Genomic DNA, 56562 nt, shown 5'->3' with positions numbered 1-56562 from the left:
GTACGCCGCGCCGACCGGCTCCAGGCCCTCCGCGAGGCGGTCCGGGTCACCCGCCCCGGCGGTCTCGTCGTGGCCGCCGTCATCTCCCGCTTCGCCGGCCCGTTGGACTTCGCGGCCACCGGACGGCTCGACGAGAGGCTGCTCGACGAGGCCAGGGCGCTGCTGAGCGACGGCGTCAACGATGCGCGGATCGGGTTCACCCACGCCTACTTCCACCGAGTCGAGGAGATCACCGACGAGTGCGCGGCCGCGGGGCTGACCGATGTCGTCGTCCACGGGGTGGAGGGTCCGGCCTGGACGGCGGCGGAGGCGGCGGCGAACGGGCCCGCGCAGGACGCGGTCTTCGCCGCGGCGTTGGACCTCGCCCGGCTCTACAGCAGCGAGCCGGCGCTGATCAGTGCCAGCGCCCATCTCCTGGCCATCGGGCGCGTTCCGGTGCGGTAGCGGGTCAGGTGGTCAGCCGGCGGATGAGTTTGCGCATGCCGGCCTGCCAGCCGTCCGGGTCCTCGGCGCGGCGGCGCGCGTAGTCGGCGACCTCGGGGTGCGGCAGGATCAGGAAGCGTTCCTCGGCCAGCCCGGCGATGGCCGCGTCGGCGACCTGGTCCGGGGTGAGCACCGCACCGGACGCGGCGACCACCCGGGCGCCGAGGTGACCGTCGGCGAGCCCGTCGGCGAGCATCGGGGTGTCCACCCCCTGCGGGCAGAGCGCGCTGACCCGGATGCCCCGGTCCCGGTAGGTGATGGCCAACCACTCGGCGAACCCCACCGAGGCGTGCTTCGTGGCTGTGTACGCGGCGTCGCCCACAGCGGTCAGCACACCGGCCGCGGAGCAGGTGTGCAGCAGGTGCCCGCCGCCCCGGGCCAGCATTCCGGGCAGCACCGCGCGGGCCGAGTAGACGTGGGCCAGCACGTTGACCCGCCAGGAGCGGTCCCAGCCGGCGTCGTCGACCTCCACTCCCCCGCCGGTGGTCACCCCCGCGTTGGCGCAGAACAGGTCGATCCGGCCGTACCGCTGCTCGGTGTCGGCGACCAGCGCGCGGACCTGCTCCTCGTCGGTGACGTCGAGGGCGCGGGCGTGCGCGACCGGGCCGATGCTCTCGGCCACCGCGCGGGCCGCGTCGGCGTCCAGGTCGGCGACCACCACTGCGGCGGCTCCCTCGGCGGCGAACCGGCGCGACAGCGCCGCGCCGATGCCGCCGGCCCCGCCGGTGACCACCACGATCCGGTCGGTGAGGTTCACGCGGACGCTCCTAGGGAGTCGGCGCCCAACTGGGCGATGAGGCTGAGCCACGCGGCCGCGCCGCCGGCGGCGAGCTCCGGGGTGGGCAGCAGCGCCATGATCGGTACGTCGACACCGGCGTCGGCGTAGCGACGCACCTCGGCGCTGCACCGCTCCGGTGAGCCGTGCAGCACCAGCGCGTCGACCACCTCGTCGGGCACCGCCGCGCTGGCCCCACGCCGGTCACCGGCGGCCCAGGCCGCCCACATGGGCGCGAGCGTCTCGTCGCGGCCGAGCCAACGGTGGAACTCGGCGTACGCCGGGACGGTGAGGTAGCTGGTGATGAGCCGGCGGCCCAGCGCCCGGGCGTACGCGGCGTCCTCGGTGGGGCAGACGAAGATCCGCGCGGCGACCTCGAAGCCGGTGCGGCGCTCGCCCAGCTCGGCCAGGGCGCGCGGCACGTCGTCGGCGCTGAGCCAGTTGAGGATGACCCCGTCGGCTTCCGCGCCGGCCAGCCGGAGCATCCCGGGGCGCAGCGCGGCGAGCAGGATCGGTGGCGGCACCGCCGGCGGTTGTTCCAGCGTGAACCGGCGGATCGTAAACGTGTCGTAGGCCTCGTCGACGGTCTCGCCGGCCAGCGCGGCGCGCAGGAAGCGCAGCACGTCGCGGGTGCGGCGGAACGGCTCGTCGAACGGCACCGCGTTCCAGTCCCGGACCAGCACGGGGGAGGACGCGCCGATGCCGAGCGAGAACCGGCCCGGCGCGGCCTCGGCCAGCGCCGCCGCGCTCATCGCCAGCAACCCGGGGCCCCGGGTGAAGACCGGTGTGATCGCGGTACCGAGCCGCAGCCCCGGTTGCCAGGCAGCGGCGAGCGCCAGCGGGGTGAACGCGTCGGTTCCGGCGACCTCGGACGACCAGACGTCGGTGAACCCGGCCCGGTCGAGGGCCGCGTAGGCCGCGTCGTGCTGCGCCAGCGCGATTCCGCCCAGCGGCACCGTCATGCCCCATCGATTCGTCACCGGTCGATCGTGCCCGTTGACGCGGGCCCGAGCAAGATCCCCGGGTTGGGCAGAATCGCCGGTTTCCGGCCGTGCGCGCCGGTGGAAAGTGCTACCACTTCGAGGTGGACCGGACCGACGGCGCAGGCCGCTGACCATGGCTTCCAGGGCAGCGGGACACCTGGAGCCGGTCCCGGCGGCGGCCACGCCCGGTCGGGCGACGTTCTTGGAACTCTTCTTCGACCTGGTGTACGTCTTCGCGCTCACCCGGATCTCGGCGCGCGCGTTCGAGGATCTGACTCAGGTTCCGGGCCGGGAGCACGGTTGGGGGACGGTCACCGGCGGCGGCAAGACACTGCTGTTGCTGCTGGCGCTCTGGGCGGTCTGGCAGGGCACCGCGTGGACGACCAGCCGGTACGACCCGTACCGGGTGCCGTTGCAGACCGTGGTGATCACCGCGTTGGTGTGCAGCATGGTGATGGGGGTGGCGGTCCCCCGGGCGTTCAGCGAGACCGCGCTGATGTTCGCGGTGGCGTACGTCATCGCGCAAGTGACCCGGCCACTGATCCTGTCGCTCGCGCTCGGAGCGCACCCGTACCGCCGGTTGAAGGTGCGCATGGCGGTGATCTTCGCCGTCAGCGGGGTGCTCTGGATCAGCGGCGCGATGCTGAGCACCAACGCGCAGGTGCTGCTCTGGTCGGCGGCGCTGGCCTTCGAGTACCTGGCCGCCCGCTGTGGTTGGCCGGTGCCCGGCCTGGGCCGTTCGACGATCTCCAAGTGGGAGATCGCCGGGGAACACCTGGCCGAGCGGTACCAGCAGTTCTTCCTCGTCGCGCTGGGCGAGACGATCCTGGTGGCGGGTTTCGCGTACAGCGCAGGCCCGTTCGAGTCGGGGCACGTGTGGGCGTTCGGCCTGGCGCTGGCCACCTCGATCATGCTGTGGCGCATCTACGTGCAGCGGGCCGGGCGGATCCTGGGTGAGGCGGTGATGAAGGCCCGTCACCCCGCCACCATCGGCCGGTCGGCGGCCGACACCCACCTGCTGATGGTGATCGGTCTCGCCGCCACCGCGATCGGCTACGAGCTGATCATCAATCATCCGCTGGAGCGGATCCCGGGGGCGTGGCTGGCCATGGTGCTCGGCGGACCGGCCCTGTTCCTGGCCGGGCGGGCCCGCCTGGAGTACGAGGTGTTCGGGCGGGTCTCCCCGTCCCGGTGGATCGCCGTCACGGTGCTGGTGGCGTCGTCGGTGCCGTTGCTGTACCTGCCCGGTGTGATCGCGACCGCGGTCGGGGTGGTGGTGCTGGCCGCGGTCGCGGTTGCCGACGCCCGGCGGGCCCACGGCGCCCCACCGGAGGCCGCCGCCCCACCGTTCTGAGCCTCGCGCGTCGATGTCACGTCGGCGTGGACAGTTACCCTCGGCCGGTGACCTTCTCGCTCGTCGCCCGCTCCGCCGACGGCCGCCTGCACGGTGTGGCCGTCGCCAGCAAGTTCCTCGCCGCCGGGGCGTTGGTGCCGGCCGCCGCCGCCGAGGTGGGCGCGCTGGCCACCCAGGCGCACGTCAACCTCGCCTACCGCCCGCAGGGCCTCACCCTGCTGCGCACCGGGGTGGCCGCCGCCGACGTGGTGGCCGGGCTGATCGCCGCCGACCCCGAGCGGGAGCACCGCCAACTCGGCGTCGTGGGGGCCACCGGCGCGGGCGCCACCTGGACCGGGCCGGCCTGCCATCAGTGGGCCGGCGGGCGGAGCGGCGACGGCTGGGCCGCGCAGGGCAACGTGCTCACCGGCCCGGAGGTCGTCGACGCCCTCGGCGAGGCCTGGCTGGCGGGAGCGGCGCTGCCGTTCGCCGAGCGGCTGGTCGCCGCGCTGCGCGCCGGCGACGAGGCGGGCGGCGACCGGCGTGGCCGGCAGAGCGCCGGCCTGCTCGTGGTCGAGCGCGGCGGCGGGTACGGCGGCACCAGCGACGTGGTGGTGGACCTGCGCGTGGACGACCATCCGGACCCGGTCGCCGAGCTGGGTCGCCTGCTCACTGTGCACGCCATGCTGTTCGGCCGGCCCGACCCGGCCACATTGCTCGACCTGAGCGGCGCGGTCGCCGCCGAGGTGGCGGCGTTGCTCGGCGCGCTGGGCCATCCGGTGCACGAGGGCGGCACGGAAGCGGCGTTGATCTCCTGGGCCGGGTTGGAGAACCTTGAGGAGCGGCTGGTGCCGGGGCGGATCGACCCGGTGGTGCTGACGCACCTGCGGGGTGTCGCCCCGCACGTCCCCGCACCCCGCGCCGCGAGCTGACCCCGGCCGGCCGCCCCCGCGCGAGGCGGCCACGCCGGGCGGTTCAGCCCTTGACCCGGGGCACCAGCCGGTGCACGACGGTGAGCGCCAACGCCATCACCACCGCCATCGTGCCGGCGATCCCGGCGGCGCTGCCCGCGTAACCGACGAACAGGGGGCGGCGCGCCAACTCCTCCGGCCCGGTGTCGCGCAGGTCGAGCAACCAGGCCAGGGAGAGCCCACAGGCCACCAGGGCGAGCACACCGCCGAGGCCGAGCACCAGCGCCGCGACCCGGTGCGCGTCGCCGGGGGCGATCTCGGCCTGCTCCCGCTGGGTGACCAGCAGCAGCAACCCGGCCAACGCCGCCCACACACCCACCACCAGGTACGCGGCGACAGCGTCGCTGGGTCGGTGCCAACCGGCGGAGAGGGTGGCGACCCCGGCGACAGCGGCGTAGGCGGCACCGATGAAGGCGCCGACGGCCCGGACCTTGCGCGGCAGCACGAGCATCAGCGCGACGGCCACCGAGGCGGCCACCGTGGCGTGCCCGCTCGGGAGGCTGTTGCCCACCGCCGCGCGTTCCGGGTCGACACCGAAGTCGGGCCGGTTCAGCCCGTACTTGAGAAGCTGGGTCGTGACGTTCGCTCCGGCGATCAGCAGGGTCGCGGTGATCGCCAGGGCGATCCGCCCCCGGATCAGCGCGATGAACCCGATCGTCGCGGTGGCGGCCAGCAGGGAGACCACCGACATCGCGTTGAGGATCCGGTCGACCGGACCCTCGATGGTGTCCTGCCCGATCCGGTTGCCGGTGAGGGCGACCGTGTCCACCCACTGACCGATCTCGGAGTGCACGGCCACCCGCCACACGGCGAGGAAGGCGGCCGCCTGGACGAGGGCCAGTACGACCAACCAGACCGCGGTCCAACCCCGTGCCGTCGCGCGCATCCGCACACCGTAGCGGCAGGTGTCGGCGGTCCGACCGGTGGCCCGCCACCAATCGCCGGTTAGGTTGTGCCGGAGGCGAGGAGGCGGTGGTGAGCGGAACACCGGAGCGCGACAGCGGCCCGGCCGAACCCGGTCCGGAGCAGCGTGAAGGCGACGATCCGGCGTCGGAAGGGCCGGTGCGGGCCGGCGCCGACACCGGTCCGGACGGGCCAGCGCGGGCCGAGTCGCTGACGGATCTGCTGGGCGGACGACGCGGCGCCGTCGACGCCACCCTGCCGCCGCTGGCGTTCGCGGCGGGCTGGCTGCTGGGCGGCGAGTCGCTGTGGGGCGGGGTCGGCACGGCGCTGGCCGTGGGGGCGGTGGTGGCGGGCGTACGGCTACGTCGGGGTGACCGGCCGCGCTCCGTGCTGATCGGGCTGCTGGCCGTCTGCGTCGCGGCGTTGATCGCGGTGCGCACCGGCCGGGCCGAGAACTTCTTTCTGATCCAGGTGCTGTCCAACGCCGCGAGCGCTCTGGCGTGGACGGTCAGCATCGTGGTGCGGTGGCCACTGCTCGGTGTGCTGGTCGGCGCGGTGCTGGGCCAACGGGCCGGGTGGCGACGCGACCCGGCGCTGCTGCGCGGGTACGGCCGGGCCAGTTGGGTGTGGACGGCGACCTACCTGCTGCGGCTGGCCGTGTTCGTGCCGCTCTACCTCGGTGGGCAGGTGCTCGCGCTGGTGGTGGCCCGGGTGGCGCTGACCTGGCCGCTGGTCGCCGCGGCGCTGGCGCTGAGCTGGGTGGTGCTGCGACGCTCGCTGCCGGCCGGGCACCCGGGGCTGCGTCACCCGGTCGTGCCGCCTCGCTGAAACCCGCCCCGCGAGGCCGGACTCGGGCAGGGAAGCGGCCGGACTGGGGGCAAGAAAGTGGAGAGGCCGCCACGGGGGGAGCGGCCTCTCCGGTGACGTACGTTACTCCGTCACGGACCTCGGTGTGATCCCGCGAGGGCCCGAATTTCTGGGCTTTTTCGCGGCTGGCTCCAGTCCGGGCGGTGGGGTGGGCCAGCCGATCCGCTGCGTCGGCCAGATGGCCGGCCCACCCCGGCCTGACCGTGGGTGTCAGGCCGTCCCGCCAGCCCCGGTCCGTCGTTCCCCGGACCCGGGCCGGATCCCGGGGTGGGCGGTCCACGCCACCCACCCCGGGTCGTCTCAGCCGTTCGGGAACATGCTGCCGTAGTCGGCGTACGCCATCGCGACGTCAGCCTGCGCCCAGAACCGGTGGTAGTTGAAGCTCGGCTCCGGACCACCGTCCAGGTACGCCTGCACCTTGGGCCAGTCCGGGTCGTTCTTGTAGAAGGACCGGATGTCGAGGAAGCTCTTGCCGGCGGCGATGGCGTCGCCGTTCGGCATCGTCCCGGTCCAACCCGGCGGGACGTAGAGGCCCTGCCCGGTGGACGCGTTGTAGACGTCGTCGAAGCGCCGGTAGTCGCCACGCTTCTCGGTGGTGGAGACACCCTTGGCGTCGCTGGCGGCCGACAGCGCGTCGAGCAGTCCCTTGGCGGTGTCCTTGGCCGCCACGTTGCCGGACTTGGCCGCGTACGCGATCAGGATCCGGGCGTAGGCGGCGGTGACACCGACGTCCTGACCCTTACTGATGACCTCGACGTGCAGGCCGGTGTTGGGCTGCGGGTTGGACGGGTTCCAGGTGGTCGGCTGACCGGTCCACGCCATGTCCGACGGGATCGACCAGTTGGTGCCGAGAGTGGTGTTGGCGATCGCCCAGGGCACCCACTTGTCCAGCAGCGCCTTGGCCTTCGCGTTGCCGGTCTGCTGGTACAGCTCGGCGATGCGCTGCATCGACCAGGCCTGCATACCGAACCACTGGTTCGACGGCGGGTCGTTGTAGACCGGGTCGACGTCGTAGAACATGCCGTAGAAGGTGCTGGTGCCGGCCGGCGGCTGGGCGTAGCTACCGTCCCAGCTGTTGGTGGCGCCACCGGCGATGCCGCCCTCGGCGGACTGCAACCAGGTGTAGAACTCCAGCTGCCGCTCAAAGCTCTTGGTCCAGTCGGCGACAGCGGTCGACGACTGCGGCTTGAGCTCCGGGGTGTTGGTCAGCGCCCAGGCCGCGAACGGGTTCTGGTAGCCGAAGTGGTTGTGGCTGGAGCCGATCCGCCAGGACCAGTTCTGGCTGGCGTCGTACGCGCCACCCCAGGCGTAGTACCAGGACAGCAGGTAGTGCGCCGAGTCCTTGCCGCTGCCGGCGGGGCAGGTGCTGGCCCCGACGCAGTTGCCGATCTTCTTGAAGTACTTGTCGAACATCGCGTACCGCAGGTAGTCGCCCATCTTCGCGGCCTTGGCGATGGTGGCCGCGACGTCGGCCTGCTTGTTCTGCGCCTTGGACCAGGTCAGCGCCCAGTACGCGGCCTGCACGGCCCGGGCGTCGGCGTCCGGGGCGTTCGTGTACTTCCACTGCTTGGCGGGGGCGCCGGTGTCCTTGACGAACAGGTCGAGGTAGCCGTACTGACCGCCGTGCTCGAAGGTGTCGCAGGAGGGCTGCGGAACGGTTTCCCACACCGACTCCTGGGTGCCCCGCTGGAAGGTGTTGATGTAGGCCGGCTTGGTGGTGCCGTCACCGCAGCGGCCGAAGCCGTAGGTGTTGTCGACGTCCATCAGCCAGTGCATGCCGTAGATGTCGCCGGTGCCGTAGGTGGACTGCAGCTCCGAGCGGAGCGGGTCCTGGCCGACCGAGACGTTCGGGTTCAGCGCCGACGGGTACTGGCTGGGCAGGTTGTACTCCGCGGCGTACTGCGGGGTGCCCGCGGAGCCGGCGGTCGGCTGGTCGGCGTGCGTGGGGATGATGTACTTCTCCATCACCGTCCAGGCGTTGTTGAACGGCGCCCAGTTCTGGGTGACCTTGCCGTAGTAGGCCTCCAGCCAGAGCCAGAAGCTGAACGCCTCCGAGGTGGTCTCGTGGCCGTGGTCGGGCGCCTCGACGATCAGCGTCTCCACCGAGTGGTACGGCACGCCCTCGGGGCTGAAGTAGCCCGAGTTCTTGATCTTGCCGTACTGCTCGAGGAACTTCGCGGTGTAGGCGTTGTCGCCACCGGGGGTGTCGTTGTCGATCTCGGTGGCGCTGACCGCCAGCGAAGCGAGACCGGTGGCGGAGGCGGTGATGGTGGCGGCGCCGCCCGCGGTGTCGGTGTCCTCCGCCGCGGCGACGGTGACGGTGACCCCGGTGTTCCAGTTGCTCGGGGTCAGCGTGGCGGTGGCCGGCGAGACCGTGACGTCGGTGTCACCGGTGCGGGTGAGGGTGACCGGCACGTTGGCCGTCGGGGCGGCGCTGAGCTTCAGGTTGAAGGTGGCGCTGCCACCCTCGGTGACGCTCACCGCGGACGGGGTGGCGACCAGTGTCGGGCCGTTGGCGGCCCCGACGGTGAACGCCTTCTCGTCGACCCCGATGCCGTTGCCGTTGTCGTACGCCTTGGCCTGGACGGTGTAGCTGCCGGCCGGCAGGTCCTCCTGCGTGTACGCGTACGGGGCGGAGGTGTCGGTGTTGATCAGCAGGCCGTTGCGGTAGAACTCGACCTTGCTGATCGTCCCGTCCGGGTCGCTGGCGGTGGCCGTCAGCGGCACGTCGGCCGGCGCGGTGAACGGCCCGGTCGGCAGGCCGAGGGAGACCGTCGGCGGCTGGTTGGCCGGGGTGCCGTTGCAGGGGGTGCCGTTAAGAGTGAACGAGGTGGGCTTCGGGTTGCTGCCCGAGTGGGCGCCGTTGAAGCCGATGGTGGTGGAGGCCCCGGTGGCAAGGTTGCCGTTGTACGACTCGTTGGTCGCGGTGACCTCGCTGCCGGTCTGGCTGAATCTGGCCGACCAGCCCTGGGTGACCCGTTGACCGCTGGTCGGGAAGGTCCACTTGAGCGTCCAGTTGCTCACCGCGTCACCCAGGTTCTTGATGGTGACGTTCGCGGTGAAGCCGGTGTTCCAGTCGTTTGTCGCGTAGACCACGTCGCAGGCGGGTGCGGCCTGTGCGGCGCCGGCCGGCAGGGTCACCCCGCCGACGGCGAGCAGCGCGGCGGCGGCGAGCGCCACGCGCCGGCGTATTGCCAGTTGTCTCATGTGCGCGGTGTCTCCTCGGACCAGGCCGGGATGGTCCCCGGCGAGGCGCCTGCCCGCGAGGGTGGTGGTGGTCCGCGGGGATGTCGAGGCGCCGGGAAGGTGGTCTTCCCCGGGCCCGGCCGGGGTAGGGCGTGCGGCCCGCACGGGAGGGGGTCCCGTCGGCTGCGCTCGGGTGACCGTGCCGGAGCTGGTGCTGCCGGTTGCCCTCGGTGGACCCGCACTTCACGCGATGTGGCTCCTGTCGCGTCGAATCGACAGTGTGCCATGGAAGCGCTCCCACAACAAGCGCGCGGAGCGCCGGATCAGCTCCTTGTTTCGATCTCGTTTTGGGTCTTTCACAAAGGCGTGACGGGCGTTACAGTCGCAACATCGGTCGATGGGAGCGCTTCCATCGACAAGGTTCCAACAAGAAGATCGCTGGGGTCGTCCTGACGAGCCCAGGGAACCAGACCGAGGGCCGACGACGGGCCAGCCCGGACGCCGTCGTCAGCCATCGTCCCGCCACAGGGAGGGAGGTGGAACCAGAGCCACTCGCGTGGCCCGGCTCCCGCGCGACACGCACGGCAGGACCCAAATTCCGCCCGTGTGTGTGCAGTTACGGTGGGGACGGGGGTTGCCCTCCCCCGTCCCCACACTAAACCCCCGTACACGATAGGAAAAGAGGCCGACGGGACAGGCGCGCCGCGCCGCCCGGACGGCCTCGTTCGCTGCTCGGGGCCACACCCGTCTCCCACCCGCCAGCGCCGGCCGTTCTGACGGCCGGCTGACCGGCCGGCAGCGTCTGCCCTATCATGGGAGCGCTCCCGAATCTTTCGGCGGTGGCCCCGTATCCATGAGGAGAATCCATGTCGATACCTATTGGGCCCGCCGGCCCGCTGCGCTTCCCGGAAAACTTCGGCTGGGGCGCGGCCACCTCCGCGTACCAGATCGAGGGCGCCGCCAAGGAGGACGGGCGCGGCGAGTCGGTCTGGGACACCTTCAGCCGCGTCCCAGGTCGCACCCGTAACGGCGACACCGGCGACGTGGCCATCGACCACTACCACCGCTACGCCGAGGACCTCGACCTCATGCGCGACCTCGGGTTGCGCAGCTACCGCTTCTCCATCTCCTGGCCCCGGATCCAGCCCGACGGCACCGGCACGCCCAACCAACGCGGCCTCGACTTCTACCGCCGCCTCCTCGACGGCCTGCACGAGCGCGGAATCACCCCGATGGCCACCCTGTTCCACTGGGACCTCCCGCAGGCGCTCCAAGACGCCGGCGGCTGGGAGTCACGCGACACCGCCCACCGCTTCGCCGACTACGCCGACGTGGTCTTCCGCGCCCTCGGCGACCGGGTGCCGGCCTGGCTCACCATCAACGAACCCAAGACCGTGGTGCAGAACGGCTATCTGACCGGCCACCACGCCCCCGGGCGGCAGGACCCGGACGCCGCCTACCTGGTAGCCCACCACCTGCAACTCGCCCACGGGTACGCCGTCGCCGCGCTGCGGGCCACCGGCAGCGACAGCCGCATCGGCCCCGCGCTCAACCTGCACCCCTGCTACCCCGCCGACGACTCCCCGCAGGCTGCCGCGGCCGCTGACCTCTACGACGCCTACGAGAACCGCCTCTACCTCGACTCCCTGCTCAAGGGCAGCTACCCGGAGGACCTGCTGGCCGACCTGGGCCCGCAGAGCCGGATGGTCAAGGGCATCCGCGACGGCGACCTGAAGACCATCTCCGCGCCGATCGACCTGCTGGCCGTGCAGTACTACACCCCGATCTACGTCACCGGCGACGGCGGCACGGCGCACCGCTGGGCGACCTCCGAGGCCGAATGGCAGCAGATCTACCCCGAGGGGATGTACGACCTGCTGACCCGGATCACCCGCGAATACGGGCCGATCCCGCTCACCATCACCGAGAACGGGCTGCCCACACCGGACACCCTGGGCGCGGACGACACCGTCCAGGACTCCGGCCGGATCAGCTTCCTCCGCGACCACCTCACCGCCGCGCACCGGGCCATCGCCGACGGAGTGCCGCTGGAGAGCTTCCACGTCTGGTCACTGCTGGACAACTTCGAGTGGGACCAGGGCTACGACCAGCGCTGGGGCCTGGTCTACGTGGACTACGCCACCCAGCGTCGGGTGCTCAAGAACTCCGCCACCTGGTACCGCTCCGTCATCGCCGACGGCGGCTTCTGACCGCGCCGCCACCCGGATGGCCGGGCCCGGACGGCTCGGCTCGGGTGAGCCGTTACCGTCCGGGCCTCGGCCGGCTCACTCAGCGGGGCAGCGCCTGCTGCAACTCCGCCCGCAGGGCCGGGGTGAGCATCTCCCCCGCCTGCTTGGCCAGCCGGGCCATCTCGTAGCCCACCACGCCGATGTCCGCGTCCCCGGCGGCCAGCGTGGCCAGAATCGAACCGTCGCGGATCTGCATCACCAGGAAGTAGCCACGGCCCATCTCGACCACCGTCTGCTTGACGACATCGCCGTCGAACATCGAGGCCGCGCCCGCGGTGATACTCATCAGCCCGGAGGTCACCGCGGCGAGTTTGTCCGCGTTGTCGCGCGGCAGGTGGTCGGAGATCGCCACCAGCAACCCGTCGGAGGAGACCACCACCGCGTGCGCCACACCCGGCACCCGCTCCGCGAACGCGCTCACCAGCCAGCTCAGGTCACGCGCCTCCTGGCTCAACGTCGTCACTGTCGTCGTCCCCCTTCGTCGTGCCCCCCGGACGGTGGCACGGGTATCTCGGTGGTGTCCTCAGCCTCGGCGCGCCGTACTCCGCTGTAGAGCCGCGAGAGCATGCCGCCGACCGCCTCCGGGTCCGGGTCGGTGCGGGTCGGTGCCGTCATCGGTTGTGCCGAACGGGTGACAGCGCTCAACTGCGCCATGGGCACCCGCACCGGCAATCCCCGCTCATTGGTGCCGGCGGTCACCGGGATCGTCGGTGGCGCCGCCGCGGCGGGCACCACCGGCGCGGTCGGGCCCTGCCGCGAATACCAGCCCCCGCCGGCACCGCGAGCAGCGGCGGGGGTCAACACGTCCTCGGCGCGTACCGGCACCGGGCGGCCCTGACGCGGCACGCCGACGCCCGGCGGGCGGCCGGCCACCGGCAGGTCCCGCACCGCGCCGTTCGACATCGGGGCAGTGGCCTGCCGGGCTGCCCCCGGCTGCGGCACCAGCCCTCGCGCCGCGCTGGCCGCCAGCATCCGCGCCGACGGGGGCGCGTCCAGCTCCACACTGCCCGCCGGCGCCAGCAACACCGCGGGCAGGGCGAGCCGGGCGACCAGGCCGTCCTCGCCGCCCTCCAACCGCACGCGGACGCCCAACCGGGCCGCCAGGTGACTGACCACGAAGAGCCCCATCCGCTCCACCGCCGCGACGTCCGCGGCCGGAGGGCTGGCCAGCACCTCGTTGGCCTGCACCAACGCGGTCGGGCTCATACCCAGACCCCGGTCGACGATCTCGATCAGCGCACCCCCCGCCTCGACCCGGGCGGTCACCACCACGACGGTGTCCGGGCGGGAGAAGGCAGTGGCGTTCTCCAGAAGCTCGGCCAGCAGGTGCACCGACTCCCCCACCGCGTGCCCGACCACGTGCACGTCGGCGACCGACTCGATCCGGACCCGCTGGTACTGCTCGATCTCCGCGGCGGCGGCCAGCAGCACCGCGCCGAGCCCGACCGGCCGGTTCCACCGGCGGGTCGAGTCGGTGCCGGCGAGCACCAGCAGGCTCTCGTCGTTACGGCGCATCCGGGCGGCCAGGTGATCGAGCTTGAACAGGTTCTCCAGCTGGTCCGGGTCGCTCTCCTCGCGCTCCAGGTCGTCCAGCAGCTCCAGCTGACGCTCCACCAGCACCTGGCTGCGGCGAGCCAGGTTGACGAACATCGCGTTGACGTTGCGCCGCATCAGCGCCTGCTCGACGGCGACAGTGACCGCGCTGCGGTGCACCGCCACGAACGCCTCGGCCAGCTCGCCGATCTCGTCGAGTGAGCGGACCACCGCCGGCGCGACATCGATGCGCGGCACCCCACCGGTGACGGTCTTCAGGCGGTCCAGGGCGTCCGGCAACTCGACCTGGGCGATCCGCAGCGCCTGGCTGCGCAGCAGCCGCATCGACCGGGCGACCGATCGCCCGATCAGCAACGAGATCAGCAGGGCGGCCAGCAGGACCGTGACCACCCCGCCGACGACCAGCAGGGTCGTCCGCAGCTGATCGTCGCTGGCGTCCTCGGCCTGCCGTACGGCGTCGTCGAGCACACCCGCCTCAAGCTGACGCAGCAGCTCCTGACGCTGCTGGCTGGCCGACCACCACTGCTCCGACGGCAGCACCTGCGGCGACGCGGCGCCGGAGGACAGGCTGCGCTCCTCCAACCCGGTGGCGACCAGGAAACTCGGCGACACCGAGGTCTCGTCGTAGCGGCGGATCTGCGCACTGGTCGCTGCCACCCGGAACGCGCCGAGCGCGGTGAGTTGCTGACCGCGCAGGTCGGCGAGGACCACCCGGTCCTCGGTGCCGTACGCACCGGCGCGGGCGGCGGCGTAGAGCTGGCCCCGCACCCGGGAGGAGAGCTCCTTGACCCGGGCCAACTGGACGTAGCGCAGCACCGCGTCGTTCAACGCCGGCTGGTTCTGCCCGGGCGTCGGTTCGGCGAGCAGGTCGAGCAACGCCCCGACGGCCCGGTGGTAGTTGCTCAGGATGGTCTCGGTGCTGAGCACCGCCGGCGGGATCGCGGAGCGGATGTCCACCACCTGGTCGTACGCCTCCAGCGCCTCGGAGAAGGCCACCCGCCAGGACGCGTCCGCGTCCGCCAGGGGCTCGGCGGCCCGGCTCAAATCCACGATGGCCTTGTCGGTGGCCGCCTGCAACGGCTTCAGGTCGTTCGCGGCGGCCTGTCGGTCACCACCCTTACGCAGCTCACCCAGCTCCCCGGCCGAACGGTCACGCTCCTGCTGGAGCTGGTGCACCGCCGCGGTGATCTGCCGGCCGATGCCGACCTGACTGGAGAAGTCGTTCAACGCCGTCGTCCGCCCCACCAGGGTGCTGGTCTGCACCCCGGCGAGTAGGAGGAACGCCATCGACGGCACCAGCAGCACGGTGGCGAGCTTCGTGCTCATCCGCCAGTCGCGCAGCCGGAACGGCGACCGCCGTCGATGCGGAACGACTCGGACATCGAAGCGGCGTCGGCGATGGTTCGACACCGCGCCGTTCGCCGGGTCGGGACCTGCCGCCACCCTGCCTCCTCCGTCCTACCGCGTCCACCGCGGTCGGGGGAGCGCAGTCCATCCAACCAGGCTCGGTACCGCTGTCAACGGCCCGGGCGAGGCCGAGGTTCAGGAAGGATACTGCGGGTGGGAACGTCCTGCCGTGGTCGGTAAAACCAGCTCGTCCGTCCGGCCGATGTCGGCGAGCTCGATCGCGTCACCGAAGCGCCCCAGCGCCACCAACGCGGCACCGGTGGCACCGATCTCCGGGTTGCGTTGATGCGACACCGGTCGCGGGGCGAGCGCGGTCGCGAAGGCCTGCCGCCACCACACCGAGGCGGCCACCGCACCGCCGCCCAGCACCACCCCGACCGGTTTGTCGATGGTGGACTCCAGCACCCCGAGATCCTCGGCGACCAGCTCGCACAACCCCTGCATCAGCCCGGCCAGGATGTCGACCGAGGTGGTGCTGAAACTCAGACCGCGCAGCTCGCCGCTGCCCGCCGGCGCCAGCCCGGGCGCCCGGTCGCCACCGAAGCGGGGATCCGACGGCCGGCCACCGCCCGCCGGCACCAGCGCCAGCGCCGCGTCCAGCTCGGCTCCCCGAGGCAACCGCAGCTCCCGGTCCGCCCAGGCGAAGAGGTTGCCGCCGTTGGCGTACGCGGCCCCGGTCACCACGTGGTCGTGGTCGACCCGGTACCGCCACAACCGTTCGGGCAGGCGCGGCATGGGCTCGCCCGCCGGAATCCGCTGCATCAGCCGTACGGCCGCGGAGGTACCCACTGTGACCGCGGCCCGGCTGGGGTCGACGCAGCCCGAGCCGACGTTCGAGGCCCCACCGTCGCCCACCGGAGGTGACCACCGGGCCTGCGCCAACTGCGGCCACCGACGAGCCAGGTCGACCCGGAGCCGGCCGTGCCAGTCCAGCTCGCCCAGCGCCGGCAGCTCCGCCTGTCGCGCCTCGGCCAGCGTCAGCGCCTCCTCGTCCCAGCGCAGGGTGCGCAGATCCAGCAGCCCGGTCCCGGAGGCCTGGGAGATCGACATGGGCGCCGAGTCGAGCAACTCGCCCAGCACGTACTCGGGCAGACCCACGAACCGGGCGATCGGGGTGCCGGACTGCTCACGCAACCAGGGCAACCGCATCGACCAGTACGAACGGTGCCACCAGCAGCCGGTGCGCTGGTGGAAGCCGTCCGGGTCGGCCGGCCCGGCGGTGCGCCCGACCGGGGCGGGCCGGGTGTCCAGCCAGGTGACCACCGGGCCCATGGGGGCGCCGTCGCGGTCCAGCGGGAGCACCGAGTGCCACTGGGCGGAGACCGCCACCAGGCCGACGTCGTGCAGGTGCCCCGAGTCGGCCAACTCGTCCAGGCACTCGACCAGGCTTGCCAGATAGTCCCGACCGGACAGCGTGCCGGTGCCGTCGTCGCCGATGGCGAGGTCGACCTTGCGGCGGGCCAGTGCGCCGGGCAGCGGCTGGGTGTCCGCGTCCAGCACCAGCCCGCGTACCGAGGAGGTGCCCAGGTCGAGCGCGAGAATGTTCATCGCCGGTCAAGTTACCCCGTGCCAGCCGGCCGACGGGCGCGTAGGGTGGATCACATGCTCGCGCAGTTGACCAGTTGGTGGCCCGCCGACCCGGCGGCCATCTCCCGCGCGTAGCTCCATCCACGCGGCCGCCATCGAGGCGGTCGCCGGATCTCCCGGCTCCGGGGCCGCCCGACGGCGGCACCCAGCCCGACGGAGACTCCGATGACCCACCTGACCGACCTGCTCGCCGCAGTCGCGCGCGGCGTCGACCCCGGACCCTTCGCACTGCTGCGCCGCGAGGGCGCGGACGACCTGGACCTGTTCACCGGCCCGGTCGGCACCGTCGAAGCGCTCACCGACCTCCCGCTGCCGGCGGGCGTGCCCGGGGCAGGGACGCTGGCCCTGGTGCCGTACCGGCAGATCACCGAACGCGGGTTCGCGTGCGTCGACGACGGCGCCCCACTGGAGTTCCTCCAGGTCCGCGAGCACCAACGGATCACCCTGACCGACGCCCTCACCGCGCTGCCCGACGAACCGGTGCACACCACCGACGCCGGCTTCGACGTCAGCGACGAGGAGTACGCGCGGACCGTGCAGCGGGTGCTGTCCGAGGAGATCGGCCGCGGCGAGGGCGCGAACTTCGTCATCCACCGCGCCCTGCACGCCACGGTGCAGGGCCCACCGCTGGGGGCCGCGCTGGCCGCACTGCGCCGGCTACTGATCGCCGAACGCGGCGCGTACTGGACGTTCGTGGTGCACACCGGCACCCGGACGCTGGTCGGCGCCAGCCCGGAGCGGCACGTCAGCGTCGACGACGGACTGGTGATGATGAACCCGATCAGCGGCACCTTCCGCTGCCCCGGTGGCGTCGTGGACCGGGCTGCCCTGCTGCGTTTCCTCGCCGATGAGAAGGAGATCGAAGAGCTGTACATGGTGCTCGACGAGGAGCTGAAGATGATGGCCACCGTCGCTGAGCACGGCGGGCAGGTGATCGGCCCGCAGCTGAAGGAGATGTCGCACCTGGCGCACACCGAGTACCTGCTCGCCGGGCGGGGTACCCGCGACGTGCGGGAGGTGCTGCGCGAGACGATGTTCGCCCCCACCGTCACCGGCAGCCCGATCGAGAACGCCTGCCGGGTGATCGCCCGGCACGAACGCCGGGGCCGGGGCTACTACGGGGGCGTGCTGGCGCTGCTCGGCCACGACGAGGCCGGCCGGCAGACGCTCGACGCCCCGATCTTGATCCGGACCGCCGAGATCTCCCCCACCGGCCGTCTGCGGGTGCCGGTCGGCGCGACACTGGTCCGGCACTCGACGGCGGCCGGCGAGGTGGCTGAGACGCACGCGAAGGCTGCCGGGGTGCTGGCCGCGCTCGGCCTCGGCCCGGCGGCGTCCGTCGGCGACACCGGGCCGGTCACGCGGCTGGCCGACGACCCGGCGGTACGCGACGCGCTGGCCGCGCGCAACGCGCCGCTGGCACGGTTCTGGCTGGACCAGCGCTCACCGGACGCACCCGGACTGCCCGGATTGGTCGGCCGCCGAGTGTTGATCGTGGACGCCGAGGACACCTTCACCGGAATGCTGGCCCACCAACTGAGCGCGTTGGGCCTCGCGGTGACCACCCGCCCCTGGCACGCGAGCGGCCCGGTCGACGACTACGACCTGGTGGTCGCCGGTCCCGGACCGGGCGATCCGGGCAGCGCGGACGAGCCGAAGATCGTGGCGCTGCGCAAACTGCTGATCGGGCTGCTGACCACCGGCCGCCCCACCCTCGCGGTCTGCCTCGGCCATCAGGTGCTGGCCGGGCTGCTGGGGCTGACACTGCACCGCCGGGACGCGCCCTACCAGGGGTTGCAGCGGGAGGTGACGCTGTTCGGCCGGATCCGCCGGGTCGGGTTCTACTCGACGTTCACCGCCCGCGCCGGAGCCGACCGACTGACCAGCGCGTACGGGCCGGTGGAACTGGCCCGGGACCCGGACGACGGCGCCGTGCACGCCCTGCGGGGGCGCGGCTTCGCCGGAGTGCAGTTCCACGCGGAGTCGGTGCTCAGCCCGGACGGGCTCGCCGTGCTCAGCGAGCTGTTGACCGGGCTGTTGCCCGCGTCGCGTCCGGACGAGCTGTCCGCGACGCGCCCAGGCGCATAGTCGCCCCGGCCCGGGGGTAGGGCTGAATGGACCGGTGGCGCGGCCGGGTCGAGAGCCCCCGCCCGCGCCGCCGGTCGCCCTCGTTTGTCAGCCGGTCAGCCGGCGAGGCCCGCCTTCAGCGCGGCACCCAGCTGCACGGCGCGCCGGGCGGTCAGCGCGCAGGCCCCGAGCGCCACGGCGTCCGGGGCGATCTCGCCGTTGTTGCTGGTGTGCGAGGCACCATACGGGTTGCCGGCGATGAACTGGCTGGTGTCGGTGTAACCGGGGGTGACCACGACACCGCCCCAGTGGTAGAAGACGTTGAAGAGCGAGGTCAGCGTGGTCTCCTGCCCGCCGTGCGAGGTGCCCGTCGAGGTGAAGGCGGAGTAGACCTTGTTGACCAGCCCGCCCTGGCTCCAGAGCGGGCCGGTGGTGTCGATGAACTGCTTCAACTGGGCGGCGATCATGCCGTACCGGGTCGGCGCACCGAAGATCGCCACGTCGGCCCAGGTGAGGTCGTCGAGCATCGCCTCGGGCACGTCCTGGGTCTCCAGGTGGTGCGCCTGCCAGCCGGAGTTGGAGCGGATCGCCTCGTCCGGCGCCAACTCGCGCACCTTGCGCAGGCGCACGTCGGCGCCGGCGTCCCCGGCGGCCTCACACACGGCCTGCGCCATCTGGTAGGTGGTGCCGGTGGCGCTGTAGTAGATCACCGCTACCTTGGTCTGGGCAGCCATCAGAGTGTCCCCTCATCGTCTCGGATCAGCTCCCGCGACTACCCGCTGCGGACGCGCTCTAACGACAGCCTCCGGCGCTGCCGGCTACCGGTCCGCCGGCTCAAGTTTTCCGCAACTTCCCGGTCGTTCCGGCCCGACGTCGCGCCCGGACGACGATCCTGGTGCCATCGGTGCCGGCGGGATCGAGCCGCCGCCCCGCACCGGGCACCTGAACGGGGGATCGCGCTCCGCCGGCAACGGCGCTGGCGTAGCGCGATCAGGGGACGATCACCGCTCCCGCACCCCGCTCCGGCTCAGTGGACCAGGGTCGCCATCAGCCGGTCCAGTTCGGCCGCCGGGTCGGCGGTGAGACCGGTGTGCACCGGTCCCGTCTGGATCATCGTGCTGCGCGGCGCGGCCAGCCAGTGGAAGCGCTCACCGAGCCGCATCCGGGTCGCCGGCCCGTCACCGGAGCAGGTCCGGTCCCAGGAGTCGAGCACCGCGGCCACCGCCGGCAGGTCGACGTCGGGGGCCAGCGCGCGAACCCGGTCGGCGTCCAGGTGCGTCCGCGCGGCCAGGAAGTCGCGCTGCTGGCAGTAGAGCAACACCCCGACGTTGATCTGCTCACCGCGCTCGATGCGGGGCACGAGCCGGATCAACGCGTACTCGAAGGGTTGCCTCATGCCCCGCTCCCCGATGGCAGCCAGTCGGCCGTGCGGGCGACGCGGCGGGACAGGTGATCCAGGTACGCGCCGCGCGCCGCGTCGGCCGTCTCGAAGTCGGCGGCGGTCAACCACTCCCCCGGCACCAGGGCCAGCACCTCGGTGAGCAGTTCCGGGGTGACCTGGGGTGCCAACTCGGCGTCGGCCTCGGCCAGCCGCGACGCGTACGGCGCCAGCACGTGGTCCTCCGCGCGGTAGGCCCGGTGCACGGCGGCCTCGGCGCGCGGCCAGTTGTGGTGGAAGTACAGCGAGGCGCCGTGGTCGATCAACCACAGCTCGCGGTGCCAGACGAGCAGGTTCGGGTTGCGCCAACTCCGGTCGACGTTCTCCACGTACGCGTCGAACCAGAGCACCCGGGAGGCCAGCGCCGGGTCGACGGGGTGCGCCACCGGGTCGAAGCCCAGCGCCCCGGGCAGGAAGTCCATTCCGAGGTTGGCGCCGCCGCTGTTGCGCAGCAGCTCCTGCACCTCCTGGTCGGGCTCGGCCCGCCCGATCACCGGGTCGATGTCGAGGACCACCAGCGGCGGCACCCGTAACCCCAGCCGGCGCGCCAACTCACCGCAGATCACCTCGGCGATCAGCGCCTTGGGCCCCTGGCCTGCGCCTCGGAACTTCGCCACGTAGGTGCCCAGGTCGTCGGCCTCCACCACGCCCGGCAGCGACCCACCCTCGCGCAGCGGGGTGACGTAACGGATCGCGGTGACCTGGCGGAGCACGCCGCCCACCTTACTGTGGTCGGCCGGGCCGGGTGGCGGGCGACCCAGACCGGCACGCGCGGTCAGTCGATCTTGTCGCGCAGCTTGTCGACCTGGGTCTGCAGGCGGTCCACGGCGTTCTCGTTGTTGACGAACGTGGTGATGCCCGCGGCCAGACCGAGCCCGATCAGCACCGCCAGGATGCTGAGCACCAGGCCGCCGATCGACACGCCACGACCGGTGACCCCGGGTCGGCGCGCCATCTTGAGGCCGACGATGCCGAGGATGATCCCGATGATGCCGAGCACCAACCCCAGCCAGGCGAGGATCGCCGTCAACACACTGAACAGACCGGCCACCCCGAACACCAGGGCGAAGGTCGCCGCGGCGCTCGTCTTCGCGCGGGCGTCCCCCCGATGGCCGCGGGACCCGGCCGTTACGCCGGCGCCCCGCGCCGGCTCGCTTGCGGCAGTCATGAGATTCCCTTCCGTACGCGCGGCGCGCGCACTTCCGGCGAGGCGCATTCCCACGGCGACCGCCGTTACGCCTCCCACCAGCAGGAGTGTCGGTGGTCGGCCCTAGGCTGGCCGCCCGGTCACGAAAAGGAGCGCAGGATGCCTGTCGACCTCAGCGCTGCCGACGCGCTGGCGCTGCGGATGGCCAGCCTGCTGCTGCGCCCGCACCCGAGCACCCAACCCGGCACCGTCGCCGAGGTGGTCGAGTGGTTCGGCGCGATGCAGGCACAGGACCTGGCCAGCGGGCTGTGGTCGTTGGGCGCCCGGTTACCCGGTCGCAGCGTGGCCGACGTGCAGGCGGCGTTGGAGCGGCGTGAAGCGCTGCGCACCTGGCCGATGCGGGGCACAGTGCACCTCGTCCCGCCCGCCGACGCGCGCTGGATGCTGGAGTTGACCGGCGTACGATCCCTGGCCGGCGTGGCGACCCGGCGGGCGCAGCTCGGGCTCACCGAGGCCGACGCGGATCGGGCGGTGGACGTCCTCGGCGCCGCGTTGGCCGGCGGCGGTCGGCTCACCCGCGCGCAGTGCCTGACCACCCTGCGGGCGGCCGGCCTGGGCACCGACGGGCAGCGTGGCTACCACCTGCTGTGGTATGCGAGCGTTCGCGGCGTGACCTGCGTGGCGCCGAACGTCGGCACCGAGCAGACCTTCGCCCTGCTCGACGAGTGGGCGCCCACGTCCCACCGGCTGGAGCGGGACGAGGCGCTGGCAGTGCTCGCCCACCGCTACGTTCGCGGGCACGGCCCGGTCACCGACCGCGAGTTCGCCGGGTGGAGCGGCCTCACCCTGACCGACGCCCGGCGCGGCCTGGCCGCCGCCGACGACGCCCTGAGCACGGTACGCGTCGAGGGCACTCCGATGTACGTCGACGCGACGGTGGCCGACGCACCACGCACCGCGCCGGACGACGTGCTGGCGCTGCCCGGCTTCGACGAGTACCTGCTCGGCTTCCGGGACCGCACGTTGATGCTCGACCCCGCCCACCAGGCGGCCGTCGTGCCGGGCAACAACGGCATCTTCCAGGCCACAGTGGTCCGCTCCGGGCGCGTGGTGGGCCTGTGGAAACGCAAGGTCGGCCGCACCGCTGTCACAGTGACGATCCAGCCGCTCACGACCCTCGACGTCGCCACGCGGGCCCGGGTGGAGCAGGCACTCGGGTGCTACGCCGACTTTCTCGGGCTGCCGGCCCGCTTCGACTGGCTGACCTGACCCGGCGGTGTCACTGCTGCGGCGGCGCCGGGTCGGCCGGTCGTGGGCGGGCGGCGCTGAGCAGGTCGACGATCCGGGCCACCCGGGGGTCAGCGCGGATCTGCGCCACGCTGGCCGGCAGCGGCAGACGCCAGTTCGGATACTCGTCGACGGTGCCCGGCATGTTGGGTTGGCGCACCTCCCCCAGCACGTCGTAGAGGGAGACGCCGAGCAGCCGGGTCGGGCTGGCCGCGAGCGCGGCGTGCATCGCCACCACCACCTCACCGTCGTCGGGCGTCTTCGCCGGTTCAGCAGGCTCAGACCCGGGCGTCGGCGCGGGCAGCAGGTTCTCGGCAGCCAACATCGTGAGCAGCCGGTCCCGGTCGGCGGCGGCGCGGGTCCGCTCCACCGCCACGTCGGTGCCGAGCAGCTTCAACTCGTCACGCACCCGCACGTGCTCACCGGTCAGGAAGCCCGGCGCGGTGGGCAGGTCGTGGGTGGAGATGGTGGCCAGGGCGTTTCGCGGCCACCGGGCCGGCGGGACGAAGTCACCGGCCTCGTCGCGTGCGAACCACAGCACTGTCGAGCCGAGCATGTTGCGCCCCCGCAACCCTCGGGTCACCGCGGGTTGGACAGTGCCGAGATCCTCACCGACGACCACCGCGCCGGCCCGGTGCGCCTCCAACGCGAGGATGCCGAGCATCGCCTCGGCGTCGTAGCGCACGTAGGTGCCCTCGGCCGCACCGCCGCCCGGAGGCACCCACCACAGTCGCCACAGGCCGGCGACGTGGTCGACCCGCAGGCCACCGGCGTGCCGCAGGACGCGGCGCAGCATGTCCCGGTACGCGGCGTACCCGGTGGCGGCGAGCCGGTCCGGGCGCCACGCGGCGAGCCCCCAGTCCTGACCGAGCTGGTTGAAGTCGTCCGGCGGCGCGCCCACCCGCACACCCTGGGCCAGCACGTCGGCGAGCTGCCACCCGTCCGCGCCGCCCGGGTCGATACCGACGGCCAGGTCGTGCACGACACCGACCGGCATCCCCGCCGAGCGGGCCGCCGCCGTGACGGCGTCGAGTTGCTCGTCGCAGAGATGTTGCAGCCAGGCGTGGAAGGCGACCCGGTCGGCGAGACGCCGACGCTGCTCGGCGACCGCCGGCGCGTCGGGGTGGTGCAGCTCCGCCGGCCAGGCACGCCAGTCGTTGCCGTGCCGCTCGGCGAGCGCGCACCAGGTGGCGAAGCTGGTCAGCGCCGGGTCCGCCGCAAGATCCACAGGCTGGGCGTACGGGTGCAGCAACTCCAGGGCGCGCCGCTTCGCCGCCCACACCTCGTCGTAGTCGATCAGGGGCCCCCGGTCGGGACGCAACGCGTCGACCACCGCCCGGGTGGCCGCGTCGGCCTCCCGGTACGCGGCGGTGTCGCTGACCCGCAGGTACAGCGGATTGACGAAGCGTCGACTGGCCGGCGAATACGGTGAGGTGGCCACCGGGTGCGCCGGCCCGACCGCGTGCAGTGGGTTGAGCAGCACCAGCCCCGCCCCGGTGGCACCGGCCCACCCGGTGAACTCGGCGAGGTCACCGAGGTCGCCCATGCCCCAGGATCGCTCCGAGGTGAGCGCGTAGAGCTGGAGCATCCACCCCCAGCTCGACGGCGGCCCCGGCAGCCGGCGCGGCACCACCACCAGTGTCACCTCGCGGTCGGCGCAGGCCAGCCGGTGCCAACCCAGCGGCAGGTCGGCCGGCAGCTCACCGTCGACCGCGCGGCGGCCACCGTCCTCCAGGGTCACCACCCCCGGGCCGGGCAGCGCCCGGCCGCGACCGTGGGTGAGCACGACCGTCTCCGGCAGGGCGCTCCGGTCGACCGCACGGGCCGCGGCGAGTGCGTCGGCGATCGCCGACGGGCTGGTGGCGTCCACGCCGAGCAGCCCCAGCACACCCACCACGGTCTCCGGCGCGACGGCGACGCGGCGGTGCCGCCAATCCTCGTACCAGGTGGAAACACCGTGCGCGTTTGCCAGCGCGGCCAATCGTCGATTCATCCCGCCCCCGCTCCACGACGAAACCTGCGACCACCCTGCCACGCCAGCCCACACGCCGCAGGACACGGCGCCCCGCGCGCCCTCGCCGCGCCGATCTTGCACTTTCTGTCCCGACAGAAGGGGCAATCCATCTCATGCCGACAACCGAAAGTGCAAGATCGGCGCGAAAATGGGGCGTCAGTCGGCGAGCGCGCCGGCGGCCCGACCCTCGTGCAGGGTCAGGTTGCGGCCGTTGGCCGGGTCGAACAGGTGGATCTTCTCCAGGTTGAACCAGACTCGGCGCGTCTGCCCCTCGGCTACCGGGGACTCGGCGGACAACCGGGTCACCAGGTTGCCGCCAGCGCCGGCGAAGTCGGCGGCACCCGCATCCGCGGCCAACTCCTCCAACTCGGCGGCGCTGGCCTTCTCCCCCTCGACGGTGAAGTAGACGTACTTGTCCGAGCCCATCGACTCGACGATGTCCACCGGCGCCTCGAACTCCATGCCCCGCCGACGGGTGTCGTCGTCGACCAGTTCGGCGTCCTCGAAGTGCTCGGGTCGGATGCCGAGGATCAGCTCGCGGGGCGCGTCGGCCGCCTCCAACTCCCGGCGGACCCGGTCACCGATCGGCACCGTGCCCAGGGCGGTGTGCAGCTCGCCGTCCTGCACGGCGGCGTGCAGGAAGTTCATCGACGGCGAGCCGATGAAGCCGGCCACGAAGAGGTTCTTCGGGTGGTCGTACAGCTCCTGTGGCGGCCCGACCTGCTGCACCGCACCCCCGCGCATGATCACCACGCGGTCGCCGAGGGTCATCGCCTCGGTCTGGTCGTGGGTGACGTAGACGGTGGTGGTGCCGAGCTGCTTCTGCAGGCGGGACACCACTGTGCGCATCTGCACCCGCAGCTTGGCGTCGAGGTTGGACAGCGGCTCGTCCATCAGGAAAGCCTTCGGCTGGCGGACGATCGCCCGGCCCATCGCCACCCGCTGACGCTGGCCACCGGAGAGGTTGGCCGGCTTGCGGTCCAGCAGCGAGGTCAGCTCCAGCACCTTCGCCGCCTCGTCGACCTTGCGGTCGATGGTCTCCTTGTCGAGCTTCGCCAGCCGCAGCGGGAACGCCATGTTCTCCCGCACTGTCATGTTCGGGTAGAGCGCGTACGACTGGAACACCATGGCGATGTCCCGGTCCCGGGGGGCCTTGTCGTTGACCCGCTGCCCGGCGATGCGTAGCTCACCGGAGCTGATGTCCTCCAGCCCGGCGATCATGTTGAGGGTGGTGGACTTTCCGCAGCCCGAGGGCCCGACCAGGATCACGAACTCGCCGTCGGCGATCTCCAGGTCGACGTCCTGCACGGCGACGGTCCCGTCCGGGAAGCTCTTGCTCACCTTGTCCAGCACGATGTCAGCCATGACTACCCACCTATCCCTTGACCGCGCCGGAGGTCAGACCGGACACGATGCGACGCTGGAAGAAGAGAACGAACAGGATGATCGGAACGGTGATCACCACGGCGGCGGCGCAGATCGCCCCGGTGGGGTCCTCGAACTGTGACGCGCCGGTGAAGAACGACAACGCGGCCGGCACCGTGCGGGACCGCTCGGTCGAGGTCAGCGAGATGGCGAACAGGAAGTCGTTCCAGCAGAAGATGAAGACCAGGATCGCGGTGGTGAACAGCCCGGGCGCGGCCAGTGGCGCGATGACGCGCCGGAACGCCTGGGCCTGGGTGGCGCCGTCCATCTTCGCTGCCTTCTCCAGATCCCACGGGATCTGCTTGAAGAACGCCGACAGCGTGTAGATCGCCAGCGGCAGCGCGAAGGTGATGTACGGCAGGATCAGCCCGAGCCAGGTGTCGAAGATCTTGAGCTGACGCTCGATCTCGAACAGCGGCGACACCAGTGACACCTGCGGGAACATCGCGATCAGCAGGGAGACGCCGACCAGCAGCTTCTTACCGGGGAAGTCCAGCCGGCTGATCGCGTACGCGGCCATCGCGCCGAGCACCACAGCGATCAGCGTGGCGATCAGCGCGACGCCGATCGAGTTGACCAGCGCCCGGACGAACTGGTCGGTGTCGAAGATGGTCCGGTAGTTGTCCAGCGTCCATTCGCGGGGGATGAAGTTCCCGTCGGTGAGGGTGGCCGGCGTCTTGAACGACAGCGACGCGATCCACAGCACCGGGACCAGCGCGAAGACGACCACGAGGACGTCGAGCAGACCCCAGCGCAGCTTTGCCCTGGTAGTGGTTTCGACAGCCATGTCAGCGCCTCTCTCCGTCGTCGCTGCCCGGAGCAGCGGTGCCGAACAGCTTCACGAAGACGAAGGCGATGATCGCCACGGTGATGAAGATCAGCACCGACATCGTCGAACCGATGCCGAGGTTGAGGCCCCGGATCAGGTTGTTGTAGGCGAGCATCGACACCGACGACGTCTCGTTGCCTCCGGCGGTCAGCACGAAAATGTTGTCGAAGACCCGGAACGCGTCCAGGGTGCGGAACAGCAACGCGACAAGGATCGCCGGCTTCATCACCGGCAGCATCACCTTGGTGAACTTCTGCCAGGCGGTCGCGCCGTCGGTGGAGGCCGCCTTGAGCAGGTCCTCGGGGACCAGCGCCAGGCCGGCCATCAGCAACAGCGCCATGAACGGGGTGGTCTTCCAGATCTCCGCCAGCATGATGATCGCCAGGGAGCTGGCCCGTTCGGTGAGCGGCGCGCCGTCGCTGAACAGGTCGGCCAGGTAGCCGGTGCCGGGCGTCCAGGCGTACCGCCAGGAGAACGCGGCGACCACTGTGACGATCCCGTACGGGATCAGCGCCGAGGTCCGAACCAGGCCGCGCCCGATGATGGTGCGGTGCATGATGATCGCCAGGCCCATGCCGAGCACCAGCTCGATGGCCACGGTGACCACCGTGATCAGCGTGGTCACCCCGAACGCGGTCCACCAGAACTCGTTGGTGAGCACAGTGACGTAGTTCTCCAGCCCGATGAACTCACGCTGGTCGGGGAAACGCAGGTCGAAGCGCTGCAACGACAGCCAGACCGAGTAGATGATCGGGTACGCGGTCACCGCGATCATGACCAGCGCGGCCGGCGCGCAGAGCAGCAGACCGAGCCGGCGTTCGGCCTTCTTGTTCTCGCTCAACGGGGGCTTGCGACGGCCACCGCGTTGCTTCGGTACGGCGGCGGGCCGGCGGGTCTCTTCTGCGGCGACGTCGGCGCCGGTCGGTGTGGCGTTGATGCTCACGGCAGGACCCCCTTGGATTGGAGGGCGTCGGCGATGGCGTCGCGCAGCTCGTCGGCGGTCTGCTGCGGGCGGATGCCGGACGGCGGCGACAGGATCGCCGACATCACTGTGGAGATGCTCTGGTAGGCGGGGGTCAGCGGACGCGTCGCTGGTTCCTTCAGCTCCTCCAGGATGGTGTCCTTCATCGGGTACGCCTCGGTCATCTCCGGGTCGTCGAAGACCGCTTCGATGGTCGGCGGCACACCGTCGTTGATGGCGGAGAACTTCTGGTGCTCGGCGCTGCGGATGCACCGGGCCGCCTCGAAGGACTGCTCCGGGTGCTTGGAGTAGGAGCTGACCGCCAGGTTGACCCCACCGATGGTGACCTTGCTGGGGGTGCCCTCGTCGATGCCCGGAATCCGAGCCCAGCCGACCTGCTTGGCCAGCTCCGGGTTCGCCTCCTGAAGAGCCGGGTAGACGAACGGCCAGTTCACCTGGAACGCGCCCGCGCCGGACTGGAACTCCAGCCGAACCGGGTCCTCGGTGGCGTTGCTGAACGACGGCGAGGTCACGCCCGACGTGGCGAACGTCTTCAGCTGCTCCAACGCCCGGACCGTGCCCTCGTCCATCACGGCCTTCGTACCGTCGTCGTTGAGGATCTTCCCGCCGGCGCTCTCGGCCAGGGTGTTGTAGAGGACGACCAGACCCTCGTACTGCGCGCCCATGGTGAGCACCTGGTACGGCTTGCCCTGGTCCTTGAGCTGCTGGGCCGCGCTGATCATCTGGTCCCAGGTGGTCGGCGGCTGCGGCACCAGGTCCTTGCGGTACCAGAGCAACTGGACGTTGGTGTTCTTCGGCGCCGCGTACAACTTGTCCTCGTACCGGGCGGTGTCCAACGGCCCGGCGAGGGTGCCCTGCTCGACCTCGGCCTTGTCCTGACCGGTCCACTCGCGGATCCAGTCGGCGCTGGCGAACTCCTGGGTCCAGGTGACGTCCAGCCCGAGCAGATCCATCCCGCTGTCCTCGGCGGCCAGCCGGCGCACCATCTGCACCCGCTGGTCGTCGGCCTGCCGGGGCAGCACCCGGTAGGCGATCTCGTACCGTCCCTGGGCCTGCGCGTTGCAGTCGTCGACGACCTTCTGCAGGTTCTGCTCGGGCGGGTAGTACAGGTTGATCGTCGGTGGGCCACCAGCGTCGTCCGCGCCGCACGCGGCCAGCGGTGCCACGAGTGCCAGCGCGGCAGCCGCCGCGCCCAGCCGAACAACTGGCCGGCGTCGGTGTCGAGCCGTTTCGGGGTCCGTCATCGCCCTCCCCCTCTCCTCGGCGAAAGACCGGGGAGGGCATCCGTGCCCCGGCGCACGGCGAGCCGATTCCGAGTCGGCAAGCTGCGGAAACTCCGGCCCGGATGCTCTGTAGCGGCTACTCTGCCCCACCCGTGAAGTCGCGAAACCTGGCTGTCACAGCGGAAGTCGACGCCGGTATATCGTGACGCCGAATAGCAAGGTATTATGTGTCGCATGGTAGCGGCGGAGAGCCAGTCCATCGACGACAACGACCGGCAGACCCAACTCCTGCGGGGCGCGCTGGACATGTGCCTGCTGGCGCTGCTGGCACGCGAGCCAGCGCACGGCTACGAGCTGGTTCGGCGAATGGAGACGGCCGGCTTCGGCGCCATCAGCTACGGCACCATCTATCCCCTGCTGACTCGCATGCGCCGACTTGGCCTTGTCGCTCACGAACAGCAGGTGAGCCCAACCGGCCCACCCCGAAAGGTCTACGCGCTGACCGGGTCCGGTCGGATCCACCTGGATGCCTGGCACAACCAGTGGAACCGCTTCACCGACACCGTCGACGCCGTTCTCCGCCCGCTCGACCACACCCCCACGAGGAGTTGACCCATGGACACCATCGACCGCCTTCTGGGCGAAGCCGACCAGGCGTGGCGCGGAGACGGGGTCGGCTCGGCCGATCGGGCGGCACTCGCCGCGGACCTGCGCCTCGACCTGCGGGCAGCGGCTGCCGACGGGGGCGATCCCGCACAGTTGATCGGCGGTGACGTGGCCGGCTTCGCGCGGCGGCTCGCCGACGAGGCTGGCGTCCAACGGGTGCGTGGCGACTACGGCCGCATTCTCGGCACCGCGCTGATCGGCGCGGTGCTCGGTGTCGTGCTCGGCTACGGCCTCCTGATGGCGGCCTACCCGGTCTTCGTCCGCATGGTCGACATCCCCCGCTCGATCGACGTACCGGTCCAGCTCGCCGTCGCCGTCTACTACGGCATACCGGCCGCCGTGGTCGTCACGGGAGCGGTCATCGCGGTGCGGACCCGGCTCCGCGACCTGCCCAGGATCCGGCGGACGGCTCAGTTGATGAGCGTCCTCATGCCGGTGGCCGGCATCGTCATCACGCCGATCACCGTCACCTTCGCCTGGACCACCGACTACAGCGCGGCACCACCGGTGGTGGTCACGGAGATCGCCATGGTCCTGGCCGCGCTCGCGGGCGCCACGGTGCTGGCGCGTCGCTTGTCACTGCGCGAAGGCCGGACCGCCGCCGACAGCCCGCACCCGGACGCCACCAGAGTCAAACCCGCCTGACGGTACGAGCAGCGCCAGTCCGGAGTATGACAGGTGTAAGCTGCGCGTATGACAGAGCCTCAGCGCCGCTTCACGATCTCCGTCCCCCCGGACGTGAGTCAGATCCTGGAGAGCCAGGGCAACCGCATGGCCAGTGCCTACGTCACGGAGTCGGTGCGTCGGCGCAAGCGGGTGGAGCAGCACAAGGAGTTGTTGCTCGCCGACGGCATTCACATCACTGAGCAGGGTGTGGCCGAGGCTCGGGCCCGCCGCCTGGGCGTGGAGGCTGAGTGGCCTGCGGAGCGGTTCGAGGCGGAGCGCGCCAAGATCCGCGCCGCCATGGAGGCCGAGATGAACGGTGACGACACCGCGCCCCGCGTCGACGCCGCATGACCTCGGAGACAACACCACCAGTTCGGCTCATCCTGGACCGGTCGGCCCTGCTGGGATACGCCGTCCTCCGGACGGTGCACGTGGGCGAGCCCGTCCACGAGGTGATTGAGGACGGGGTGCGGTTCGGGGTGCCGGTGGTGGCAGCGACCGAAGCGTTGACCATGGCGACCGGCAAGGACCTGGCCCTGCTGCACAAGCTGCTGGCCTTGACTTCCTGCGCGCTTCTGCCCGAGCAGGCGGAGGATCTACCGGAGCTGACCTTCTGGCAGCGCAGGACCCGCCGTTTCGACCTGGCCGCAGCCGCCGTGGCGGGCCTGACCCACGACGCCGCGGTGCTGACCAGTGAGGGGCCCGGATACTCCGACGGGGTGCCACTGATCCCCTTTCCGGGATGAACGACGGCTGCCCGAGCGTCAACCCCGGGCCCTGGCCCAGGAGAGGAAGCGCTCGGTCATCCCGGTCGGCGGATGATCCGGGTGGAGTTGGGTGAGCTGGTTCGTCGCCTCGTGCATCACAGTGCCGAGGTAGATCAGCAGCGCGGTCCGGCTGGTCCGGTACTCCGTCAGCAGGGCGAGCTTGGCCGGTTGGCAGGGCCACTCGGCGCCACAGTTGCGGCACCGCCACAGCGGGCGCATGGCGACATGCGGGACGGGCGGCCGAACCACCATCACCGCCACCACGTCGAGGGCTGCTGGCCTGTCGGGGTGAGCACATCGACCTCCTCGGGGACGGGGACGGGGCCGCTCCCGCAAGGGGGAAACGGGAGCGACCCCGGAGGGCAGGGCCCACCGCCGCCATTCCGGCCACCAGCGGACCCGCCACTGGTGACAGTCTGGTGATGAGGCGACTACCGTCGATACGTGCTCGCGCCATCTGTGCAGCTCAGCGGTCCAGGTGAGCACCCATGACGGACACGCCGAGCCAGACTGAGCGAAGGTTGGGGAATCGATGGGGACCGTCACCGACTACGTGCTGGAGGAACTGCGTCTGTTCCGGACGGGGTCCGGGCTCAGTCAGGACGACTTCGGCCGGGGCATCGGCTATTCGGGTTCGCACGTCAGCTCGGTGGAGACCGGCGGGCGACCGCCCACGAAGGAGTACATGAGGGCTGTCGACACCCACCACCAGACCGGCGGACGCTTCCTCCGGATGCTGGACGGGTTGGCCCGGCTCGACGCCGAGCCGGCCTGGCTGCGCGAGTGGATCGAGTTCGAACGGGAGGCCACCACGCTGCGCTGGTTCGAGTTGGCGTACGTGCCGGGCCTGCTCCAGACCGAGCGGTACGCCCGCGCGACGTTGGCCGGTGGCCGGTTCGACGCCGAGGACGTGGACCGGATCGTCGCCTCCCGGCTGGAGCGGCAGGCGATCCTGCACCGCCCACGCCCGCCGCAGCTCATCGCCGTGCTGGACGAGGCGGTGCTGCGCCGGCCGGTGCTCGACCAGCCGGGCCTCATGGTCGAGCAGTGCGAGCACCTGGTCCAGTTGGCGACGGCGGAGCATATCCAGGTGCACATCGTCCCAACGGATGCTGGGATGTACCTGGGGATGGGCGGTCAGTTCATCATCGCCGAGATGCCGGACGGTGAGCGCGTGACCTATGCCGACAACCAGCTCACCGCGCAGATCGTCGATGCGCCGGCCGACGTCGCTAAGCTGGCGAAGACGTGGGAGATCGTGCGGAACGAGGCGCTCCCCCGCCGGCAGTCAACCGAGCTGATCAAGGAAGTGGCGAAGTCATGGGCATGCTGACCCCACAGTGGCGAAAGTCGACCCGGTCCGGCGGCAACGGCGGAGCTTGCATCGAGGTCGCCGACAACCTGCCGAGCGTGGTGCTGGTGCGCGACACCAAGGACCGCGACGGCGGCACCCTGCACGTCGACCCGACGGCCTGGAAGGCGTTCGTCGCGTACGTCAAGCAGCACTGAACACGAAGCTCGGAGAAGACCCCTCGACCTAGGGCACTCTGAGATCTTGGACAGTTTCCGTTATGACAGAACGGAAACTGTCCAAGATCTACCCGGAAAGGTCCCGCGACCGCCGGCAGTCAGTTCGATGACGAACTACCGCCCCGGCCATCGGACAGCAGCGGCCTGACCTCAGCTTGCTATCGCTGCTTCCTGCGTTTCCGGCTGGGTGCCCGGACGGGCGAGCCGGGTCGCGGCACCCGCGAACACGGCACCGGCGATGGCCAGGGCGAGAATCTGCCAGGCCGGCCCCAACGGGTAGTAGGGGCCGGGTGTGAATGCGCTGTGCACGGTGAAGACCGGACCGACGTCGCCGTGATCTCGGAATGTCCGCAACACGTTGCCGTACAGGGCTACTGCCGGCAGAGCGAGCGCGATCAGAGCGACGGCCCAGAGCCCGGCGGAGGCGCGTCGCCGTTCGGCCGACGCCTCCACGATCCGGTAGGCGAGTGCCGCTGCGAACAGCCATCCGACGACAAGTCCGATCAGGATGCCCATCACGATCAGAGGTAGGAACAGGGGCCTGCTCTGCGCCCAGCCGTCGTTGAGTTGCGCAACGGAAGGTCGGCGAAGGACCTTCTGCCCGGACACGTTCGCCCGGACCAGGCATGCTGGGACGATGATCGCGCGCTTCAAGGACCTCTGCCTGGACGCCACCGACCCGCTCGCGCTGGGTGCCTTCTGGGCCCGGATACTCGACGGCGACGTGGCCGATGCCGGTGACGACGACACCCGGGTGGACCCGCGCTCGGCGCGCTCGAACGCCGAGTCCATCTGGGTGAACAAGGTGCCCGAGCCACGGGTCGGCACGACCCGCGTACACCTGGATCTGCGGTTGGCCGGCGCGGACCCGGCGGCGTTGCTCGCGGACGGCGCCCGGCTGGTCCGCGAACCGGGCGGCGAGGCGACCTGGTGGGTGCTCGACGACCCGGAGGGCAACGAGTTCTGCGCGTTCCCGGCCCGAGAGGGCACCCGACCGGGCCCGTTCGAGCTGGTGGTGGCCTCGACCGACCCGGCGTCGCAGGCGACCTGGTGGGCCGGGGTGGTCGGCGGCACCGTCGAGCACGAGTCGAGCACCTCGTCGGTGGTCGGCGCGTCCGGGTTCCCGTGGGACTACTGGGTGTTCGTCGGCGTGTCCGAGCCCAAGGTGGTCAAGAACCGGCTGCACTGGGACGTCGACCTGGTCGACCCGGAGCCGATGGCGCTGATCGCGGCGGGCGCGACGCTGCTGAGCGAGCCTCTCGACGAGGCGCACTGGTGGTGGGTGCTGGCTGACCCCGAGGGCAACGAGTTCTGCGCCTTCGCCCCACGCCCCACCGGGTGAACGACCGACTACCGAGCGCGGGCGTCGTCGGCTAGCGTTTTCCTAGCGCCGTAGCCGGCGCGTTCGCCGCCGCCGTCGACACGCCTCCGGCCGGCCCATGCCTGCCCGATCGGTTGGTAATCGCGGGAACGTCCCACCGCCACTCCCCCGGTTCGGCAGGATCGTCCCAACGAGGAGGTGCCGTCGTGCAGGACACCCGCGCTCTCGCCCTGACGTTCGAGGTGAGCGGCCTGCCACCGGTCAAGACCGAAGCGTTGTCCATCTTCGCCGCCGGGCACCGGCAGGCGACGAGGGTCCGCACCCTGCTCCAGGCCGCCCTCGCCGCGGCCCAGCGCACCGGCTGGACGCCGTTGCCCGGGCCGATCGAGGTGGACCTGGTGTTGCGTTGCCCGCCGGGGCACCGTACGTCCGACGCCAGCACCCTTCTCGGCGGCGTCTGCGCGGTGTTGCAGGACAAGAAGCGGGTGTCGAACATCGGCCTCGCCCACCTCGGCGTGCTGGTGGACGTCGCCCTCTACGACGACGACCGGCAGATCCGCCGGCTGTCGTACCACGAGGAGCCGGCGGAGGAATTCTCGTACCAGGTGCGGGTCGCCGCCGTACCGACCGGGGTTTGACCGACGTCCGCGGTGGGGTATCGCGGACGCCGACGAAGGGAGCACCGATGTCGGAGCCACATGTCACGCTCGACCCCCGCGGGCTCGATCCTGTGCAGCAGAAGCTGCGCGGCCCGCTGGAGGAGCAGCTGACCTCGGCGCTTCAGGCGGCCACCGATCGGGTCCGCTCCGGTTACGCCGGCGAACCGGTCGAGCAGGTCTGCCAGCGGCTGTTGGAGGAGACCCGCTCCGGGTTGCACCCCGACATCGCTGCCGGGTTCAACCCGGACATGGACGAGTTCTGCCGGGTCGCGGTGGCGATCGTTCGACGCGAGGCCGGCTGAGCCGGGGCCGCTCTCAGTATCGGCTGAGCTGGGCGTACGGGCTGAGCACGATGCGGGGTGACAGCGCCGGGTCCAGCCAGGTGAGCACGTCGACCAGGTGATCGTGGGCGAGGGAGACGCAACCAGCCGTGGCGTTGCCGGCGCTGGTGCTGAACTGGTGCAGGAAGATCCCGCTGCCCGCGTTCGGCACCGGCTTCGGCACGTTCGGCGGCATGTTGTAGGTGATCACCGCGAAGTGCGTGTACGCGGGGACCTCCTTCCACAGTGCCTCGCTGGCCCCGCCCGGGTTGGTCGCACTCTGCTGGAAGGTGTTGTAGAGCGGAGACGATGGGTTCTCGTTCCACCAGTCCCCGCTGACCAGCCGGTGGTAGGGGAATCGCAGGCCCGGGTTGGCGGCGATGCCGTACATGGTGGGGCCGATCGAGTAGACGCCGGTCGGCGTGGTCGGCACACCCTCCACGTGGTTGTCGCTGAAGCCCTTCGAGCCGATCCGGGCGGGCAACGACGCCGACGCCGGCCACCAGTTGCTCCGGACCCGCACGAACGCCTCCAGCGTGGCGTAGGTGGTGGTGTAGCTGCTCGCGCCGACGATGATCACCTGCTTCGTCTCCGCCGGCAGCGTGGTCAACGCGCTGGCGCGGGCCCGGGGCTGCCACTTCGGCAAGGGTCGCTTCGCCGAGGCCGTGCCCCAGCCCGGCCGCAGGGGCCGGTCCGCCGCGAGCGCGGGCGCGGGCGGGGTGAGCACGGCCGGGGTGACCAGACCGGCCGCCGCGCCGAGCAGGAGAGATCTGCGCTTCATGCCGCCATCCTGACAGTCGAACCGCGTGCGGTCTGCCCCGCTCGCAGCCGTCGAACGATTCGCGGGCCGGGTCAGGACCGGGTCCGCAACTACCCGGCCCTGACCCTCGGCCGTCCGGCAGGGAAGCGGACAGCTCCGGCACCCCGCCGCGCGGGCGTGGCACGACGCCACGCGCGAGAACGGGGTGAGCCAGCCACTTCGCACTCAGCTCCACGGTGCTCACCCGCCGAACGCCGACGCGCCCCGACACACCCCGAGGGGCCGTGAGCGCCGGACCAGGTTAGGCGCGCTCCTACCGGCCGGACAAGCCGCGGCGGACGAACGGCGGCAGGACTGATCCCACGCTGAAAATCGGGCAGGTTGGCGTAACGCGACCATGATCGCCGACGCTGTTTGCCTTCGGTACGGTCAGAAGTGGCGCAGCAGGTCCCGGAACGCGGCGAGCCGCAGTACCCCGCCGTCTGTCGGGTCCAACTCGTCGTCCTCCAGCACCCAGGTGTTCGCGTTCGGAATGAACACCGCGTTCAACCCAGCGGCCCGCGCCGGCAGGATGTCCGACTTCGGGGAGTTGCCGATCATCCAGGCGCCGTCCGGAGCGAAGTCGTGCTCCCGAGTGAGCCACCGGTACGTGTCGACGTTCTTCTCGGCGACGATGTGCGCGGCCCCGAAGTGGTGCAGGAGACCGCAGGCGTCCAGCTTGCGCTGCTGCTCCTCCCGGTCGCCCTTGGTGAGCAGCAGCAACTCGTGCCGGCCGGCCAGCTCGTCGAGCGCGTCGGCCACCCCGGGCATCAGCTCCACCTGGTGCTCGACGAGGGCAACCGCCAACCGGTCGATCTCCTGACGCTCGGAGTCGGTGGCCGGCCGCTCGCGCAGCCGCTCCAGGCACTCCGCCAGGCTGCGCAGGAAGACCTTGCTGCCGTACCCGTGCGCCACCGCGTTGGCCCGCTCGATGTCGTCGAGGACGGCCCGCAGCGCGTTCCGGTCCAGGGTGGGGTGGTCCAGCCAGCCCAGGAAGTCGTCGATCACCCGCTCGAAGACGACGTTGTTCTCCCACAACGTGTCGTCCGCATCGAAGATCAACACCTGCGCCTGTCGTCGCGCCGCCACGCCAACCGTCATGCCATGCCCTCCCCGTGCCACCGCCTGCAAGGCCGAGAGACAGGATAGGTGGGAGATCGATGTGAGATCTTCCGGATTTTCGTGAACCGCTCCAGAGCGGCCGTCGTCAAGTGGAGGCGACATCCATGATGATTCCCGCCAGGTTCGGGACGGCTCTTGAGGAGTACGGCATGGTCACCATGAAGTGGGTCACCGGCGCGGCGATGCTGGCCTGCACCAGCGCGCTGATGGCCTGCCAGGGCGGTGCGGACAAGGCGCCGGACACCGCGGCGGGCACGCCGACGCCGTCGGGCACCGTGACCGGCGCGCCGATGCCGACGGCAGCGGCGCCAACCACGTCATCGGCAGCGGTGACCGACCCGCTGCTGTCCGGCAAGCGCGAGGTCACGATCACCCGGGTGCGGGGTTCGGGGCAGCCGTTGGAGATCAGCGGGCGGCTCGAGGAGGGCGGCGACACCGGCGGTCGCATCCTGTTCGTGCCGACACCGATCGGCGGCGACCGATACGTGATCCGGGCCTTCGGCACCAGGGACGACCACCCCGCCAATGACGACCCGTCCTGCTGGCAGGTGAACGGCCTGGACATCGAGCCCGAGCTGACCATCGGGGCCGTCGTCTGCGACCAGGACGACCCGATCCAGCGGTTCACCATCATCGCCAAGGGCGACGGCACGTACGCGATCGGCAGCGAGACCCGATTCCTGCAGCACCTCCCCGGCAACGGCCTCGTCCTCAAGGAGTTGGGCAACGCCAAGCTGAACACCACGTTCCGGTTCACCGACAAGGGCCCGGCCGACCGCCAGCCCATCAACTGACCACGACCGGGGGCGTCGGCGGTGGCCTGGTCAGGGCCACCGCAGCAACCGTTGCGCGATCAACGCTTCGCGGTCCTCCTGCCCCTCGGGTCGCAGCCGGCCGCCACGGGTGAGCATCACCACGCCGTGCAGCAGGCTCCAACCCACCTCGGCCAGGGTGTCCGGGTCCCGCCCCTCGGCCAGCGGGGTCAGGGCCGCCCGCAGCTCGGCGAAGACCGCCCGCGGCGCGGCCGGCACACCATCCACGCCGAGGGCCAGGTCAGGGGTCAGCGCGAGCATCGCGTCATAGACCTCAGGATTCGTGTACGCGAAGTCGAGGTACGCGGTCGCGACCGCCGGCCAGACCCCCTCGGGGCTCCCGGCGGTCTCCGCGTGCGCCTCGGCGAGGTCGGCGGCCAGATCGGCGAAGGCGCACACCGCGACGGCGGCGATCAGCGCCTCCAGGTCGGCGAAGTGCCGATAGATGTCGCCCATGTCGATCTCGGTGCGTTCGGCGAGCCGTCGGGTGGTCACACCCGCCCAGCCCTCCGTCTCGGCCAACTCTCGCGCGACAGTGACGATGAGGTCACGCCGGTCCTGTTCGGTGGCCTTCTCGGCAGGTCCGGGCACGCCCACGAGCGTAGAGGCGTACACCTGCCGTAGCGGTCGGGTGACGGATTGGTGACTCTTGTGGTGGGCCGGCTGCCTCGCTCCACGTGCCACAGCCGCCCCCTGGCTCGTTAGGCGAGGAGATCACCGCGACGGGAGGGGCCCGTGATCGTTCGGCGGCACCGGCGCGTGACGAGCCGATGAGGAACACCCCCGACAGACTGTTGCGCAGCGAAGTCACTCGTCAGCGGGCCACCTTCCTGGAGCTCTTCCTCGACCTGGTCTTCGTCTTCGCCCTCACCCGGATCTCCGCGCGGCTGATCGCTGACTTCACCGACGGCCAACGCGGCGTGTACGCGGGCCTCGGCCAGGCTCTGCTGCTGTTCCTGGCGCTGTGGGCGGTCTGGTCGGTGACGGTCTGGTCGACAAGTTGGCTGGACCCGGACGCCCCGATTGTCCAGACCGTCATCATCATGACGTTGGTCGGCGCCATGACGATGGCCGTCGCCGTGCCGCACGGCTTCGGCGCACGGGCCTCCCTTTTCGCCATCACCCTGGTGACCCTCCAGATCGGCCGGGTGGTGTTCTTCCACGTCGCCGGGCACGGCAGGCCGGACCCCCAACAGTCCATCCGGATCCTGTTCTGGTTCGGCCTGAGCGCACCGCTCTGGGTCGTCGGCGGGCTGGTCAACGACGGCACTCTTCGCGGGGCCCTCTGGACCCTCGCCATACTGACCGACTACACCGGGCTGTTCCTCGGCTGGCCGACCCCCCGACTCGGCGCGCACCGGCTCGGCGTCCAGATGATCGCGGCCGAGCACCTGGCCGAGCGGTACCAACAGTTCCTCCTCATCGCTCTCGGCGAGGCGATCTTCGTCATCGGCCTCGCCTTCAGCGGCAGCGAGTTCCACACCGACCAGACCTGTGGGTTCGTCCTGGCACTGGCGAGCACCGTCCTGCTCTGGCGGATCTACTTCCACGTGGCGGGAGGGATGCTGAGCACCGCCGTCGACCGTTCCCGTAACCCCGCCCGACTCGCTACCGACATGGCGTTCGCCCACATGGTCATGATCGCGGGGATCGTGCTCACCGGCGTCGGCTTCGAGCTGTTCATCGCCGAGCCGCTCGGGCACCTCCCGGCGACCTGGCTCATCGCCATCTTCGGCGGCCCGGTGCTCTTCCTCGCCGGACGATCGGCGCTCGAATACCAGGTCTTCGGTCGGGTCTCCCGGTCCCGGCTGGCCGGCCTGGTGGCCTTCGGCCTGCTGATCCCGGCAGCACTGCACCTCCAGCCGCTCAGCGCCGGCGCGGTCGCCGCCGTGGTGCTGCTCGGCGTCGCCGCGGCGGACGCGCGACGCTCCCGCCACCGGTCGCCGGAGACGCCCACGCCCCCGTACTAGGAGCTGCGTCAAGGCGAGGGTCAGCGGAACCCAGCGGTCGATCAGCGGTGGAGGGCCGCTTCGCTTCGCATGTGCGACAACTTCTCGGGGTTCCGCACGGCGTAGACCCCGCTGATCAGACCGTCGTCGATACGCAGCGCGAGGACCGTGTCGACCGCGCCGTCGAGCCGCAGAACCAGCGCCGGGTGTCCGTTGACCTGGGCTGGGTGCAGCGACATGGTCGCGACCCTGGCGTGTGTGCTGCACAGTAGGCGGGCCACCTTGTCGGCCCCGGCGACAGGCCGCAGCACGGCCTGCTTGATGCCGCCGCCATCGCCGAGGAGCACGACATCCGGCGCGAGGACGTCGAGCAGGCCCTGCACGTCGCCGGTCTCGACCGCCAGCCGGAACGCGTCCAACGCCCGCCGGGTGTCCGCCGGGGAGACCATCCCGCGCGGCCGGCGCGCGGCGACATGCGCCCGCGCACGGTGGGCGATCTGACGGACCGCTGCCGAACTCTTGTCGACCGCCTCGGCGATCTCGTCGTATCCAATGTCGAAGACCTCACGGAGGACGAACACCGCCCGCTCGGTCGGCGCCAGCGTCTCCAGCACCAGCAGCATCGCCATCGAGACGCTCTCGGCGAGTTCGACGTCGTCGGCGACGTCGGGCGCTGTCAACAGCGGCTCGGGTAGCCAGGAGCCGACGTAGGACTCCCTGCGCCGGCCGACCGCACGCAGCCGGTTGAGCGACAGTCGGGTGGTGATCCGGACCAGGTACGCGCGCTGGTCCCGCACCGTCGTGAGATCCGCGTCCGCCCACCGCAGCCAGGTCTCCTGGAGGACGTCCTCCGCGTCGGCAGCCGAACCGAGCATCTCGTACGCGACGGTGAAGAGGAGGTTGCGGTGGTTGACGAACGCGTCGACCGCGCCGTCCCCCCGGCCGTCCTCACCCACGATTCCGCCTCCCGCATCCATGCGTCCTCCAGTCTCGCCGAACTCGACCGCGTCGCCCACCAGACACCGGCCTCCCGACTTCTGTGACACCGGGCGTCGGTGCTCCTCGTCACTTCACGAGCTGTCACAGCGCACCGGCCGGCGGTGTCTCCTGTGCGAACCGATACGGAGGCAAATCATGAACCTGGCACTGTGGATCGTGGCCGGCCTGTTGGCCACAATTGCCTTGGCCGGCGGCATCACCAAGACATTCGTACCCAAGCAGAGGTTGTCCGCCGCCAACGGCGGCGGGTGGACCGGCGACGCCAGCGTCGGCTTCGTCAAGACCCTCGGAGTTCTCGAACTCCTGGCCGCTGTCGGCCTCATCCTGCCCGGCGTGCTCGACATCGCACCGGTGCTCGTGCCGGTGACCGCGATGTGCTGGATTCTGCTGATGGTCGGCGCGATGATCACCCACCTGCGCTACGGCGAGGCGAGGTTCATGGTGCTGAATCTCGCCTATCTCGCGCTGGCCGCGTTCGTGGCCTGGGGTCGCCTCGGACCCGAGCCCTTCACCGGCTGACCCGGGCCCACTCCCGCTCCGGCTGGCCGACGGTGCCCCGCTATCCTCGCGCGATGACGTCGCGGACCGCGCCGAGGAGGCGCACCAGGCGCACCCTCGTGGCCGTGTCCGTCACGCTGGGCCTGCTGTCGTGCCTGTGGTGCCTGTCGTTCCTGTGGTTGCAGATGTCCAAGACCGAGGGCGCGTTGCCACCGGAGTCACGGACGCCGCGGGTGCCATCCGGAGCGACGGTCGCCGACGAGAGCATGGAGTGCGCCTCGGGCGGATGCTGGCGGACGATCACGCTGGTGCCGGCGGCGGGGCAGTCTCCGGAGGACCTGGCACACGAGATGGGTCTCTCCGAGGGCCTGCGCCTGCCGCCGACACTGCTCGACCCGGCGACCGTCTACGTGGGGGCCCGCCCCAAGGAGGGCAAGCTGATCGTCCACGTCGGTTATCAGTGAGTCCTTCCGGGCCTCGGCGGTGCCGCTGGATGGGCGAGCCCGCTCCACCGCGCGGCGCTCAGGAGGGTGCGGCGGCGGGGAAACCGTCGGTGAGCGCGCCGATCACCCGCTGGATCCGGTGCTCCGCTGTCGAGTCGGTGGGGCCGGTCAGCGCGACGTGGTGCAGCACGCTGACCACCGCCAGGGCCAGTGCCTCGGTGTCGACGCCGGCCGGCACCCGCCCACGGCTTTGCTCGGCGGCCAGGTAGTCGGCGACCGCGCGTTCGACCCCCCGCAGCCCCGACATCCCGCTGCCCAGGACTGCTTCGACGTTCGCCGTCAACTCCGGGCGGAAGGCGGTGAGCCGGGTCAACGCCGTCAGCGTGCCCAGCGGTGTCGCCAGGACGGCCTGGCGCAGGTTGTCGGCGACAGTGCCGGACCCGGCGCGCTCCGGCAGGTTGGCCACCTCGCCGGTGATGTGGAAGACGCGGTCGACAGCGAACCCGGTCAGGAAGTCGCCGAAGTTCGCGAAGTGCGCGTAGAGCAGGCCGGTCGCGACGCCGGCCTCGCGCGTGACGGCTCGGCCGGTGAGCCGGCTCGGCCCCTCTTCCACGATCAACCGCTCGACGGCAGCGAAGAGCTGCTGTCGAAGCGCTGGGATGGCGACTCCGCGCGGCATGGCTGAAGTCTAGGCGGTTCCGCAGCCGCCGTTTGCGCCAGTATGAACACGCGCTCATACTGGTTTGAGCAGATGCTCATTCCAGTGGTGAGGTGCAGGATGAAACGTGCGGTGATCGTGGGCGCGGGGATAGCCGGGCTGGCCACAGCCCTCCGACTCGACCAGGACGGGTGGCAGGTCCTCGTGGCCGAACGGGCGTCGGCCCGGCGCAGCAGCGGCTACATGGTGAACCTGATCGGGCCGGGCTACACCGCCGCCGAACGCCTCGGCCTGCTCCCCGCGCTGTCCGCCGCCGACCTGGGGCTGTTCACCACAGTGCTGGTCCACGCCGACGGACGGCCCAAGTTCACAGTGCCGTCCGCCATCGCCGAGGCGGCACTCGGCAAGCGAGCCCTCTCGGTGTTCCGCGGCGACCTGGAATCCAGCCTCTACGAAGCGGTGCGGGACCGAGTCGACATCCGCTTCGGCACCACCGTCACCTCCGTCGACCAGGACACCGACCAGGTACGCGTCGAGTTGAGCGACGGCACCGTCGAGCAGGCCGACCTGCTGGTCGGCGCCGACGGGGTGCACTCGGCCACCCGTACCGCCGTGTTCGGCCCCGACTTCCGGGTGGACCTCCCGTACCTCGTGGCCGCCTTTCCGCTGCCCCACCCGGTGCCCGGCGTGCCCGAGTCGTCCGCCACCACCTACATCGGCCCCGGACGCACCGCGGCGATGGTCAACCTGGGCCCGAAGCGGTCATCGGCGTTCTTCACCTACCGCAGCGCGGAGCCCACCGCCGACCTGGGTCGCGGGCCGGTCGACGCGCTACGGGCCGCGTTCGGAGATCTGTCGGGTGGCGTGCCCGACGCGATCGACCACCTGGAGGCCGACCCGGCCAGCGCCTACTTCGACGCGGTCAGCCAGGTGGTCATGCCGCGCTGGAGCAGCGGACGCGTCGTCCTGCTCGGAGACGCGGCGTGGTGCGTGACGCTCTTCGCCGGACACGGCGCGGCCCTCGCCCTGGCCGGCGCCGACCAGCTCGGCGCCGCCCTACGCCGACACGCCGCCGACCTCCCGGCCGCACTCGCCGAGTGGGAGACCGGACTGCGCCCGGAGGTCAGCAAACGACAGGCACTCGCCCGCCGGGGAATGGCCCAGTACGCGCCGCCCAGCCGATTCCACGTCTGGATGGGCGATCTGACCATCCGGGCGATCACAGTGCCCGGCGTCAGCGGCCTCGTCCGACGAGGAATCGAACGGGCGAACCGCTGAGTGGTGCTCCGCGCCACATCCCTTGACTTGAAGCGCTTGAAGTTGGGGACGCTTCACCCATGGCAGCGACGAAGGAAGGCCATGAGCAGGCCGAAGGGCCTCTGACCATCCAGGAGATGGCCCAGCGGTCAGGCTTCAGCGAGCCGACGCTGCGCTACTACGAGAAGGCCGGGCTGCTCGGCGCGGTGCCCCGCGACGACAGCAGCGGCCACCGCCGTTACGACACCCCACTCGCCGAGCGGATCGACGCCCTGGCCTGCCTGCGGTCCGCCGGGATGAGCGTCGCGGACATGCGCCGGTACCTGACGCTGCTCGACGAGGGCGACCTGGCGGCCGCCGCCGAACAGCGCGACCTCTTCGCCCGGCACGCCGACCGGCTCTCCGCCGAGATCGAGCGCCTACGGGTACGCCAGGCGTACCTGCGCGCCAAGGCGGACATGTGGGATGCCCGACACCGAAGCGACACCGCTGCGGAGACCCGCGCGCTCACACACGTCAAGCGCGCTCTTGAGAAATTCTGAGCAACGATGGGACACACCATGCCAAACGATCTACAGCTTCGCTCCACCGACGGTGCCCTGGTGCTGGTGACCGGTGCGACCGGCCATCTCGGCGGGCATTCCGTCGCCCGACTGCTCGACGAGGGCTACCGGGTACGGGTCACTGTCCGCGAGCCGGGCCAGGGCGACGAGGTGCTCGACCGGATCCGGCAGTCGGGCGTGAACCCGGACGGCCGGGTCGAAGTCCGCACCGCGGCCCTCTCCGCCGACGAGGGCTGGGCCGAGGCGGTCGCCGGGGCACGTTACGTGCTGCACCACGCGTCGCCGTTCCCGTTCACCCCGCCCGCTGACGACGACGAGGTGGTCCGGCCGGCCCGCGACGGAGCGCTGCGCGTCGTGCGGGCCGCCCGCGAGGCCGGGGTACGGCGGGTGGTGCTGACCTCGTCGTACGCGGCGGTGGGCTACACCGTCAGGCCCGACGGCCGCTACAGCGAGGCGGACTGGACGAACGTCGACGACGACATCCCGGCGTACCACCGGTCGAAGACGCTCGCCGAACGTGCGGCCTGGGACGACGTCCGAAACAACGGTGGGGTCGAGCTCAGCGTCGTCAACCCGACCGGCATCTTCGGGCCACTCCTGGGGACGCGGACGTCCGCGACCATCGGCCTGGTGCAGGGGTTCCTCCAGGGGGCGACGCCGGTCGTACCCCGGATGTACTTCGGGGTGGTCGACGTCCGGGACGTGGTCGACCTGCACCTACGCGCGATGCTGCACCCGGACGCCGCCGGTGAGCGGTTCATCGGGGTCAGTGGCAAGTCGATCAGCTTCCTCGACATGGCGAAGATGCTCGCGCGGCACCTGCCGAGCCTGGCCGACCGGGTTCCGGCCCGAGAGTTGAACAACGAGGAGGTCCGGGAGGGCGCGAAGACCGAGCCGGCGCTGCGTGAGGCCGCCGTCCTCGGTGGTCAGGTCCCGGTGATCAGCAACGACAAGGCCCGCACCGTTCTCGGCTGGCGGCCCCGCCCGGTGGAGACGACCATCACCGACACCGCGGACAGCCTCATCAAGCTCGGCGTAGTCACCACCTGACCGTCGCCCGTCGCCCGTCGCCCGTCGCCCGTCGCCCGTCGCCCGTCGCCCGTCGCCCGTCGCCCGCATGATCGTGCTCGATCCAGGATCGAGTGGCCTCCCGATGCCAGCGACACCACTACACCAAGGATCGAGCACGATCATGCGGGCCTGAGCCACAGGCCGGGCTCGGGCACGCCCGCGAGCGAGGGCGTGAGGGGGCGGGGTCAGCGGCGCAGGGTGAGGATCAGGTCGGCTACCAGGGCGGTCCAGCCGGTCTGGTGCCAGGCGCCCAGGCCGGCCCCGTTGTCGCCGTGGAAGTACTCGGGGAAGGCGATCAGGTCGCGCCAGTCCGGGTGGGTCTGGAACATCTGAGCGGCGCCGTAGATCGGCCGTCGACCCCAGTCGTCCTGGGTGAAGAGCGAGATCAACCGGGCGGAGAGGTCGTCGGCGATCTCGTCCAGTGTGTGCTTCACACCGGAGCGGGTCGGGTACTCCACCTGGAGGTCGTCGCCGAAGAACGCCGCGTAGTCGCGCAGCGCGCTGATCAGCAGGAAGTTCGTCGGCATCCAGATCGGACCCCGCCAGTTCGAGTTGCCGCCGAACAGCCCGCTGGTCGACTCGGCCGGCTCGTAGCCGACGGAGAACTCCTGCCCGCCGAGGGTGACCGAGAACGGCTTGTCCAGGTGCGCGCGCGACAGCGTACGGAGGCCGAAGTCGGAGAGGAACTCGTCGGGGTCGAGCATCCGGGCGAGCAGGCGGACCACCTGCTCCGGGCCGACCATGGACAGCAGCCGCTGCTGCCGGCCGTCGGGGCCGAGTCGCCGGGTGCCGATCACCTGGGCGTACTCCGGGCGGTTGGTCAGGAACCAGCGCAGCCGAGCGCCCAACTCCGGTAGGTGGTGCAGGGTCCGGGCGGTGAGCCGGGTGGTGGCGGCCAACGGCAGCAGCCCGACGACGGAGCGGACCTTCAGTGGCACCTTCGTGCCGTCGGCGAGGCGCAGCACGTCGTAGAAGAAGGCGTCCTCCTCGTCCCACAACCCCTGCTCGTACGCGGCTGCGGCGATGTAGGCGAAGTGCTCGAAGAACTTGGTGGCGGTGTCCACCCAGGTCCGGTCGTGTTCGGCGAGCACGATCGCCATGTCCAGCAGGTTGAGCGCGTACATGCCCATCCAGCCGGTGCCGTCGGACTGTTCCAGCACACCGGCGACCGGCAGCGCCGCCGAGCGGTCGAACGGCCCGACGTTGTCCAGCCCGAGAAAGCCGCCCTCGAAGACGTTGTTGCCGCCGGTGTCCTTGCGGTTGACCCACCAGGTGAAGTTGAGCAGCAGCTTGTGCATCACCCGGGCCAGGAACTCGTAGTCCCGGCCGCCGTCGATCTCGAACACCTTCAGCGCGGCCCACGCGTGCACCGGCGGGTTCACGTCGCCAAAAGCCCACTCGTACGCCGGGATCTGCCCGTTGGGATGCAGGTACCACTCGCGGAGCAGGAGCAGGATCTGCTCCTTGGCGAAGCCCGGGTCGACCCGGGCGATGCTCACGCAGTGGAAGGCCAGGTCCCAGGCCGCGTACCAGGGGTATTCCCACGGGTCGGGCATGGAGATGACGTCGAAGCTGGTCATGTGCCACCAGGCGCTGTTGCGCCCGTGCCGACGTCCGGCCGGCGGCGGGGTCGAGCCCGGGTCGCCTTCGAGCCAGCGTTTGACGTCGAAGTGGTAGAACTGCTTGCCCCACATCAGCCCGGCGATGGCCTGCCGGGCGACCAGCGCCTCGTCGGGTGTGGCGGCCGGCGGGATCACGCCGGCGAAGAACCGGTTCGCCTCGGCCCGCCGGGCCCACACCACTGCCTCGAAGCCGTCGCTGAGGTCGGCCGGGGGCGGCGGCGCGGCGGCCGGCGGCGACGCGGTGCGGGTCAGCCGCAAGCGGATCTGGCGCTGCTCGCCGGCGGGCACGTCGAGCACGTAGTGCAGCGCGCCCTTGGTGCCCTCCCGGGCCGGGTTGACGGTGGCCGCGCCGTTGACGACGTGGTCGTTGATGCCGTCCTTCGGGTACGGGGAGCGGCCGGGCAGGCCCCACAGCCGTTCGGCGTTGGTGTCGTTGTCGCAGAGCAGCGGCACCGGGCCGCCGTCGCCCTCCAGCAGCAGTTGGCCGAGCACCCGGTGCTCGCCGACGAGTCGGGTGCCCTGGCCGGTCAGCCGGGGGATCCGGTCGCCGCCGGGCAGGCCCCAGGACCAGGTGTTACGGAACCACAGGGTGGGCAGGACGTGCAGGGTGGCCGCCTGGTCGCCCCGGTTGGCGACGGTCACCACCATGCAGAGGTCGGTCGGGGACGCCTTGGCGTAGTCGACTGTCACCGCCCAGTACCTGTCGTCGTCGAAGATCCCGGTGTCCACCAGCTCGTACTCGGTGTCGTCGCGGCCGCGCAACGCGTTCACCGCGACGAGTTCGTCGTACGGGAAGGCTGCCTGCGGGTAGTGGTAGCGCCAGCGCATCCAGGAGTGGGTGGGTGTGGAGTCCTCGTACCACCAGTACTCCTTGACGTCCTCGCCGTGGTTGCCGCCGTCGCCGCCGAGGCCGAACATCCGCTCCTTGAGGATCGGGTCCTTGCCGTTCCAGAGGGCCAGGGCGAACGCGAAGGTCTGTCGTTCGTCGCAGACGCCGGCCATCCCGTCTTCGTTCCACCGGTAGGCTCTGGACCGCGCGTGGTCATGCGGGAAGTAGTCCCAGGCCGTACCGTGCTCGCTGTAGTCCTCACGTACCGTCCCCCACGCCCGTTCGGACAGATAGGGACCCCATGCACGCCAGTCCTGCTCCCCCGAGTCGGCCTGGGCGAGCCGGAGCCGCTCAGCGTCGGGTGGCGAGGCGTCGGAGGACGATCGGTCAGTGATCACGTGCACATCTTTGACGTCGCCGCGGTACTTGACCACAGCGGCCATTCTCGTCGTGGCGTGTTACACCCCGCCGCCGGTGGAGGAAAGTTGATCGACATTCACTTCGGCCCGCAGATCTGCGGCGACCTGACCAGCGCGGCCAGCCGGGAGTGGCTGGTCCCCGACGGCCTCGGCGGCTACGCGATGGGCACTGTCGGCGGGCTGCGGACACGTCGCTACCACGGTCTGTTGGTGGTTCCCGGCGAAACGCCGGCGTCCCGCCAGGTGGGACTGGTCAGCCTCGATCCGGCGGTCACCCTGCCGTCCGGCGCGCGGGTGCGCCTCGGCGCGCACGAGTGGGCCTCCGGCGACGTGGACCCGCGCGGCTTCGAGCTGTTGGAACGCTTCGACCTGGTCGACGGGCTACCCCGGTGGCGGTGGCGGATCGGCGCGGTCGTGATCGAACGGGAGCTGGCCATGCTGCCCGGCCGCTCCTGCGTCGCCGTGGTGCACCGGCTGGTCGCCGGTGGTCCGGTCCGGCTGGAGCTGTCGGCCGCCTGCACCTGGCGGGACGCGCACGGCGAACGGCGGGCCGACGGCCCGATCCCGCAGGTCGAGGCGGTGGCCGACGGCGCTGTGGTCGAGGGCGCGTACCGGCTCGCCGGCCCGGGCTGGGCGCCCGAGGGGCAGTGGTGGCTGGGCGTGCACCACCGCGAGGAGGCCAACCGTGGCCTCAACGCCGACGAGGACCTCTGGTACGCGGGCCGCTTCTCCGGTGAGCTGGAACGCCCCGGCGACACGGTGTCGGTGCGGGCCTGGGCCGGTCGACTCGACGAGGAGCCGCCGCCGGCGGAGGAGATCGTGGCGACCGCGAGGCGGCGTAACCGGCGGGTGGTGGCGACGGCGAAACCGGCCGACGACGTGGACGCCACACTGGCGCTGGCCGCCGACGCGTTCGTGGTGCGCACCAACCAGGCGGCGGTGGACGTGGTGGCCGGCTACCCGTGGTTCGGGGCGTGGTCGCGGGACACGATGATCTCGTACGAGGGGTTGTTCCTCTGCACGGGTCGCGTCGACGAGGGTCGGGAGCTGCTGCGGGCGTACGCGGCGACGCTGTCCGAGGGGATGCTCGCCAACACGGCCGACACCGGTCGGGTGGAGTACAACACCGTCGACGGGACGCTGTGGTTCCTGCACGCGGTGAGCCGGCACGTCACCGTCACCGGCGACACCGACCTCGGCGACGAGCTGCTGCCAGCGCTGCGCGCCGTGATCGACGCCCACACCGCCGGCACCCGGTACGGGATCCGGGTCGACCCGGCCGACGGGCTGCTCACCCAGGGCGCCGCCGGCACCGCGCTGACCTGGATGGACGCCCGGGTGTACGGGGTGCCGGTCACCCCCCGGACCGGCAAGCCGGTCGAGGTCAACGCGCTGTGGATCAACGGGCTGGCCGGGCTCGCGGAGCTGACCGAGCTGGCCGGGCAGGACGCCGACGAGCTGTGGCGACACCACCGGCAGGCCACGGCCTCGTTCCGGGAGCGGTTCCCGGCCCCGACCGGCTGGCTGCACGACGTGCTGGACGCGCCCGCGCCGGCGTACCCGTTGGGTGGCGCCGCCCTGCACGACGACGACGCGTTGCGCCCCAACCAGTTGCTGGCCTGGTCGCTGCCGTACGCGCCGATGGAGCTGGACGAGGCGACGCTGCGGCGGGTCGGGGGCGGGCTGCTCACCCCGCTCGGGCCGCGCAGTCTGGCCCCGGATTCCGCGGAGTTCGTGGGCCGGCACCGGGGCGGCCCGGCGGACCGGGACGGGGGCTACCACCAGGGCACGGTCTGGCCGTGGTTGCTCGGCCCGTACGTGGACGCCGCACGCCGGGGAAAGATGTCCGTCGATGACGTTTTCGTCGGCATTGAGGCCCATTTGATGGAATATGGGTTAGGCTCGGTAAGCGAGACGGCCGATGGCCTCGCGCCGCACACCGCTACCGGGTGCCCGTTCCAGGCATGGTCGGTGGCCGAGCTGCTGCGGGTGCGGCGAAAGAGCCAGTAGCGCTTTACACGACCGCAACGGTGGTGTCGCCGCTGGTTATCGCGATCCCGGCAGGATTGGCCTCGATCCAGACGCGACGGCGACATCGATTCGGTGTCGGTCGGCGCGCGCCCGGGGACAACTCAAAGGGGGCCGCATGTCACTCGATGCCCACGTGATCGACATCAACCCCGCCCGACAGCTGCGGGTGCTGATGCTCTCCTGGGAGTACCCGCCGGTGCTCGTCGGCGGTCTCGGTCGACACGTGCACGCCCTCTCCGTCGCCCTCGCCGCCGCCGGCCACGAGGTCACCGTCGTCACCCGTCACAGCGACGGCGCACCCCTGGAGGAATACGCCGAGGGCGTGCGCATCCTGCGCGCCCCCGAGGACCCGGTCACCTTCCCCCTCGCCACCAACTCGCTGCTGGCCTGGACGATGGCCTTCAACCACACCCTCACCCGCACCGCCCTACGCGCCACCGAGGCCGGCTCCTACGACGTCATCCACGCCCACGACTGGCTCGTCGCCCACACGGCCGTCACCCTCGCCGAGCACCTGGACCTCCCCCTGGTCACCACCATGCACGCCACCGAGGCCGGGCGGCACCAGGGCTGGCTGCCGGAGGAGATGAACCGCACCATCCACGGCGTCGAGCACTGGCTCAGCAGCTCGTCCATTCGGGTGATCACCTGTTCCGGGTACATGCGCGACCAGGTGACCGCCCTGTTCGACGTACCGGCCGCCCAGGTCGACGTGGTGCCCAACGGGGTCGACGACAGGGCATGGCGGGCCCGCCCCCGAGCTGTCGCGTCGGCCCGCGCACGGTTCGCCGGGGACGGCCCGCTGGTCGGGTACGCCGGACGGCTGGTCTACGAGAAGGGCGTCCAGCACCTGGTACACGCCGTACCCCGGCTGCGCGAACGACACCCGGGGCTACGCGTGGTGATCGCCGGCGACGGCCCGTACCGCGCCGAGTTGGAGGCCGAGGCCCGGCGACTGGCGCTCAGCTCGACCGTCCGGTTCACCGGGTTCCTCGACTCCACCCAACTACCGGCGATGCTCGGCGCCACGGACGCGACAGTGGTGCCCAGCCTCTACGAGCCGTTCGGCATGGTGGCGCTGGAGGCGGCGGCCGCAGGAGCGCCCCTCGCGGTGGCCCGTACCGGCGGCCTCGCCGAGATCGTCGAACCCGGCGTGACCGGGGTGACGTTCCCGCACAGCGACCCGGACGCGCTCGCCGGCGCGGTCGGCCAACTGCTCGGCGACGAGGTCTTCGCCCGGCGGTTGGCCCGCCGAGCCCGCACGATGGTCGGCGAGCGGTACGGCTGGGCCACCATCGCGGCCCGCACCGCCGCCAGCTACGCCACCGCTCGCCGCGAACACGGCCCGGTGCAGGCCAGGCGCGCCGCCGCCCGACTGAGCGGCGGGCGGACCCGGATCGCCATCCCGGAAGGGAACCTGCTCGCCGCCGCCGCCGACCACGCCGCCTGCTGAGCCGAGTCGGACGACCGATAGGTGACTTCCGATCCGCTGGTTAGGGTGTAGCCCGGACAGCGGCTGAGGAGGAGCGTGCACAGGTGCTGATCGCCGGTCGGTACCGACTGCTCGACCTGGTGGGTCGCGGGGGCATGGGTCGGGTGTGGCGCGCCCGCGACGAGATGCTGCACCGCGAGGTGGCGGTCAAGGAGATCGTTCCACCGAGTTGGTTGGCCGATCATGAACGGGCCGAGGTGCGCTCACGCACCATGCGGGAGGCGCGCGCCGCGGCCCGACTCAACCACCCCGCCGTGGTCCGGCTCTACGACGTCGTCGCGGTCGAGGGCAGCCCATGGATCATCATGGAGTACGTCCCGTCCCGCACCCTGCAGGACGTCGTGGACGCCGAGGGGCCGCTGGAGCCGGCCCGCGCGGCCCGGATCGGGCTGGCCGTGCTCGACGCGTTGCAGGCCGCGCACACCGCCGGGGTGCTGCACCGCGACATCAAACCGCAGAACGTGCTCGTGGCGCACGACGGGCGGGTGATGCTCACCGACTTCGGGCTCGCCACCTTCGACGGTGGCGACGGCGCGATGACCCGCCCCGGCATGGTCTTCGGCTCCCCGCAGTACGTGGCCCCCGAGCGGGCCGCCGAGGGGGTGTCCACGGTGGCCGCCGATCTGTGGTCGCTCGGGGCGACCCTGCACGCCGCAGTGGAGGGTCAGTCCCCGTACGCCCGCAGCACCGCGATGGCCACCCTCAGCGCGCTTGCCGCCGGCCCGCCGGACCCCGCCCCGCACGCCGGGACGCTCGCACCGGTGCTGGACGGGTTGCTGCGCCGCGACCCACACGAGCGCCTCGACCACGAGACGGCCCGTCGGTTGCTCAAGACGGCCGCGACCGGCCGCGCCGACCCGCCGCCGGCGACCGACCGCCCCTCGGCCGACCGGCCGGGGCTGGTTGGCCAGCCCGCCACGGGGGACGACCCCGACGACCAGGACCCCACAGTTCCGCTGCCCGACCCGGCCGCACCCGGTGGCGCCTCCCCCACGCCGGCCCCACATCCGGCGGCCGCCGGGCGTACCGCGCGTCGGGTGGCGGTGGTCGCCGTGGCGCTGCTGGTGGCCGTCGTGGCCGGCGTCGGCACCGCGCTGACCCTCGCCGGCGACAAGCCCAGCAACCCCACCGGCTGGTCCACCCCGCCGCCGAACCGTCCCCCGGACGAAGGGCCGTTCGGCCCGGGCCCGCCGCCCGGCCCTCCGCCGAATGGGCGCAACGTCCCGCCGCCCCCGCTCGCCTGTGTCCGCCCGGACGTCGGCGGTTCACCGGTGCGGGCCGGCACGCCGAGCCCGGGCGAAGAACTCCGGCCGCCGCCCGGCTGGGTCTGGCACGCCGACACCGCCGGCTTCCGGGTCTCCGTACCGGCGACGTGGCTGACCTCCCGCGACGGCACTGTGGCGTGCTTCCAGGACCCGGCGACCGGCCGGGCCTTCAGCGTCGCCGAAGGCGGCGCCGCCGATCCCCTGGAACTCCTGCGGACCGCCCGCGACGCGGCGGCCGGGAAAGGCTCCCTGCCGGGGTACGACGAGATCCGGCTCGCCGCGGGTGAAGGCGGAGCCGAGTGGGAGCTGCGCTGGCAGACGCCGCACAACACGTGGCTGCACGCCCGACAACAGGTCCTCGGCGCCGATCGCTGGACGTTGGGTTGGATCACCCGGGACGAGGACTGGGCCGGGGCCGCCGCCGACTGGGAACTGGTGCGAAAGAGTTTCCGACCACCCCGCTGACCTGCACCGTATGGCCATGATCGGGACCACCGTCCGTCGTGGATCGAGGCCGCTCAGTGGATGAGAAAGCCGGCATTGGTGGCTATCGTGGATCCCGGGGTGACCGAGGGGGAGCGACCGTGCATCAGTTGCTGATCGCGGGTCGGTACCGGCTGCTCGACCTGGTCGGCACCGGCGGGATGGGCCGGGTGTGGCTTGCTCGCGACGAGATGTTGCATCGCGACGTGGCGGTGAAGGAAGTCGTGCCGCCGTCCTGGCTGGCCGAGACCGAGCGTGAGGAGTTGCGGCTCCGAACCCTGCGTGAGGCACGCACCGCCGCCCGGCTCAACCATCCCAACGTGGTCCGCCTCTACGACGTGGTCCACGACCGGGAGAGCCCCTGGATCGTGATGGAGTACGTGCCGTCGCGGTCGGTGCAGCAGATCATCAGCGCCGAGGGGCCGCTGAGCCCACAGCGCACCGCCCGGATCGGGCTGGCGGTACTTGCCGCGTTGCGGGCCGCGCACGCCGCCGGGGTGCTGCACCGCGACGTGAAGCCGCACAACGTGCTGGTGGCCGACGACGGACGGGTGGTGCTCACCGACTTCGGGCTTGCCACCTTCGATGGCGGTGAGGGTGTGATGACCGGGCCCGGCACGGTGCTCGGCTCGCCGCAGTTCGTCGCCCCCGAACGGGCCCGCGAAGGGGTCTCCGACGCCCGCACCGACATGTGGTCGCTGGGCGCGACGCTCTACGCGACGGTCGAGGGCCAGTCACCGTACGCACGGTCGAGCGCGATGGCGACGCTCAGCGCGCTGGCCACCGAACCACCGGATCCGATGCGTCGAGCAGGCCCGATGCGTCCCGCCATCCTCGGCCTGTTGCAGCGCGACCCCTGGCGGCGGTTGACGGCAGCCGAGGCGGAGCCGCTGTTGCGCAGCGCCGCGGCAAGCGACGAGGAGCCCGCCGGGTCGGTCCGCTCGTCGGCGGTCGCGGCGATCCGCAGCGCCGGGCGGGCCATCGCGCCGCACCCGGTCGCACCGGTGGCCCCGTCGGGCGAGCCGGCCACGCCAACCCGGAGCCCGCGCCCTCGGCGCCCACCTGGCCGGCGAGGGCGCCTGATCGCCCTGGGCTGCGTGACCACCGCTGTGCTCGCCGCGGGTGGCGTCGCGCTGGCGCTTGTCAACCGGCACGACGACCGGACCCCACCGTCCGGCGCTGGCGGTGGCGCCCCGACCTCCCGTCCGGCGGCGTTCGCCTGCACGTCGTCCCCGCCACCGTCGGCGACCCCGGTGGTGGCGGTGTCACCGCCACCCGACGTGAAGTACGGGCTGCGCGAGGGCTGGACCTGGTACGACGACCCGACCGGGTTCCGGATCGCCGCGCCGGTCGGGTGGGCGCGCTGGACCGAGGGCTCGGTGACCTGCTTCCGGAAATCCGGCGGGTCCCGGGTGCTCAGCGTCGAGGTGGGGCCGGCCCGCCCGGATCCGGTGGCGCACTGGAAGGCCGAGGAGGCTCGGCTGACAGCGAGTGCCGCTCTGCCGGACTATCGCAAGGTGGACATCTCCGCCATGGACATCTTCGAGGGTGGCGCTGTGTGGGAGTGCGGCTGGCAGAACGCCGTCGGCGTTCCGGTGCACAGCTTCCGGCTGTTGGCCAACACCTCGGCCGACCGCTCCTACACCGTCTCGTGGTTGACAGAAGAGTTCGACTGGCAGGTCAACGCGGCATACTTGCCGATGATCCGGCAGAGCTTCACCCCCACCCAGTAACACAGTCCGATGTGGACTTCCCGGGTGATGCCCCTGCGGCGCCGACGCTGACTACAGTGGCGTAGTTTTGGGCGCTCAAGATCCCTGGGGAGGGTGAGCCGAGATGATGGGACCGCAACACGCGCTGTCCGGCGCGGCGGTGTGGCTGGCTGGCTCCTGGGCACTGGAGCAGTTCGCCGACTACCACCAGTCGCCGCTCGCGTTGGCGGTGGGCACCGCTGTGTGCGCCGGCGGCGCGCTCTTTCCCGACCTCGACATGTCGGGCAAGGTGACCAAGAACCAGGGTGGGGCCACCGTGGCCCGCACCTTCGGAGTCTTCTCGCTCTTCGCCGCCGAGGTGATGGAGAAGATCTCTCTCGGGGTCTACTACGCCACCAAGCTCAGCAGGGACCCACGACGCAGCAACGGGCACCGGACGCTGACCCACACGCTGCCGTTCACACTGCTGGTCGGCTGGGGCACCACGGCGCTCTGCGCCGCGTACGGCAAGTGGGCGGTCATCACCATCCTGTTCTTCATGTTCGGCCTGGCGCTGCGCGGGCTGTTCGACGAGTGGGCCGAGCGGGCCGGGTGGGTGATCATCACTCTCGCGTCGGCCGGGGCGGCCTGGTTCACCTTCGCCAACCTGCCGGGCGGACGCGGCTATCCGCTGATCGGCACCGCGCTGGGCGTGGGCTGCTTCGTGCACATCCTCGGCGACATGATCACCAGAGCGGGCGTGCCGATCCTCTGGCCGATCCCCATCAAGCGGCGCATGTGGATGATGATCGGCCTGCCGAACAGCATCGCCCTACGCGTCGGCAGCAAGGCCGAAGTGGTCGGGATGCGCATCGCGCTGACGGTCGTCTCCGCGCTCGCCACCGTCGGCCTGATCGCGCCCTCGGTGCTGAGCCGTTTCGACATCGACATATGACCGATCCGGCGTCGGCGATCCCGCCGGCTGAGGACGACCGCGTACCGGAGTTCTGCCGCGCCCTGGGGCTGCCCGGCCTCGCCGACGTGCACGTGCACTTCCTGCCGCCGCGCCTGCTGCGTCGGGTGTGGGCCTACTTCGACGCCGCCGGGCCACTGGTCGGCACCGAGTGGCCGATCCGCTACCGGTGGAGCGACGCCGACCGGGTCGCGCACCTGCGCCGGCTCGGGGTGCTGGCGTTCAGTGCCCTGGCGTACGCGCACCGACCGGGCATGGCGGCGGAACTCAACCGCTGGACGCTGGACTTCGCCCGCGACACCCCCGGGTGCCTGGCCTCGGCCACGTTCTACCCCGAGCCGGACGCCCCCGGGTACGTCGAGGCGGCCCTCGCCGAAGGCGCACGGGTGTTCAAGTTGCACCTACAGGTCGGCGGTTTCGCGCCGACCGATCCGGCGCTGGACCCGGTGTGGGGGATGCTGTCCGACGCGAATGTGCCGGTGGTGGTGCACGCCGGGCACGCCCCGGTGGGAACCGCCAACACCGGCCCGGACCCGTTCGCCGCCCTGCTCGCCCGCCACCCTCGGCTGACCGCAGTGGTGGCGCACATGGGCGCCCCGGACTACCGGGCCTTCCTGGCCCTCGCCGAGACGTACGAGCGGGTCCGGCTGGACACCACAATGGCCTTCACGCCCTTCTTCGACCAGTTCGTGCCCTTCCCGGCCGAGGAGTTGCCCCGGTTACGCGAGTTGGGGCTGGCCGGCAAGGTGCTGCTGGGCAGCGACTTCCCGAACATCCCGTACCCGTACGCCGACCAGGTGACCGGGCTGGCCCGACTGGACCTGGGCGACGACTGGCTACGGGCGGTCTGCTGGACCAGCGCCGCCACCCTCTTCAACCTGCCCTGACCCGCGCCCCGCCCCACGGCGCCGGGCACTCACCCGCGCCCTCGCGCCCCGCGCCCCGCG

The 56562-nt window shown here is 71.5% G+C and carries 53 protein-coding genes (1 of these 53 only partly in view); 29 read left to right on the top strand and 24 right to left on the bottom strand.

The genetic code is table 11. The features are described 5' to 3' along the window. Nucleotides 1-444: the 3' portion of a class I SAM-dependent methyltransferase gene (locus NIE111_RS24620; protein ID WP_238686711.1), read on the top strand. Its footprint begins 360 nt before the window's first position; the window shows 444 of its 804 coding nt (coding positions 361-804); the start codon falls outside the window, past its left edge; the stop codon is at nt 442-444. A gap of 4 nt (nt 445-448) precedes the next feature. On the opposite strand, the gene NIE111_RS24615 is transcribed toward NIE111_RS24620, so the two are convergent. Both NIE111_RS24615 and NIE111_RS24610 read right to left on the bottom strand, forming a co-directional pair. Continuing rightward, complete coding sequence (locus tag NIE111_RS24615) at nt 449-1240, bottom strand: SDR family oxidoreductase (protein WP_238686710.1); 792 nt, start codon at nt 1238-1240, stop codon at nt 449-451. Further along, nucleotides 1237-2220, bottom strand: a complete 984-nt coding sequence (locus NIE111_RS24610; RefSeq protein ID WP_238686716.1) for an LLM class F420-dependent oxidoreductase — start codon at nt 2218-2220, stop codon at nt 1237-1239. The genes NIE111_RS24615 and NIE111_RS24610 overlap by 4 nt, the downstream gene beginning before the upstream one ends. 154 nt (nt 2221-2374) lie before the next feature. Here NIE111_RS24610 and NIE111_RS24605 point away from each other — a divergent pair, with 154 nt between their 5' ends. Beyond that, complete coding sequence (locus NIE111_RS24605; RefSeq protein ID WP_238686709.1) at nt 2375-3595, top strand: low temperature requirement protein A; 1221 nt, start codon at nt 2375-2377, stop codon at nt 3593-3595. 47 nt (nt 3596-3642) lie between these two features. Beyond that, a complete protein-coding gene (locus NIE111_RS24600) occupies nt 3643-4506 on the top strand; it encodes a DUF1028 domain-containing protein (RefSeq protein ID WP_238686708.1) in 864 nt (287 codons plus the stop codon). Nucleotides 4507-4549: 43 nt separating this feature from the next. Here the strand turns inward: NIE111_RS24600 and NIE111_RS24595 are convergent, their stop codons facing one another. Then, nucleotides 4550-5437 (bottom strand): phosphatase PAP2 family protein, encoded by an 888-nt coding sequence (locus NIE111_RS24595; RefSeq protein WP_238686707.1) that lies wholly within the window; start codon nt 5435-5437, stop codon nt 4550-4552. A gap of 170 nt (nt 5438-5607) precedes the next feature. On the opposite strand from NIE111_RS24595, the gene NIE111_RS24590 reads away from it, so the two are divergent. Further along, entirely contained in the window at nt 5608-6276 is a 669-nt protein-coding gene (locus tag NIE111_RS24590) for a DUF3159 domain-containing protein (protein WP_238686715.1), read from the top strand. Between the two features lie 339 nt (nt 6277-6615). Here the strand turns inward: NIE111_RS24590 and NIE111_RS24585 are convergent, their stop codons facing one another. Next, nucleotides 6616-9522, bottom strand: coding sequence for a glycoside hydrolase family 48 protein (locus NIE111_RS24585; RefSeq protein ID WP_238686706.1), 2907 nt, complete (start codon nt 9520-9522; stop codon nt 6616-6618). A gap of 845 nt (nt 9523-10367) precedes the next feature. Between NIE111_RS24585 and NIE111_RS24580 the strand changes: the two genes are divergently transcribed. Then, the gene (locus tag NIE111_RS24580) at nt 10368-11711 is read left to right on the top strand and encodes a GH1 family beta-glucosidase (protein WP_238686705.1); all 1344 of its coding nucleotides are present in this window, start codon (nt 10368-10370) and stop codon (nt 11709-11711) included. A gap of 79 nt (nt 11712-11790) precedes the next feature. Here NIE111_RS24580 and NIE111_RS24575 read toward each other — a convergent pair whose 3' ends face one another. The 3 genes from NIE111_RS24575 to NIE111_RS24565 form a co-directional block, all read right to left on the bottom strand. Beyond that, complete coding sequence (locus NIE111_RS24575) at nt 11791-12213, bottom strand: roadblock/LC7 domain-containing protein (RefSeq protein ID WP_088988684.1); 423 nt, start codon at nt 12211-12213, stop codon at nt 11791-11793. Continuing rightward, complete coding sequence (locus NIE111_RS24570) at nt 12210-14747, bottom strand: sensor histidine kinase (protein ID WP_238686704.1); 2538 nt, start codon at nt 14745-14747, stop codon at nt 12210-12212. Before NIE111_RS24570 ends, NIE111_RS24575 begins: the two co-directional genes overlap by 4 nt. 99 nt (nt 14748-14846) lie before the next feature. Then, the gene (locus tag NIE111_RS24565; RefSeq protein ID WP_238686703.1) at nt 14847-16259 is read right to left on the bottom strand and encodes an FGGY family carbohydrate kinase; all 1413 of its coding nucleotides are present in this window, start codon (nt 16257-16259) and stop codon (nt 14847-14849) included. Nucleotides 16260-16463: 204 nt separating this feature from the next. Here NIE111_RS24565 and NIE111_RS24560 point away from each other — a divergent pair, with 204 nt between their 5' ends. Further along, nucleotides 16464-18386, top strand: coding sequence for an anthranilate synthase family protein (locus NIE111_RS24560; RefSeq protein ID WP_238686702.1), 1923 nt, complete (start codon nt 16464-16466; stop codon nt 18384-18386). Nucleotides 18387-18481: 95 nt separating this feature from the next. Here the strand turns inward: NIE111_RS24560 and wrbA are convergent, their stop codons facing one another. The 4 genes from wrbA to NIE111_RS24540 all read right to left on the bottom strand — a co-directional run bounded on the left by wrbA (nt 18482) and on the right by NIE111_RS24540 (nt 20971). Then, nucleotides 18482-19099, bottom strand: coding sequence for an NAD(P)H:quinone oxidoreductase (gene wrbA / locus NIE111_RS24555; RefSeq protein ID WP_238686701.1), 618 nt, complete (start codon nt 19097-19099; stop codon nt 18482-18484). Between the two features lie 293 nt (nt 19100-19392). Continuing rightward, nucleotides 19393-19761 carry a DUF3037 domain-containing protein gene (locus NIE111_RS24550; protein ID WP_238686700.1) on the bottom strand — a complete coding sequence of 123 codons (369 nt, stop codon included), beginning with the start codon at nt 19759-19761 and terminating at the stop codon, nt 19393-19395. Continuing rightward, nucleotides 19758-20516 (bottom strand): HipA family kinase, encoded by a 759-nt coding sequence (locus NIE111_RS24545; RefSeq protein WP_238686699.1) that lies wholly within the window; start codon nt 20514-20516, stop codon nt 19758-19760. Before NIE111_RS24545 ends, NIE111_RS24550 begins: the two co-directional genes overlap by 4 nt. A 62-nt stretch (nt 20517-20578) precedes the next feature. Continuing rightward, complete coding sequence (locus tag NIE111_RS24540; RefSeq protein ID WP_238686698.1) at nt 20579-20971, bottom strand: hypothetical protein; 393 nt, start codon at nt 20969-20971, stop codon at nt 20579-20581. A gap of 138 nt (nt 20972-21109) precedes the next feature. Here NIE111_RS24540 and NIE111_RS24535 point away from each other — a divergent pair, with 138 nt between their 5' ends. After that, nucleotides 21110-22219 (top strand): winged helix DNA-binding domain-containing protein, encoded by a 1110-nt coding sequence (locus NIE111_RS24535; RefSeq protein WP_238686697.1) that lies wholly within the window; start codon nt 21110-21112, stop codon nt 22217-22219. A gap of 10 nt (nt 22220-22229) precedes the next feature. On the opposite strand, the gene malQ is transcribed toward NIE111_RS24535, so the two are convergent. The 5 genes from malQ to NIE111_RS24510 form a co-directional block, all read right to left on the bottom strand. Further along, nucleotides 22230-24230: a 4-alpha-glucanotransferase gene (gene malQ / locus NIE111_RS24530; RefSeq protein ID WP_238686696.1), complete on the bottom strand. Its 2001-nt coding sequence runs from the start codon at nt 24228-24230 to the stop codon at nt 22230-22232. A 177-nt stretch (nt 24231-24407) separates the two neighbouring features. Beyond that, the gene (locus tag NIE111_RS24525) at nt 24408-25616 is read right to left on the bottom strand and encodes an ABC transporter ATP-binding protein (protein WP_124858596.1); all 1209 of its coding nucleotides are present in this window, start codon (nt 25614-25616) and stop codon (nt 24408-24410) included. Between the two features lie 10 nt (nt 25617-25626). Further along, nucleotides 25627-26463: a carbohydrate ABC transporter permease gene (locus tag NIE111_RS24520; RefSeq protein WP_238686695.1), complete on the bottom strand. Its 837-nt coding sequence runs from the start codon at nt 26461-26463 to the stop codon at nt 25627-25629. Between the two features lies 1 nt (nt 26464). Next, complete coding sequence (locus NIE111_RS24515) at nt 26465-27448, bottom strand: carbohydrate ABC transporter permease (RefSeq protein WP_308193742.1); 984 nt, start codon at nt 27446-27448, stop codon at nt 26465-26467. After that, nucleotides 27445-28731 (bottom strand): ABC transporter substrate-binding protein, encoded by a 1287-nt coding sequence (locus tag NIE111_RS24510; RefSeq protein ID WP_238686694.1) that lies wholly within the window; start codon nt 28729-28731, stop codon nt 27445-27447. Before NIE111_RS24510 ends, NIE111_RS24515 begins: the two co-directional genes overlap by 4 nt. 213 nt (nt 28732-28944) lie before the next feature. Here NIE111_RS24510 and NIE111_RS24505 point away from each other — a divergent pair, with 213 nt between their 5' ends. From NIE111_RS24505 to NIE111_RS24490, 4 genes are read left to right on the top strand one after another with little or no spacing between them, the layout of a single operon-like run. Further along, nucleotides 28945-29322 (top strand): PadR family transcriptional regulator, encoded by a 378-nt coding sequence (locus tag NIE111_RS24505; protein ID WP_238686693.1) that lies wholly within the window; start codon nt 28945-28947, stop codon nt 29320-29322. Nucleotides 29323-29325: 3 nt separating this feature from the next. Then, nucleotides 29326-30021 carry a hypothetical protein gene (locus tag NIE111_RS24500; protein WP_238686692.1) on the top strand — a complete coding sequence of 232 codons (696 nt, stop codon included), beginning with the start codon at nt 29326-29328 and terminating at the stop codon, nt 30019-30021. A gap of 48 nt (nt 30022-30069) precedes the next feature. After that, nucleotides 30070-30393 carry a hypothetical protein gene (locus tag NIE111_RS24495; RefSeq protein ID WP_238686691.1) on the top strand — a complete coding sequence of 108 codons (324 nt, stop codon included), beginning with the start codon at nt 30070-30072 and terminating at the stop codon, nt 30391-30393. Next, nucleotides 30390-30788 (top strand): hypothetical protein, encoded by a 399-nt coding sequence (locus NIE111_RS24490; RefSeq protein ID WP_238686690.1) that lies wholly within the window; start codon nt 30390-30392, stop codon nt 30786-30788. Before NIE111_RS24495 ends, NIE111_RS24490 begins: the two co-directional genes overlap by 4 nt. An 18-nt stretch (nt 30789-30806) precedes the next feature. Here NIE111_RS24490 and NIE111_RS24485 read toward each other — a convergent pair whose 3' ends face one another. Next, complete coding sequence (locus NIE111_RS24485; RefSeq protein ID WP_238686689.1) at nt 30807-31028, bottom strand: flavin reductase; 222 nt, start codon at nt 31026-31028, stop codon at nt 30807-30809. A gap of 313 nt (nt 31029-31341) precedes the next feature. On the opposite strand from NIE111_RS24485, the gene NIE111_RS24480 reads away from it, so the two are divergent. Beyond that, nucleotides 31342-32142 (top strand): helix-turn-helix domain-containing protein, encoded by an 801-nt coding sequence (locus NIE111_RS24480; protein WP_238686688.1) that lies wholly within the window; start codon nt 31342-31344, stop codon nt 32140-32142. Continuing rightward, nucleotides 32136-32318: a DUF397 domain-containing protein gene (locus tag NIE111_RS24475; protein WP_238686713.1), complete on the top strand. Its 183-nt coding sequence runs from the start codon at nt 32136-32138 to the stop codon at nt 32316-32318. The genes NIE111_RS24480 and NIE111_RS24475 overlap by 7 nt, the downstream gene beginning before the upstream one ends. A 171-nt stretch (nt 32319-32489) precedes the next feature. On the opposite strand, the gene NIE111_RS24470 is transcribed toward NIE111_RS24475, so the two are convergent. Further along, entirely contained in the window at nt 32490-32993 is a 504-nt protein-coding gene (locus tag NIE111_RS24470; protein WP_238686687.1) for a hypothetical protein, read from the bottom strand. Here NIE111_RS24470 and NIE111_RS24465 point away from each other — a divergent pair. The 3 genes from NIE111_RS24465 (at nt 32977) to NIE111_RS24455 (ending at nt 34621) form a co-directional block, all read left to right on the top strand. Continuing rightward, nucleotides 32977-33681 carry a VOC family protein gene (locus NIE111_RS24465; protein WP_238686686.1) on the top strand — a complete coding sequence of 235 codons (705 nt, stop codon included), beginning with the start codon at nt 32977-32979 and terminating at the stop codon, nt 33679-33681. The two genes, NIE111_RS24470 and NIE111_RS24465, sit on opposite strands and share 17 nt — an antisense overlap. 185 nt (nt 33682-33866) lie before the next feature. Then, complete coding sequence (locus NIE111_RS24460) at nt 33867-34298, top strand: RusA family crossover junction endodeoxyribonuclease (protein ID WP_210781928.1); 432 nt, start codon at nt 33867-33869, stop codon at nt 34296-34298. A 47-nt stretch (nt 34299-34345) separates the two neighbouring features. Beyond that, nucleotides 34346-34621, top strand: a complete 276-nt coding sequence (locus NIE111_RS24455; protein ID WP_238686685.1) for a hypothetical protein — start codon at nt 34346-34348, stop codon at nt 34619-34621. Nucleotides 34622-34634: 13 nt separating this feature from the next. Here the strand turns inward: NIE111_RS24455 and NIE111_RS24450 are convergent, their stop codons facing one another. Together NIE111_RS24450 and NIE111_RS24445 are read right to left on the bottom strand one after the other, a co-directional pair. Beyond that, nucleotides 34635-35420, bottom strand: coding sequence for a L,D-transpeptidase family protein (locus NIE111_RS24450; protein WP_238686684.1), 786 nt, complete (start codon nt 35418-35420; stop codon nt 34635-34637). 408 nt (nt 35421-35828) lie between these two features. Then, nucleotides 35829-36539: an HAD family hydrolase gene (locus NIE111_RS24445; protein ID WP_238686683.1), complete on the bottom strand. Its 711-nt coding sequence runs from the start codon at nt 36537-36539 to the stop codon at nt 35829-35831. Between the two features lie 170 nt (nt 36540-36709). Here NIE111_RS24445 and NIE111_RS24440 point away from each other — a divergent pair, with 170 nt between their 5' ends. Next, nucleotides 36710-37354 (top strand): hypothetical protein, encoded by a 645-nt coding sequence (locus tag NIE111_RS24440; RefSeq protein WP_238686682.1) that lies wholly within the window; start codon nt 36710-36712, stop codon nt 37352-37354. Nucleotides 37355-37384: 30 nt separating this feature from the next. Here the strand turns inward: NIE111_RS24440 and NIE111_RS32350 are convergent, their stop codons facing one another. Next, nucleotides 37385-37963 (bottom strand): TetR/AcrR family transcriptional regulator, encoded by a 579-nt coding sequence (locus tag NIE111_RS32350; protein WP_112602341.1) that lies wholly within the window; start codon nt 37961-37963, stop codon nt 37385-37387. Between the two features lie 179 nt (nt 37964-38142). Here NIE111_RS32350 and NIE111_RS24430 point away from each other — a divergent pair, with 179 nt between their 5' ends. Further along, entirely contained in the window at nt 38143-39342 is a 1200-nt protein-coding gene (locus NIE111_RS24430; RefSeq protein WP_238686681.1) for a low temperature requirement protein A, read from the top strand. A gap of 41 nt (nt 39343-39383) precedes the next feature. Here NIE111_RS24430 and NIE111_RS24425 read toward each other — a convergent pair whose 3' ends face one another. Next, nucleotides 39384-40196, bottom strand: a complete 813-nt coding sequence (locus tag NIE111_RS24425) for an RNA polymerase sigma-70 factor (RefSeq protein ID WP_372488400.1) — start codon at nt 40194-40196, stop codon at nt 39384-39386. A 259-nt stretch (nt 40197-40455) separates the two neighbouring features. Here NIE111_RS24425 and NIE111_RS24420 point away from each other — a divergent pair, with 259 nt between their 5' ends. After that, nucleotides 40456-40839 carry a DoxX family protein gene (locus NIE111_RS24420; protein WP_238686679.1) on the top strand — a complete coding sequence of 128 codons (384 nt, stop codon included), beginning with the start codon at nt 40456-40458 and terminating at the stop codon, nt 40837-40839. A 53-nt stretch (nt 40840-40892) separates the two neighbouring features. Next, complete coding sequence (locus tag NIE111_RS24415; RefSeq protein ID WP_238686678.1) at nt 40893-41282, top strand: hypothetical protein; 390 nt, start codon at nt 40893-40895, stop codon at nt 41280-41282. Nucleotides 41283-41340: 58 nt separating this feature from the next. Here the strand turns inward: NIE111_RS24415 and NIE111_RS24410 are convergent, their stop codons facing one another. After that, nucleotides 41341-41940 (bottom strand): TetR/AcrR family transcriptional regulator, encoded by a 600-nt coding sequence (locus NIE111_RS24410; protein ID WP_238686677.1) that lies wholly within the window; start codon nt 41938-41940, stop codon nt 41341-41343. A gap of 99 nt (nt 41941-42039) precedes the next feature. Here NIE111_RS24410 and NIE111_RS24405 point away from each other — a divergent pair, with 99 nt between their 5' ends. From NIE111_RS24405 to NIE111_RS24395, 3 genes are read left to right on the top strand one after another with little or no spacing between them, the layout of a single operon-like run. Continuing rightward, the gene (locus NIE111_RS24405; RefSeq protein WP_238686676.1) at nt 42040-43197 is read left to right on the top strand and encodes an FAD-dependent oxidoreductase; all 1158 of its coding nucleotides are present in this window, start codon (nt 42040-42042) and stop codon (nt 43195-43197) included. A gap of 59 nt (nt 43198-43256) precedes the next feature. Beyond that, nucleotides 43257-43718: a MerR family transcriptional regulator gene (locus NIE111_RS24400; protein ID WP_238686675.1), complete on the top strand. Its 462-nt coding sequence runs from the start codon at nt 43257-43259 to the stop codon at nt 43716-43718. 18 nt (nt 43719-43736) lie between these two features. Next, nucleotides 43737-44789 carry an NAD-dependent epimerase/dehydratase family protein gene (locus NIE111_RS24395; RefSeq protein WP_238686674.1) on the top strand — a complete coding sequence of 351 codons (1053 nt, stop codon included), beginning with the start codon at nt 43737-43739 and terminating at the stop codon, nt 44787-44789. Nucleotides 44790-44995: 206 nt separating this feature from the next. On the opposite strand, the gene NIE111_RS24390 is transcribed toward NIE111_RS24395, so the two are convergent. Next, nucleotides 44996-47704, bottom strand: coding sequence for an MGH1-like glycoside hydrolase domain-containing protein (locus NIE111_RS24390; RefSeq protein WP_238686673.1), 2709 nt, complete (start codon nt 47702-47704; stop codon nt 44996-44998). 42 nt (nt 47705-47746) lie between these two features. Between NIE111_RS24390 and NIE111_RS24385 the strand changes: the two genes are divergently transcribed. From NIE111_RS24385 to NIE111_RS24360, 6 genes are all read left to right on the top strand, one after another. Further along, the gene (locus tag NIE111_RS24385; protein WP_238686672.1) at nt 47747-49690 is read left to right on the top strand and encodes an amylo-alpha-1,6-glucosidase; all 1944 of its coding nucleotides are present in this window, start codon (nt 47747-47749) and stop codon (nt 49688-49690) included. Between the two features lie 136 nt (nt 49691-49826). After that, nucleotides 49827-51164 (top strand): glycosyltransferase family 4 protein, encoded by a 1338-nt coding sequence (locus NIE111_RS24380; RefSeq protein WP_238686671.1) that lies wholly within the window; start codon nt 49827-49829, stop codon nt 51162-51164. Nucleotides 51165-51247: 83 nt separating this feature from the next. Beyond that, a complete protein-coding gene (locus NIE111_RS24375; RefSeq protein ID WP_308193741.1) occupies nt 51248-52933 on the top strand; it encodes a serine/threonine-protein kinase in 1686 nt (561 codons plus the stop codon). Nucleotides 52934-53052: 119 nt separating this feature from the next. Continuing rightward, on the top strand, nt 53053-54684 hold the full coding sequence (locus tag NIE111_RS24370) for a serine/threonine-protein kinase (protein ID WP_238686670.1): 1632 nt from the start codon (nt 53053-53055) through the stop codon (nt 54682-54684). A 103-nt stretch (nt 54685-54787) separates the two neighbouring features. Further along, a complete protein-coding gene (locus tag NIE111_RS24365) occupies nt 54788-55597 on the top strand; it encodes a metal-dependent hydrolase (protein ID WP_238686669.1) in 810 nt (269 codons plus the stop codon). Continuing rightward, entirely contained in the window at nt 55594-56502 is a 909-nt protein-coding gene (locus NIE111_RS24360) for an amidohydrolase family protein (protein ID WP_238686668.1), read from the top strand. The genes NIE111_RS24365 and NIE111_RS24360 overlap by 4 nt, the downstream gene beginning before the upstream one ends. Nucleotides 56503-56562: the final 60 nt, after the last annotated feature.

The organism is Micromonospora hortensis (assembly GCF_022230935.1).
Lineage (GTDB): Bacteria > Actinomycetota > Actinomycetes > Mycobacteriales > Micromonosporaceae > Micromonospora > Micromonospora hortensis.
The sequence above is the reverse complement of the archived record's forward strand: the minus strand, read 5'-3'. Positions and strand labels throughout refer to the sequence as shown.

Coding starts and splice junctions, on each gene's coding strand:
- NIE111_RS24610 (WP_238686716.1), bottom strand. CDS start 2,220: ATGACGGTGCCGCTGGGCGGAATCGCGCTGGCGCAGCACGACGCGGCC.
- NIE111_RS24605 (WP_238686709.1), top strand. CDS start 2,375: ATGGCTTCCAGGGCAGCGGGACACCTGGAGCCGGTCCCGGCGGCGGCC.
- NIE111_RS24585 (WP_238686706.1), bottom strand. CDS start 9,522: ATGAGACAACTGGCAATACGCCGGCGCGTGGCGCTCGCCGCCGCCGCG.
- NIE111_RS24580 (WP_238686705.1), top strand. CDS start 10,368: ATGTCGATACCTATTGGGCCCGCCGGCCCGCTGCGCTTCCCGGAAAAC.
- NIE111_RS24565 (WP_238686703.1), bottom strand. CDS start 16,259: ATGAACATTCTCGCGCTCGACCTGGGCACCTCCTCGGTACGCGGGCTG.
- NIE111_RS24560 (WP_238686702.1), top strand. CDS start 16,464: ATGACCCACCTGACCGACCTGCTCGCCGCAGTCGCGCGCGGCGTCGAC.
- wrbA (WP_238686701.1), bottom strand. CDS start 19,099: ATGGCTGCCCAGACCAAGGTAGCGGTGATCTACTACAGCGCCACCGGC.
- NIE111_RS24550 (WP_238686700.1), bottom strand. CDS start 19,761: ATGAGGCAACCCTTCGAGTACGCGTTGATCCGGCTCGTGCCCCGCATC.
- NIE111_RS24540 (WP_238686698.1), bottom strand. CDS start 20,971: ATGACTGCCGCAAGCGAGCCGGCGCGGGGCGCCGGCGTAACGGCCGGG.
- NIE111_RS24535 (WP_238686697.1), top strand. CDS start 21,110: ATGCCTGTCGACCTCAGCGCTGCCGACGCGCTGGCGCTGCGGATGGCC.
- malQ (WP_238686696.1), bottom strand. CDS start 24,230: ATGAATCGACGATTGGCCGCGCTGGCAAACGCGCACGGTGTTTCCACC.
- NIE111_RS24525 (WP_124858596.1), bottom strand. CDS start 25,616: ATGGCTGACATCGTGCTGGACAAGGTGAGCAAGAGCTTCCCGGACGGG.
- NIE111_RS24520 (WP_238686695.1), bottom strand. CDS start 26,463: ATGGCTGTCGAAACCACTACCAGGGCAAAGCTGCGCTGGGGTCTGCTC.
- NIE111_RS24510 (WP_238686694.1), bottom strand. CDS start 28,731: ATGACGGACCCCGAAACGGCTCGACACCGACGCCGGCCAGTTGTTCGG.
- NIE111_RS24505 (WP_238686693.1), top strand. CDS start 28,945: ATGGTAGCGGCGGAGAGCCAGTCCATCGACGACAACGACCGGCAGACC.
- NIE111_RS24500 (WP_238686692.1), top strand. CDS start 29,326: ATGGACACCATCGACCGCCTTCTGGGCGAAGCCGACCAGGCGTGGCGC.
- NIE111_RS24495 (WP_238686691.1), top strand. CDS start 30,070: ATGACAGAGCCTCAGCGCCGCTTCACGATCTCCGTCCCCCCGGACGTG.
- NIE111_RS24490 (WP_238686690.1), top strand. CDS start 30,390: ATGACCTCGGAGACAACACCACCAGTTCGGCTCATCCTGGACCGGTCG.
- NIE111_RS24485 (WP_238686689.1), bottom strand. CDS start 31,028: ATGCGCCCGCTGTGGCGGTGCCGCAACTGTGGCGCCGAGTGGCCCTGC.
- NIE111_RS24480 (WP_238686688.1), top strand. CDS start 31,342: ATGGGGACCGTCACCGACTACGTGCTGGAGGAACTGCGTCTGTTCCGG.
- NIE111_RS24475 (WP_238686713.1), top strand. CDS start 32,136: ATGCTGACCCCACAGTGGCGAAAGTCGACCCGGTCCGGCGGCAACGGC.
- NIE111_RS24465 (WP_238686686.1), top strand. CDS start 32,977: ATGATCGCGCGCTTCAAGGACCTCTGCCTGGACGCCACCGACCCGCTC.
- NIE111_RS24455 (WP_238686685.1), top strand. CDS start 34,346: ATGTCGGAGCCACATGTCACGCTCGACCCCCGCGGGCTCGATCCTGTG.
- NIE111_RS24450 (WP_238686684.1), bottom strand. CDS start 35,420: ATGAAGCGCAGATCTCTCCTGCTCGGCGCGGCGGCCGGTCTGGTCACC.
- NIE111_RS24445 (WP_238686683.1), bottom strand. CDS start 36,539: ATGACGGTTGGCGTGGCGGCGCGACGACAGGCGCAGGTGTTGATCTTC.
- NIE111_RS24440 (WP_238686682.1), top strand. CDS start 36,710: ATGGTCACCATGAAGTGGGTCACCGGCGCGGCGATGCTGGCCTGCACC.
- NIE111_RS24430 (WP_238686681.1), top strand. CDS start 38,143: ATGAGGAACACCCCCGACAGACTGTTGCGCAGCGAAGTCACTCGTCAG.
- NIE111_RS24425 (WP_372488400.1), bottom strand. CDS start 40,196: ATGCTCGGTTCGGCTGCCGACGCGGAGGACGTCCTCCAGGAGACCTGG.
- NIE111_RS24420 (WP_238686679.1), top strand. CDS start 40,456: ATGAACCTGGCACTGTGGATCGTGGCCGGCCTGTTGGCCACAATTGCC.
- NIE111_RS24415 (WP_238686678.1), top strand. CDS start 40,893: ATGACGTCGCGGACCGCGCCGAGGAGGCGCACCAGGCGCACCCTCGTG.
- NIE111_RS24410 (WP_238686677.1), bottom strand. CDS start 41,940: ATGCCGCGCGGAGTCGCCATCCCAGCGCTTCGACAGCAGCTCTTCGCT.
- NIE111_RS24405 (WP_238686676.1), top strand. CDS start 42,040: ATGAAACGTGCGGTGATCGTGGGCGCGGGGATAGCCGGGCTGGCCACA.
- NIE111_RS24400 (WP_238686675.1), top strand. CDS start 43,257: ATGGCAGCGACGAAGGAAGGCCATGAGCAGGCCGAAGGGCCTCTGACC.
- NIE111_RS24395 (WP_238686674.1), top strand. CDS start 43,737: ATGCCAAACGATCTACAGCTTCGCTCCACCGACGGTGCCCTGGTGCTG.
- NIE111_RS24390 (WP_238686673.1), bottom strand. CDS start 47,704: ATGGCCGCTGTGGTCAAGTACCGCGGCGACGTCAAAGATGTGCACGTG.
- NIE111_RS24380 (WP_238686671.1), top strand. CDS start 49,827: ATGTCACTCGATGCCCACGTGATCGACATCAACCCCGCCCGACAGCTG.
- NIE111_RS24365 (WP_238686669.1), top strand. CDS start 54,788: ATGATGGGACCGCAACACGCGCTGTCCGGCGCGGCGGTGTGGCTGGCT.
- NIE111_RS24360 (WP_238686668.1), top strand. CDS start 55,594: ATGACCGATCCGGCGTCGGCGATCCCGCCGGCTGAGGACGACCGCGTA.